Genomic DNA, 42,028 nt, shown 5'->3' on the forward strand with positions numbered 1-42,028 from the left:
CCCGGCACCCGGCTCTCCGAGGACAGCATCGGCGGCGCGCTCGGCGTCTCGCGCAACACGCTCAGGGAGGCGTTCCGGCTGCTCACCCACGAGCGGCTCCTGGAGCACCAGCTCAATCGCGGCGTCTTCGTGCGGGTCCTCACCGTCGAGGACGTCGAGGACATCTACCGCACCCGCCGCCTCGTGGAGTGCGCGGTCGTCCGGGGTCTCGGCGCACCTCCGTTCGCCCTCGACGGGGTCGCGGGCGCCGTCGCCGACGGCCTGCGCGCCGCCGCCGACAAGAAGTGGAAGGGCGTCTCCACCGCCAACATCCACTTCCACCGGGAGCTCGTCGCGCTCGCCGGCAGTGCCCGGACGGACGAACTGATGCGCTCCGTCTTCGCCGAACTGCGCCTGGCCTTCCACGTGGTGGACGACCCGCGCCGACTCCACCAGCCCTACCTCGAACGCAACCAGCGGATCCTGGACACCCTGCGCGAGGGCGACGCCGCAGGCGCCGAGCGGCTCCTCGCCGGCTATCTGGAGGACTCCCTCGCGGGCCTGGTCGAGGTCTACGCACGGCGCGTCGGCACCGACGGCTGAGCCAGTCGCTTCTGCGCCGTTTCGACCGTTGTCAGACCGAGGACCTAGTCTGTGCACCGTGACTTCGCCTGCCGTTACGGACACCGCTCCGCCCCAGCTCAGCGCGGGGCCGCGGCCCGCTCTGGGCCCGGCCGCCGACGAGGGCCTGGCGCGCCGCCTGCGCGCGCTCGCCTGCACGGCTCCGCTGCACGACCTCGACGTGCGCAAGGCCAACCTCGCGGGCGAGTACTCGGTGTACGCGATGGCCGAGGTGGCGCTTTCCGCCATCGACCTCGTCACGCTCAACATGGACTTCGACACCGGTGCCGACCACGAGCAGATCGTCGCCAGGCTGCTCCCGCGCGTCGCCGCCCAGGCCCCCCGGCGTCCGGCCGCCGAGCACGAGCGGGTGGCCCGCTGGGTCCTGGAGAACCTGATCAACGTCGGCTCCGTAGACCGCGGCTTCCGCGCGGTCTACGGCACTTTCGCCCCTGATGGCACATATGTCCGCAGGGACTACGACTTCAAGCTCCTCGAAGAAGTGGCCGGATACGGCGGCGGTGTCTACCTGCGCACCACCGACGAGGCGGTCAACGTTCTGGTGGGCGCCCTCGACACCGACGTCACCAGCGCGCAGATCGCCGCCGAGGTGAAGCTCGAGGTGCTGATCAGGCGGGGCAGGCTCGCCGACGCCCAGCTCGCCGCCGAGCAGGCCCGCTACCGCACCGTCCAGTACTCGGAAACGCTACGCAAAGCCCTCGACGCGACCCGGCGCAACGTCCGCGCGGTGGACTGGCTCCAGGCCGTCCCCGACATGATCGCCGAGGCCCTCGACCACGTCGCCGACCGGTACCGCCACGAGAACGCGATCCTGACGAACATCCGCAAGGCCCGCGACGAGTCCGAGGACCCCGAGCAGAAGCGGCGCGCCGCCGAGCTGGTCGACATCGTCAAGGACTGCATCCGCCGCCACACCCAGCTCCAGTCCCGCCTCCTGGAAGCCGGCCCGCTGTTCCGCGCCGAGCAGGACCGGCAGGCGTTCGCCACGCCCACCGCGCGCACGGGCCTCGACCTGTACGGCCAGCTCGTCGCGCCGATCCTGCCGCTCCCCTCCGAAGAGGCCATCCGCGTCACCGACGCCTTCTTCGCACGCGGCACCGGCCTGCGCACCCCCGTGTCGGTGCGGGTCGGCGATCTCGTCGACATACTGCTCACGCCGCCGGTGGAGCGCGAGCACCTCGGCGCGGAGATGCCCGAGCCCGACCTGATCGCCACCCCGGACGACAGCCGCTTCAGCGACGCGCAGCTCGCGAGCGCCATGGAGCTGCTCGACCTGCCCGCCGACGCCCCGCGCCGCCTGTCAGGACTGCTCGCGGACGCCCGGCGGCGCGACCGGGAACTGCCTTACCTCGTCGCCCTGTTGGCCGTCCACGCGGCCAGCCCGCCGGTCGGCACCGCCTACCGCCAGGGCGAGGAGAAGCTGCTCTTCGCCGTGGACGACGGCACCCAGCTCGACGACGAGGAGTTCGGCGGCGCCGACCTCATCGTCGGCACGGCCCTCCTGGACGCCGTCGGCATGGCGGCCGACCGGACGGAGGCCGCCTGATGACCGCACGACCGCAGGACACCATGCCGGGCACCACGCCGGGCACCCCCCAGGACGTACGACCGATTGATCGCCGCAAGGAGCACACGCCGTGACCGACCACCCCGCAGAGCACGCCGCGTGGGGCGAGCCGGACTCCACGGCGGCACCCGCCGCCACCGCGCCCGTCACCCCGGCCGACGCCGCCGACGCGGCCCGGCTCGTCGCCTTCGGACTGCAGCCCAAGCTCCAGCCCGCCCGCGACCAGGAGTACGGCGAACTGCTGCGCCGCTACCGCGAGGACCCGCCCTTCGCACGGCTCGCCGACGCCGTCGCCGCCGGGCTCGGGCTCGTCGTCCTGGAGGTGTCCGCGCGCGCGGGGATGGCCGTGACCGCCGCCGAGGACTCCGTCTTCGCCGTCCGCATGGGCGACTACGCGCGCCGTACCGCGGCCGACTCCACCGACCGCTTCCTGCACGGCCTCGCGCACCTCGCCGTCGCCGCCATGGCCTTCCCGCGCCCCGAGGACCTCGCCGACGACGGGTACATCGGCCGCGTCACGGTCAACGGGGTCGACGCGTTCGTGCGCCAGGCCTGCCACCGCCTGGAGGAGCGCGCCGAGGAGAAGGGCGAGAACACCGACCCGGCCACCGACACGCCCGGCCTCGAAGCCGCCTGGCGGATCTGGGCCAGGCGCAGCTCCACCGGCGCCACCAAGGACGCTCGCAGGCTCGCGGGCTCGACCACCGGCATCATCGGCAAGGCCGTCGCGTTCCTCACCGACTCCGGCTTCCTCCAGCGGACGGGCGACGACTCCGGAGGGACGTACCGCACCACGGCCCGCTACCAGCTCCAGGTGCGCGACATGGCGGGCGGCGCGGCCATGGCGGAGCTGCTCGAACTCGGCGTCGTGCCGGTCACCGACGGCTCGGCGACCCTGCTGCCCCCCGAAGACCCCGACGACCTGGAGCTGGCCGCCGACGCGGGCCTGCCCTTCCACTCCTGACGTCACCGCCGCACCCCTGACGTCACCGCCGCCCCCACCTTCCTGCCGTCCCGCACGACTTACGACGAGAGTCCGCCGCCATGTACGAGCTGTCCCGGGTCCGCCTCTACTCCATCGGTCCGGCCGGTGCGCGCTACGCCGACACCGTGCTCGACCTGCGCGGCGTGGGCGCCGAGGTGCCCGACCCCGCCCCTGCCCAGGCGGAGTTCTTCGAGGACGAGCCGGTCGGCCCGCCGCGCCGCCCCGCTCCCGCCGGCGTGCTCTTCCTGGAGAACGGCGGCGGCAAGTCCGTCCTGCTCAAGCTGATCTTCTCGGTGATGCTGCCGGGCCACCGCAACACCCTCGGCGGCGCCAGCTCCGGCGTCCTGCGCAAGTTCCTGCTCGCCGACGACTGCGGACACGTCGCCCTGGAGTGGCAGCACACCCTCACCGGCGAGTGCGTCGTCGTCGGCAAGGTCAGCGAGTGGCGCGGCCGGCAGGTCTCCAACGACCCGCGGAAGTTCGCCGAGGCCTGGTACTCCTTCCGCCCGGGACCCGGCATGAGCCTGGACTCGCTGCCGGTCGCCGAGTCCACCGCAGTACGGCCCTCGGTGGAGGGCGCCTCAGGAGCCCAGGGGCGGCGGCGCACCATGAAGGGGTTCCGCGACGCCATGACCGATGCGGTCAAGGCGTACCCCCACCTCGAAGTGCACTGGGAAGAGATCCACGACCGCTGGAACGAACACCTCGGCGATCTGGGCCTCGACCCCGAACTCTTCCGCTACCAGCGGGAGATGAACGCCGACGAGGGCGAGGCCGCCGGTCTCTTCGCGGTCAAGAAGGACTCCGACTTCACCGACCTGCTGCTCCGCGCCGTCACGGACACCCGTGACACGGACGGTCTCGCCGACCTCGTCCACGGCTTCGGCAACAAGCTGGGCCGACGCGCCGAGCTGATGGCCGAGCGGGACTTCACCGCCGGTTCCGTGGACCTGCTCGGGCGCATCGTGGAGGGCGCCGAGACGCGGGCACGCGCGCGTGACGTGCACGCGGGCGCCGAACGCCGCACCCGCACCCTGGCCCGCAGGCTCTCCGCCCGCGGCGTCGAGGAGCGCGGCCGGGCCGCCGAGCTCGCCGAGCAGGTCACCGCCGCCGCGCACACCGTCACCGCCGCCGAGCAGGCCCGCGCCAACAGCGCGCAGATCTCCGCGGAACTGGCCTACCGGCACGCCTCCTTGGCGCTCACCGTCGCCGAGAAGGCCGCCGCCGCGCAGCGCCGCGAGCTCGTCGAGGCGCGCACCCTGCACTCCGCCTGGCAGGCCGCCGAGGCCGTCCTGCGGCACCGCGCCGCCGCCGACCGCACCGCGCGCGTGGCCGTCGCCATCCGCGAGGCCGAGCGCGACGCGGCACCCGCGCTCGCCGCCCGCGCCAAGGCCGCCGCCGACCTGGTCCGGGTCCTGCACACGGCCGCCGAAGGCGCCGAGAACCTCGCCAACGAAGAGGAGGAGCGCTCCGCCGCCCTCCAGGAGACCGGCGAGGCCGCGCACCGCGACGCCACCGCGGCCGCCACCGAGGCCCAGCGCGCCCGCAGCGAGGCCGGGCACCTGCGCCAGCGCCTGACCGAGGTCGAGCAGGAGACCGCGGAGGCGGTACGCGCGGGCTGGCTCGACGACACCGCGCCCGACGCCGACCCGGCCCGTGCCGCGCTCGCCGCGAGCGACGCGGAGAAGACCACGGTCGCCGCGTGGGACACCGCCCGCGAGGCGGCCCGCCGCGCCACCGAGCAGGCCAAGGAGGCGGCCGCCGCCGAGGCCCGCGCCGAACTGACCGCGGCCCGCGCCTCGGACGCCGCGACCGCCGCGGAGGGCGCCCACGACGCGGAGCGCCGCGCCGCGGAGTCCATCGCGGCCGACGAAAGGCTCGCCGAACTGCTGGGCCTGCCCGGCGGCGAGTCCGACGGCGCGGTGCCGGGACCCCGGCAGGGCGCGCCGGACGAGCGCCACGGCGCCCTCTCCGTGGCGGAGCTCGACCGCTCCGCCGACGAACTGCGCACCCTGCTCGACGACGGCGTCTCGGCCGCCGAGCGCAGCCTCTTCGACCTGCGCACCGCGGCGGCCGACGACTCCCGCATCCTCGGCGCCCTCGGCGACGGCGGTCTCCTGCCGCCGGGACCCGACGTGCTGGCCACCGTCGAGTTCCTCGGCGAGCACGGCATCCCCGCGCTGCCCGGCTGGCGCTACCTGGCACAGGCCGTCGACCCGGCAGACCACGCACGCGTGCTCGCCGCCAGGCCCGAGCTCGTCGACGGCGTCGTCATCACCGACCCGGACACCCACGCACGCGCCCGTGCCGCGCTCGCCGACGCCGCGCTGCTGCCCCGCTCCGCCGTCGCCGTGGGCACCGCCGCCGCCCTCCTCGCCCCGACGCCGGGCGAGCAGAGCACCGACAGCGGCGTCTTCCTCGTACCGCCGAACCCGGCCATGCACGACGAGCACGCCGCCGACGAGGAGCGCCAGGCGCTGCGCGCGCGGGCCGCCGGGCGCGACGAGGAGATCAGGACGCTCGCCGTCCGGCTCGCCAAGGACCGTGAGCTCGCCGCGCGCCTCGGCTCCTGGCGCTCGGGCTGCCCGAGCGGCCGTCTCGCCGAGCTCGCCACCGCCGCCGAGGAGGCCCGCGCCTTCGCCGAGGAGGCCGAGGCCGAGCTCGCCGAGTGCCGCACGGCCCGCGCCGAGGCCGACGAGGTCGCGGGCGAGGCGGTACGCGTGCGTGACGAGCGCCAGGAGGCCGCGCAGCGCGCCCGACGCTCCGCCGACGCCCTCGCGGGCCTCGCCTTCCGGCTCCGTGAGCGCTCCGGCTGGCAGGTCAAACTCCGTGAACTGGCCGACGACGCCGTCGAGTCGGAGGCCCGCGCCCAGACCTGCCTGGACCGCGCCCGCGCCGCCGACGAGGACCGCCGCGCCGCCCAGCGCGCCGCCGACGACGCCCGCCGCACCGCGCGTGCGCTGCGCGCCGAGCGCGCCGAGATCGCCGGCGCCCCCGAGGACATCCCCGAGGAGGAGGCGCCCGCCAAGACGTCGCTGCCCGCCCTGCGCGAGGCCTACCGCGCGGCCTCGCAGCTCTACGAGAAGGTCGGTGTCGGCGCCGACCTGCGCGCCGAGCAGGCCCGCGCCGAGAGCGACGAGAGCGCGGCCCTCGCCGAGCTGGACCGGCTCAGCAACAAGGTCCGCACCCGTGCGGCCCTGCTCCTCGAAGGCACCGACGGCTCCGACGGTCCGTCCCGGCAGGCCGCCGCCGCGCGCGCGGAGGCCCAGGTCCAGCTGATCGAGGCCCGCTCCGCCACTGCCAGCGAGCAGCTCGGCAGGCTGCGCGGCGAGGCCGAGCGGCACGCACCCGAGGACGGCGGGGCCCACACCGAGCTGCCCGACGACCTCGTGCCCGCCGACGCCGAGCAGGCCCAGGCGCTGCTGCGCACCGCGACCGGCGAACTGGCCGCGCACACCGAGGCGTTGAGCCGCGCCAAGGAGGCGCACGCCGCGCTGCTGCACACCCACCGCACCACGGAGGACGCGGCCGGCGGCTTCGACGAGACCGCCGCGCTGCTGCGCGACCTCATGCGCGAGCACCAGACCGAAGAGGCCGAGGAAGCCGTCGAGGCGTTCCCCGGCAGCCTCGAAGAGGCCCGCCACTCCGCCGCCGAGGCCCGCCGCTCGCTGCGCGGCTGTGCCGCCGACCTCTCCGCCGCCGAGTCCGCCGTCCGCGAGGCCAGCGACATCCTCGTACGCCACGCGAACGCGACCCGGTACGAGCAGGTGCGCACCCCCGCCCGCCAGCAGATCCGCGAGCTGCCCGCCTCCGCGCTGCCCGAACACGCCAAGAAGTGGGCGGACGCCTTCGCGCCCCGGCTGCGCGTCCTGACCGACGAGCTGGAGCAGTTGGAGCGCAACCGCGACAGCATCGTCGACCGGCTTCGCGGCCTCGTCGAGTCCGCCCTCGCCACCCTGCGGTCCGCCCAGCGCCTGTCCAGGCTGCCCGAGGGCCTGGGGGAGTGGTCGGGCCAGGAGTTCCTGCGCGTCCGCTTCGAGGAGCCCGACCAGGCGACCCTCGTCGAGCGGCTCGGCGAGGTCATCGACGAGGCCACCCGCGCGGCCGTCAAGAAGAACTCCGACATGCGGCGGGACGGAATGTCCCTGCTGCTGCGCGGCGTCCAGGCCGCTCTGGAGCCGCGCGGCATCGCCGTGGAGATCCTCAAGCCGGACGCGGTGCTGCGCGCCGAGCGCGTCCCCGTCGGGCAGATGGGCGACGTGTTCTCGGGCGGCCAGCTGCTCACCGCGGCCATCGCCCTGTACTGCACGATGGCCGCCCTGCGCAGCAACGACCGCGGCCGCGACAAGCACCGGCACGCGGGCACGCTCTTCCTCGACAACCCCATCGGCCGCGCCAACGCGACGTACCTCCTGGAGCTCCAGCGGGCCGTCTCGGACGCGCTCGGCGTGCAACTGCTTTACACGACGGGGCTGTTCGACACGACGGCGCTCGCGGAGTTCCCGCTGGTCATCCGGTTGCGCAACGACGCGGACCTGCGCGCGGGGCTGAAGTACATCAGCGTCGAGGAGCACCTGCGCCCGGGTCTGCCGCAGCAGGACCCGGACGGTGAGACGGTGCACGGCGAGATCACCGCGACCCGGATGTACAAGCGCCCGGACCCGGTCACTTCGTAGGGAACGGTTTGGTCAACCGCCCACTTCGTAGGGAACGGTTCGGCCAACCGCTCACTCCGTAGCGAGCCGTTTGGTCAGCCACTCGTGGAACAGGCCGATGTGGTGCTCGGTGGGGACCAGCACCCCGCCCGCGCGGTAGGCGCGTGACGCCATCGCGGGCTGGGTACGCTCGCAGGCCGCGAAGTCCTGGGCGTTGACCCGGTGGAAGAGCTCCACGGACTTCGACAGATCGGCCCCGGAGGCGACGACGTCGGGTGCGTACAGCCAGTCGCACTCGACGACCGTACGGTCCTCGGCCAGCGGGAACATGCGGTGCAGGATCACATGGTCGGGGACGAGGTTGACGAACACGGTCGGCTTGACGGTGACCGCGTAGTAGCGGCGGTCCTGTTCCTGGGTGACCGCGGGCAGCCGCCCGAAGCCCGCGCTGCCGTCGACGGTGAAGCCGCCCACCTCGTCGCCGAACGCGGCACCGTGCCCGACGTAGTACTGCGCGGCGAAGCCGTCCGCGAACTCCGGCAGGACATCGGTGAGTTCGGGGTGGATGGTCGCGCAGTGGTAGCACTCCATGAAGTTCTCGACGATCAGCTTCCAGTTGGCGCGCACGTCGTAGGTGACGCGCCTGCCGAGTGCGAGATCCTCGGTGCCGTAGCGCTCGATGGACGCTGGGTCGCCGAGCCGTTCGGCCGCCGCGCCGATCACGGTCTCCTCGAAGGAGGGCGGTTCGTCGGCCAGGCAGACCCAGGCGTAGCCCAGCCACTCCCGCAGGGCCACCTTGACCAGGCCGTACGCGGTGCGGTCCACGTCCGGCATCTTCACCAGGTTGGGCGCCGCGATCAGCTTGCCCTCCAGGTCGTACGTCCAGGCGTGGTATGGGCATTGGAGGGCGCGCCTGACCTGTCCCGACTCCTCCGTGCACAGGCGGGCGCCGCGGTGGCGGCACACGTTGAGGAAGGCACGCAGCTCACCGGTGCGCGAGCGGGTGATCAGGACGCTCTCCCTGCCGATGGTGACGGTGCGGAACGCGCCCGGCTGGTCGAGGTCGGCGGCGCGCACCGCGCAGCACCACAGGGCCTCGAAGACGCGCTCCTGCTCCTGCCGGAAGATCTCCGGATCGGTGTAGTAACGGCCTGGCAGAGTCGCGATGAGACTCGTCGGGACCGGGGTCGTCGTCACGGTCGTACTCCTCAAGCGGGGGCGGCGGCAGCGGGTGCGGCGGCGAGGCGGCTGGGGTCGAAGAGCCCGATGGGGTGATCGGTGTAGCCGTGCAGTGCGAGGTCGGCGACGATCTCGCCGACCACGGGCACGAACTTGAAGCCGTGCCCCGAGAACCCGGCCGCGACGGTCACCGAGCCGGGGTGGGCCGGATGCCGCGCGATGACGAAGTGCTCGTCGGGACTGTTGGAGTACATGCAGGTGGCGGCCTTGAGGAAGCGGCCGGGGAGCGCCGGGATCAGCCGGCCCACCTGGTCGGCCATCGCGGTCACCTCATGGTCGTGGACCGTGCGTTCGATGGTCTCGGGGGTGCAGACCGTGCCCTTGCGGAAGAAGGCGACCTTCGCGCCGAGACCGGGTCCGTCGATGGCCGGGAAGCCGTAGATCTGCACGCCGTCGGAGTCCTCCCAGATGTAGATCGGGTGGCTCTGCGGCTCGAACGGGCGCTCGCCGCCGGTCGGTTCGAACCAGTACATGACCTGCCGCTCGATGGTGAAGGGCACCCCGAGGTCGGTCAGCACGCCGGGGGCCCAGGCACCCGGACAGATCACCAGTTGGCCCGCGGTGTAGGTGTCGTCGGCGGTGTGCACCCTGACCCCGTCGCGGTAGGGCTCCCACCGCGTCATGGGCTCCTCGAAGTGCAGGTCGGCGCCCCGCTGGGTGGCCAGCTGGAGGTGGGCGGCCACGGTGTTCTCCGGCCGGACCAGACCCGCCCGCGCCTCGTACAGCGCCACCTCGTCGTCGCCCGGCGTCAGGGTGGGGAAGCGGCGGCGGATCTCCTTGGCGTCGAGCATCTCGTGGGGCAGGTCCCACTGCTCGGCGGAGCGCCGCGAGCCGGCGACGGTGCGGCTCTCGGGGCGGCCCAGCATCACGCCGCCGCAGAGCGTGGCGACCTCCCGCCCGGTGTCCCGTTCGAGCCGGTCGTACAGCTCGTAGGCGCGCAGCAGCAGCGGTACGTACGCGGGGTCCTCGAAGTAGGACTGCCGGGTGATGCGCGAACCGCCGTGGCTGGAGCCCCGATTGTGCACCGGGCCGAACTTCTCCAGGCCGAGCACCCGGGCGCCGCGCGCGGACAGGTGGTGGGCGGCGGCACTCCCCATGCCGCCGAGACCGATGACGATGACGTCGTACGTGGGTGACACGGGGCTCCTCCGGAACGGAACGGCGGGCGGTGGACAGCGAGGGTGGCCCGTCCGCGGCTAGCGGCGGATGCGGGTCATCTTCGGGTCGAACAGCGGCTCATCGGCGACCGTCGCGGACACCTTCTCTCCGAAGTACTCGATGTGCACGCCGGTCCCGGTCTCCAGAACGGGCAGCCAGGCGTACGCGACACAGCGCCCCAGGGTGTAGCCGTACGCCGCGCTGGTCACGTATCCGGCCGGGACGCCGTCCACGGAGACGGGCTCTTTGCCGAGGACCACGGCGGACGGATCGTCCAGGAGCAGCGCGGTGAGCCGCCGGGTGGGCGCGCCGAGCGCCGACAGGGCGGCCCGGCCCACGAAATCGTCCTTCTCCATGCGCACGGCGAAGCCGACGCCCGCTTCGTAGGGGTCGTGTTCGGCCGTCATGTCCTGGCCCCAGGCGCGGTACCCCTTCTCCAGGCGCAGGCTGTTGAACGCGGAACGGCCCGCCGCGATCACGCCGTGCTGCTGCCCCGCCTCCCACAGCGTGTCCCACAGGCGCAGCCCGAGATCGGCGGTGGTGTACAGCTCCCAGCCCAGTTCGCCGACGTACGACAGCCGCATCGCGGTCACCGGGACGTGCCCGATGGCGGTCTGCCTGGCCTTGAAGTAGCCGAACGCCTCGTGCGAGAAGTCGTCGCGGGTCAGCGGCTGTACGAGCGCGCGGGCCAGCGGTCCCCAGACGCCGACGCAGCAGGTGCCCGGGGTGATGTCGCCGATGTGCACGTCGTGGGGCGCGTGCCGGAGCAGCCAGTCGAGGTCGGCGGGGGAGTTGGCGCCGACCTGGAAGCGGTCGGGCGCGAGTCGGGCCACGGTCAGGTCGGAGCGGATGCCGCCCGCCTCGTCGAGGAGGAGGGTGTAGGTGACCGAACCGGGGCGCTTGGCCAGGTTGTTGGTGGTCATGCGCTGGAGGAAGGCGAGGGCGCCGGGGCCCGTGACCTCCAGGCGGCGCAGCGGCGTCATGTCGTAGAGGGCGACCCGCTCGCGCGTGGCGAGTGCTTCGGCCGCCGCGATCGGCGACCAGTAGCGGGCCGCCCAGGTGTCGCGCGCGGGCAGTTCGATGCCCTCGGCCAGCGGGGCGTTGGACGCGTACCAGTGCGGACGCTCCCAGCCGCCGCCTTCGAGGAAGACCGCGCCGAGCTCCTGCTGACGGGCGTGGAAGGGGCTGACCCGTAGGGGCCTCGGCGAATCCATCGGCTGCAAGGGGTGGATGACGTCGTACACCTCGACGAACTGCCGGGCACCGCGTTCGGCGACGTACGCGGGGGTGCGCTGGGCGTCCTCGAAGCGCGTCAGGTCGCAGTCGTGGACGTCCAGCGATGGCCGCCCTTCGACCATCCACTCGGCGACCGCCTTGGCGACTCCCGCGGAGTGCGTGACCCACACGGCCTCGGCCAGCCAGAAGCCGCGCAGCGCACGGGACTCGCCGAGCACCGGCATGCCGTCGGGCGTGAACGAGAAGACGCCGTTGAAGCCCTCCTCGATCCCGGTGTCGCGCAGCGCGGGGAGCAGCCACCGGCAGTCCTCCCAGCTCGGCGCGAAGTCCTCCTCGGTGAACGGGTACGAGGACGGCATCCGCTCGGCGTCGTCGTACGCGGGGACCGTGAACGGGTCGACGGGCAGCGGCCGATGGGCGTACGAGCCGATGCCGAGCCGGTCGACGTGCTCACGGAAGTACAGGTCCCTGTCCTGGAAGCGGAGGATCGGCATCGACGCCTCCGCCAGCGCGTCGTCGCGGCCGGCGAGCTCGGGCAGCGGCCGCGTCTTCGCGTACTGGTGGGCGAGTGGCAGCAGCGGTATGTCGACCCCGGCCATTCGCCCGATCACCGGGCCCCAGAAGCCTGCGGCGGACACCACGTGATCGGCGGGGAAGGTGCCGCGGTCGGTGACGACGGCGGTGACGCGGCCGCCGTCACCGGCCTCCCGTTCAATGCCCGTCACGGTGTGCCGGTCGAGAAATCGTGCGCCACGCGTGCGTGCCCGTTCCATTTGGGCCCGGCAGGCGGGCAGCGCGCGGGCCAGACCGTCCTCGGGCGTGTACAGACCGCCGTACAGCCGGGTCTCGTCGAGCAGCGGCCACAGCTCCTTGCACCGCTCCGGGGGAATCAGTCGGGCGTCGTCGATGCCCCAGGACGCGGCGAAGCCGGCCTTGCGGTGCAGATCGGCCCAGCGCTCGGGCGTCGTGGCGACCTCCAGGCCGCCGACGGCGTGGAAGCAGGGGAGCCCGTCCACCTCAAGAGAGGTGAACTTCTCGATGGTGTACGCGGCGAACGCGGTGAGCGTCTTCGAAGGGCCGGTACGGAACACCAGCCCCGGCGCGTGCGAGGTGGAGCCGCCGGGCGCGGGCAGCGGCCCCTGCTCAAGGACGGTGACGTCGGTCCAGCCGCGTGCGGTCAGCTCGTCGGCGAGCGAACACCCGACGATGCCCGCACCGATGACGACGACGCGCGGCCCTCGCGGCCCGCCGACGGGGGTCTCGTGTGATGCGGCGCTCACAGGACCACCACCGATCGCAGCACCTCGCCCCGGTGCATCCTGGCGAACGCCTCCTCGACCTGCTCCAGGGAGATCGTCTCGGAGACGAACCCTCCCAGGTCGAGACGGCGGGAGAGGTACTGGTCGACCAGGATCGGGAAGTCCCGCGTCGGCAGACAGTCGCCGTACCAGGACGACTTGAGCGCGCCACCGCGCGAGAACAGGTCGATCAGCGGCAGATCGATCACCGCCTCCGGGTCCGGCACGCCCACCTGGACGAGCACGCCCGCGTGGTCGCGCATGTAGAAGGCCTGCTTGTACGTCGCGGGGATCCCGACCGCGTCGATGGCGACATCGACGCCGAAGCCGCCGGTCAGCCCGCGGACCGCGTCGACCGGGTCGGTGCCCCGCGAGTTGACCGTGTGGGTGGCGCCGAACCGTGTCGCCCCGTCGAGCTTCGCGTCGTCGATGTCGACGGCGATCACGCGGCGGGCCCCGGCCAGCGACGCCCCGGCGATCGCCGCGTTGCCGACGCCGCCGCAGCCGATGACGGCCACCGTGTCGCCGCGGCCGACCCCGCCGGTGTGCACGGCCGCCCCGTACCCGGCCATCACGCCGCAGCCGATCAGGCCCGCGGCCTCGGGCCGTGCCGCCGGATCGACCTTCACGGCCTGCCCGGCCGCGACCAGCGTCTTCTCGGCGAAGGCGCCGATGCCGAGGGCCGGGCTCAGCGGCGTGCCGTCGGTGAGCGTCATGGACTGCCGGGCGTTGCGCGAGTCGAAGCAGTACCAGGGGCGGCCGCGCAGACAGGAGCGGCAGGCTCCGCAGGGCGCGCGCCAGGCGATGATCACATAGTCGCCGGGGGCGAGGTCGACGACGTCCGCGCCGACCGCGTCGACGGTGCCCGCCGCCTCATGGCCGAGCAGGAAAGGGAATTCGTCGTCGATCGCGCCCTCCCTGTAGTGCAGATCCGTGTGGCAGACCCCGCAGGCCTGCACGGATACCAGTACCTCTCCCGGTCCGGGATCTGGCACGACGATCGTCTGCACCTCGACGGGTGCGCCCCTCTTCAGGGCCACGACGGCACGGACCTCGTGTGGCACGGCCAGGCTCCTCTGCTGTTGCGCACGGCACGACGACGTGGTGCGTACGGCGCGATGGCGTTGTTGCGTACTGCACGATCGGTTGCGCTATGAGAGACATAGTGGGAACGCCATCAAGAGGCCGTCAAGGGGGCGGAGTTAAGGGTTCGGAAAACCCCTGGGGCGCGACGGAAAGAGGCCGACACGACCGAGGGCGGAGCCAGGAAGTCCTGGCTCCGCCCTCGGACACGCCGGCCCCGGATGCGGTCAGAAGCCGTACCCCATCCGCCGGGAGAGCTCCACGGCCGCCGCGACCGTGCGCTTGGCGAGCTCGGTCAGGCGGTCCTCCGTCAGCCGGTACACCGGACCCGAGGCGCTGAGCGCCCCGATCACCTTGCCGTCGTGCGCCCGCACGGGCGCGGCGACGGCGGCGAGGCCGACCTCCAACTCCTCTACGGCGACGGCGAATCCATGGTCCACGACGGTCTCCAGCTCGCCGCGCAGCGCGACCGTGCCGGTCACCGTGTGCTCGGTGAGCCGCGGCAGCGTGCGCGCGATCAGGCCCTCGCGCAGCGTGGTCGGCAGGTGCGCGAGGAGCACCTTGCCGCTGGAGGTGGCGTGCAGCGGGGTGCGCCTGCCCAGCCAGTTCTGCGCGGTCACCGAGGCCGGGCCGCGCGCCTGCATGATGTTGACCGCGGCGTCGTCGTCCAGGACCGCGATGTTGACCGTCTCGCCCAGCTCGTCGGCGAGTTCGCGGCAGACCGGGCCGCCTTCCTGGGAGATGTCCATCCGCACTGCCGCCGCCCCCGCGAGGCGGAGTACGCCCGCGCCCAGGAAGTACTTGCCGCGGTCCTTGGCCTGACCGACGAGACCACGGTTCTCCAGGACCCCGAGGAGCCGGAAGGCCGTCGACTTGTGCACACCCAACTCGTCGGCGATATCGGTGACTCCGGCCTCCCCGTGCCGCGCGAGGATCTCCAGGACGCTCACCGCGCGGTCCACGGACTGGACGGATCCGGCGGCTCCCTTCGGCTGCCTCTCCCGGGCTTCCTTGTCGGGGCCACTGTTCTGATCAGCCTGTTTCCGCGTGCCGGTCATATCTCGACTCTCACCACCTGGCGGCCTGTTCGGCCGCGTCTTCGGGAAGCCCTTGACGCGGTGGGCGTCCCGACCGGATTCTGTTGCGCATAGCGCTCCCTCGTGCGCCATGTGAAACATCATGTTACCGAAGGGTCTTGTTCCCAGAAGGGGCCAGGACCGGGCCGAATGAGACCTAGAGGGGGGCCCATGATTCCCGTCTGCCGCCTTGCCGACCTCCCCGCGGGCGAGTCCGTCCGTCTCGACACCACGCCGCCCGTCGCGGTGTTCAACGCCGACGGCGAGCTCTTCGCCATCGACGACACGTGCAGCCACCAGGACGCTTCCCTGTCCGAGGGATGGTTGGAGGGCTGTCTGGTCGAATGCCCGCTCCACGCCGCGTCATTCGATCTCCGCACCGGGCGGCCGACCTGTCTGCCCGCCCGCAAGCCCGTCCGCACCCACGAGGTGCATGTCGCGGACGGCATGATCCATGTCCGCATCGCCGCCGACGTGGGCGCGGCCGAGAAGGGATCCGCGGCATGAGAGCCGTCACCGTGGTGGGCGCCTCGCTCGCCGGACTGTACGCGGCGCGCGAGCTGCGGGCCCAGGGGTACGACGGCCGACTGACCGTCGTCGGCGCCGAACCGCACCTTCCGTACGACAGGCCGCCCCTGTCCAAGGACTTCCTCATGGGCAAGGCGGACGAGGACCAACTCGCCCTCACCGACCCGGAGGAGACGGCCGAACTCCGCGCCGACTGGATCCTCGGAACGCGGGCGCGCGCACTCGACGCACGGGGCCGCACCGTCGTCCTGGCGGACGGGCGCACGCTGCCGAGCGACGGCGTGGTCATCGCCACCGGGGCCCGTGCGCGGCGCCTGCCGGGGCCACCGCTCGCGGGCGTCCACACCCTGCGGGGTCTGGACGACGCCCGCGCGCTGCGCGCCGACCTCACCCGCGGCCCGTGCCGCGTCGTGGTGATCGGAGGGGGCTTCATCGGCGCCGAGACCGCGTCCGCATGCGTGGCGCTCGGCCATGACGTCACGGTCGTCGAGGCCGCGCCGCTCCCGCTCGCCACCCAGCTCGGACCCGAACTCGCCGCGGTGTGCGCGGGGCTCCACGAACGGGGCGGGGCACGGCTGTTGACCGGCGTGGGGGTGGCCGGGCTCCGGGGTACGGCCGGGCTCCAGGCCGGGTCGGCTCGTACGGACGCGGACGCGCGGCCCGCCGTCGGCGCGGTGGAACTCGCCGACGGGCGCTCGCTGCCCGCCGAGGTGGTCGTCGTCGGCATCGGCGCCACCCCTGAGACGGACTGGCTCGCGGGCTCCTCTCTCGCCGTGGACGACGGCGTCCTGTGTGACGACGGCTGTGCGACCGCGCTGCCCCAGGTCGTCGCGGTCGGCGACGTCGCGCGCGTGGGCGGCGTCCGCGCCGAACACTGGACGAGCGCTACGGAGCAACCCCGCGTCGCCGTAAGGAACTTGCTGGCCGGGCGCACGGTCGAGGCGGCGCATCCGCTGCCGTACTTCTGGTCGGATCAGTACGGCTCCCGCATCCAGTTCGCGGGCCGCCGAGGGCGCGGCGACACCGTCCGGTTCCTCGAAGGCTCGCCGGAGTCCCTCGCCGGAGGCGTAGGTGGCGGCGCAGTCGAGGGCGCAATCGGAGGCGGCTTCCTCGCCGTCTACGAGCGGGACGGCCGCACCACGGCGGCTCTCGCCGTGGACCTGGCGCGGCCCTTCATGAAGGTGCGCAGGGGACTTGCGGCTCAGGAGAGGGAGCGTGCGACCTCTGTCGGAGTGGCAGGGGCACCCGTGTAGCCGGAAGTGCTGGAAGGGCCGAAGGTGCCGACGGGGCCGCTGGAGCCGGAGACCTCTGTCCGGTCGGTGGCTGTCTGAGCCGAGGGTGTAGAGCAGCGCGGCCCCAACGGACTCCACCTCCTTACGGACCAAGTCCGTCGTCGCGCGCCGAGCCCGTCGTCGTTCGGTGGACGGGTCCCCCTCAAGGGTGCGACAACTGTCCCGTCCCACCCCGCCTACGTATGCGTACCCTGCCCCGCCCTTCGGCCCGCGCCTGCCGGCGCGCCCGGCGCCGCTCCCGGCGCAGTCGGCGTGCCGTGCTGCTCGGGGCGGACACCACGCCGTTGCGCTGGTTCCACACCTGGCGGGTCACCCATACGTCGAGGACGCCCCACGTCGCGACGACCGTACTGGCCACGCTGCTCAGCACCATGGGGAAGGACAGCCACGAGCCGGCGAGCGCGGACAAGAAGGCGACCATCGCCTGCACCAGGGTGAGCGCCACTATGATCACGGCCCGCACGGCGGACGTCCGGACGGGATCGGGCAGCCGTCTTTTGCGCGCGGGTTCCTCGACCCACAACGGCGGGCGCTGCGCAGGGATGTCGTACTCGCTCGAAGCCGTTCCCTGAGCCGCTGTGCCCCGCGCAGCCGCCGATCCCCACGCCGCCGATCCCCGCGGCGCCGTGGCCTCCTCGGCCTTTCCGCTTCCTGACGCCCTGTGGCGCTCTGCCGTGCCCATTGATTCGTCACTCCCCCCGCGCCTCGCGGCCCTTCGCCGGACGCAACCGGTTCAACTCACCAGTGGCTGCCCGTTTTACTGCGCTATATGTCGCTCGCTCATGGTCCTGCCCTGGTTCACATCTCAACCACGCCTGGTCCACGCCCGAACCACGTCTTCTTCACGACAACTCCGCGCCCTTCTCCCTGACTGACGAACGGGAGATCCGAAAGATTCCCGCGATGCTTACGCGAACCGGACGGGAAACGGTCGAGGTGCTTCCGCACAGCGAAGAGATCCGGCCAACTGGCGTACGGGGAAAGGGGGATGGGTGCATGCGGCATGCGGCACATGCTGGGACGCAATCTCCCGTAATGAAGGGACAACTGGGGACGTCCCTTTCACGTCACGGCCGAAAAGCGTTCGGATGCGCCTTCGAGTTGCCCGTGGGTCAGTAGTAGGCTCGCGCCGTTTGTTGACGCACATGTGTGCCCCTGGCCCATGCACCGGCCACAGGGGGCCGATCTGGGGGAGGCCATGCGCTTTCGCGGGAAGTCCATCCGCCGGAAGATCGTGGCACTGCTGCTCGTGCCGCTGCTTTCCCTTACCGCGATCTGGGGATTCGCCACCGTCATCACCGGCCGCGAGGCGAATCGAGTACTCGGCGCGTCCTACGTCGTCGACAAGCTCGGCTATCCCATCGAGGACACGATCCGCGTGGTCCAGGAGGAGCGCAGGCGGACTCTCGTCTACCTCGCCGATCCGCGCGCGTCCGACGCCCTCGCCGCCCTGCGCCGCAGCCGCACCGCGACCGACGACATGGTCAGCAAGGTGCGGGAGAAGGCCGGGGACCCGGACATCCGTGACGACGTCGAGGGCGACTCGGAGGAGCAGCTCACCGCGCTCGTCGAGGCGTTCGACGGCATCGACTCGCTGCGCCGCACCGTCGAAGAGGGCACGATCACCCGGGCCGGCGCCCTGAAGATGTACTCGAAGCTGGTCGACCCCTGCTTCGGCTTCCTGACCACGCTCAACGGCTTCGCCGGACTCGACGACGTGGGTCTCGACCAGCAGGGCCGCGCCCTCGTCGGTGTCTCACGCGCGCGTGAACTGCTGTCCCGCGAGGACGCGTTGCTCGGTTCCTCCCTCGTGGCGCGACGGCTGACCAAGCCGGAGATCCGGCAGATCGCCGAGCTGCGGGCGCAGCGCGAGCTGCTGAACGAGGTGAACCTCGCGCAGCTGCCCGTGGCCGACCGCGAGCGCTACGAGCGGTTCTGGAACGGCGCCGAGACCACCCAGCTGCGCAAGGCCGAGGAGGACGTCATCGCGTCCGCGCCCGGCACCCCGCGCGTGGTGACGTCGGCCCACTGGGACGGGGCGGCGAGCCGGGTCCTCAAGGAGCTCACGGAACGCAACATCCAGGCGTCCGACCGCTTCCAGGACCGCGTCGAACCCGCTTCCGTCGGCGTCATCGTCCGTGCGGTCGTGGCGGGCGTCGTGGGTCTGCTCGCCCTCCTGATCTCGCTCTTCCTGTCCGTACGCATCGGCCGCAGCCTCATCCGCGACCTGCGCCGCCTGCGTCTGGAGGCCCACGAGGCGTCCGGCGTCCGACTGCCCGGCGTGCTGCGCCGCCTGGCGGCCGGGGAACAGGTGGACGTGGAGACCGAGTCGCCGCGACTGACGTACGACAAGGACGAGATCGGGCAGGTCGGGCAGGCGCTCAACACCCTCCAGCGGGCCGCGGTGGAGGCCACCGTCAAACAGGCCGACCTGCGCCGCGGCGTCTCCGAGGTGTTCGTCAACCTCGCCCGGCGCAGCCAGGTCCTGCTGCACAAGCAGCTCACGCTTCTGGACACCATGGAGCGGCGTACCGAGGACACCGACGAGCTCGCCGACCTCTTCCGCCTCGACCACCTCACCACCCGCATGCGGCGGCACGCCGAGGGCCTCGTGATCCTCTCCGGCGCCGCCCCCTCGCGGCAGTGGCGCAAGCCCGTCCAGCTCATGGACGTGGTCCGTGCCGCCGTGGCCGAGGTCGAGGACTACGAGCGCATCGAGGTGCGCCGGCTGCCCCGCATCGCGGTCACCGGGCCCGCCGTCGCGGACCTCACGCACCTGATGGCCGAACTCCTGGAGAACGCCACGGTGTTCTCGCCGCCGCACACCGCGGTGCAGGTCCTGGGCGAGCACGTCGCCAACGGCTTCACCCTGGAGATCCACGACCGTGGCCTGGGCATGGCGGCCGACGCGCTGCTCGACGCCAACCTCCGGCTCGCCGAGACCCCCGAGTTCGAACTCTCCGACACCGACCGGCTCGGACTGTTCGTGGTCAGCCGCCTCGCGCAGCGCCAGCGCGTCCGTGTGTCGCTGCAGCCTTCGCCGTACGGCGGGACGACCGCGGTCGTCTTCATCCCGGAGACGCTGCTCACCGATGACGTGGCCGACACCGGCGGCGTCGGGTTCCGGCTCGATCGGCCGCAGCCCAAGGAACCCGCCGTCGGCACCGACAAGGCGGCCGACCGCACGGCGGCGCTCGCCCAGGTGCCCGTGCAGCTGCCCGGACTTCCCGCGTCCGTCCTCGACGGCCCCGTCGAGCTCGAGGCCCCCGTCGGCATGGCGGACCTCGACTCCTTCCCGGGTGAGATCGGCGACGAGGACAGCGAGATCGGCGGGCTCTTCCGGCCCAGGCGCCGGGTGGCGGGCGCACCGGGGGAGCAGCACCAGCAGGCCCGCGACGACCGCGGGCCGGGCCGTGCCGAGCCCACCCGTCCCGACGCGCCGGAGGGCCGCGCCGCCGACGGGAGCGCCGAAGGCGCCCACTCCGAAGGACCCGTACAGCTGCCACGCCGCAGGACCCCGAAGCTGGTCAGCTCGCACGGCCGCGCCGTGACGCACACCCGCCCCGGGGACAGCCGCCCCGCGGACAACCGTCCGCCGGACAGCAGGCCCCAGGACGGCAGGTCGCAGGACGGTGTCCCCTTCGGGGAGAGGCCCGACGCCGGCGGACCCTTCGGGGACCGGCCGCTCGACCCCGCCGCCGAGGACGGGCCCCCCGGACGCACCCTTCGCCCAGGATTCACGGAGGGCCCGGCGGGCGTCCGCCCGCCGCACCGCCCCGCGCCCGGCGGCCTCGACCTGCCGCGCCGTCCCGAACCGCAGTCGGCCTGGCCCGACCTGTCACCGCCGCACAGGGACGTCACGGCCACCGACGGCCCCGACGCACCCGCGGAGCTGCCCAGGCGCCGTCGTACGGGCCTCCAGGGCCGCGGCAGCCAGGACCGCACCGACGCGCGTCCGCCCGTCGCCCCGGTGCCCGACGAGGCCACGGGCCGACCCGGGGGACGGCAGGACCGGCACACCGGCCACCAGGACCAGGGCGCCGACCAACGCCACCGTGACACCGACCAGCACAGGAGCACCGACCAGGACCGCACCACCACGACCACGTCGGGCGTACTGCCCCGCCGAGTCCGGCAGGCCAGCCTCGCCCCACAGTTGAAGGACAGTCCGGACCGCCGTTCCGAGCGCGCCGAGACCCGGCCGGAGGAGCGCGACGCGGAAGAGGTACGCAGCCGCATGGCCTCGCTCCAGCGGGGCTGGCAGCGCGGCCGGGACGAGAACGCCGCGGGCGACACCGCCACGGACGGCACAGCACCAGGAACCACAGAGGGGGACGGTCGATGACCGCACCGAAGGCCGACGCACGCACCGCCACGACCGGGGGGTCAGGTGAGCTGAACTGGCTCCTCGACGACTTGGTGCAGCGCGTCGCCAGCATCCGCAAGGCGCTCGTCCTCTCGGGCGACGGCCTGCCCACCGGCGTGTCGAAGAACCTGACCAGGGAGGACAGCGAGCACCTCGCCGCCGTCGCCTCCGGGTTCCACAGCCTCGCCAAGGGCGTGGGCAGGCACTTCGAGGCGGGCAGGGTCCGGCAGACCGTCGTCGAGCTCGACGACGCGTTCCTCTTCGTCACGGCGGCGGGCGACGGTAGCTGTCTCGCCGTCCTCGCGGACGCGGATTCCGACGTCGGTCTGGTGGCGTACGAAATGACGCTGCTGGTCAAGAGGGTGGGCGTGCATCTGGGGACGGCGCCGCGCACGGACCTGCCCGCCGGGGGGTAGTGGGAGGTCATGAGCGACGACGGTCGAGGGATAAAGAACACGCAGAGAGCACACAGACCGCAGGGGTCACAAGAGACCCCACGCTGGTTCGACGACGACGCGGGCCCCGTGGTGCGTCCCTACGCCATGACGCGGGGCCGCACCACGAGCCCCGGGCAGCACCGCCTCGACCTCATCGCGGTCGTCATCGCCGAGACCACGGCGATCGGCGACCCGGAGGCCGACCAGACGCTCTCTCCGGAGCACGTGGACATCGTCGAACTCTGCCGTGACACCCCCCAGTCGGTCGCCGAACTCGCGGCCGAACTCGATCTGCCCATCGGCGTGGTCCGCGTCCTGATCGGGGACCTCGTCGACGACGAACTGGTGCACGTGACCCGCCCCGTACCCCCCGCCGAACTGCCGGACGAGAGTATTCTGCGCGACGTGATCAACGGCCTCCGGGCGCTCTGAACAGCGCGGAAGCGGGAGTGAGAACGTGACTGGCTGGCAGTTCTGGGTCGACAGGGGCGGCACCTTCACCGACATCGTCGCGCGCCGTCCCGACGGTCGGCTGCGCACGCACAAGCTCCTCTCGGACAACCCCGCGCGCTACCGGGACGCGGCCGTCGCGGGGATCCGGGAGCTGCTCGCGCAGGCGGGCGAGGTGGCGGAGTCCGCCGACGGGCAGGCGCCCGCGCCGCCCGTCGACGCCGTCCGCATGGGCACCACCGTCGCCACCAACGCCCTCCTGGAGCGCAAGGGCGAGCCCACCGCGTTGATCGTCACGCGCGGCTTCCGCGACGCCCTGCGCATCGCGTACCAGAACCGCCCGGAGATCTTCGCCCGCGAGATCGTCCTGCCCGAACTCCTCTACGAGCGGGTGATCGAGGTCGACGAGCGGGTCGCGGCGGACGGGACGGTGCTGCGCGCACCCGACCTCGACGGACTCACCGGGCCGTTACGGAAGGCGTTCGACGACGGGATCCGCTCCGTGGCCGTCGTCTGCATGCACAGCCACCTGTATCCCGCTCACGAACAGGCGATCGGCGCGCTCGCCGACCGCACCGGCTTCCCGCAGATCTCGCTCTCCAGCGAGGTCAGCCCGCTGATGAAGCTCGTACCGCGCGGCGACACCGCGGTCGTCGACGCGTATCTCTCGCCGGTCCTGCGCCGCTACGTCCAGCACGTCGCCGACGAACTGCGCGGTGTACGGCTGATGTTCATGCAGTCCAACGGCGGCCTCGCCGAAGCGGGCCAGTTCCGCGGCAAGGACGCGATCCTCTCCGGACCCGCGGGCGGCATCGTGGGCATGGCCCGGATGTCGCGCCTCGCGGGCTTCGACCGCGTCATCGGCTTCGACATGGGCGGCACGTCCACGGACGTGTCGCACTACGCGGGCGAGTACGAACGGGTCTTCACCACACAGATCGCGGGAGTGCGCCTGCGCGCCCCGATGCTGGACATCCACACCGTCGCCGCGGGCGGCGGCTCCGTCCTGCACTTCGACGGCAGCCGCTACCGCGTGGGCCCCGACTCGGCGGGCGCCGATCCGGGCCCCGCGAGCTACCGGGGCGGCGGTCCGCTCACCGTCACCGACGCCAACGTCGCCCTGGGGCGCATCCAACCCGCCCACTTCCCGACGGTGTTCGGCCCGGACGGCGATCAGCCCCTGGACGCCGCACTCGTCCGCGAGCACTTCGCCGACCTCGCCCACGAGATCCATGGGGCCACCGGTGACGACCGCACGCCCGAGCAGGTCGCCGAGGGCTATCTGCGGATCGCGGTCGCCAACATCGCGGGCGCCGTCAAGCGCATCTCGGTCCAGAAGGGCCACGACGTCACGCGGTACGCCCTGACCACGTTCGGCGGCGCGGGTGGCCAGCACGCGTGCATGGTCGCCGACTCGCTCGGCATCCGCACGGTCCTCGTGCCCCCGATGGCCGGGGTGCTCTCCGCCCTCGGCATCGGCCTCGCCGACACCACGGCGATGCGCGAACAGTCCGTGGAGGCACCCCTGGAAGCGTCCTCGATGCCCCATGTCCACAAGATCGCCGACGACTTGGAGAGCGCCGCCCGCGACGAACTCCTGGCCGAGGACGTGCCCGCCGAGCGCGTCCGCGTCACCCGCCGCGCCCAACTGCGCTACGACGGCACGGACACCGCCCTCACCGTGGAACTCACCGAGCCGGACGCCATGCTCCGCGCCTTCGAGGACCGCCACCGCGCCACCTACTCCTTCACCCTGGACCGTCCGGTCGTCGTGGAAGCCCTCTCCGTGGAGGCCACCGGGATCACCGAGCCCCCTGATCTGTCCGCCCTGTCCGCTCCACCCGCCCTGTCCGCTCGGTCCGGGCCCGCGGGCGACACCTCGCACGGCACCGCACGCTCCGTCCGGCTGCACACGGGCGGCGCCTGGCGCGACGTGCCCCTGCACCGCCGCGAGGAACTGCCGCCCGGCGAGAGCGTCACGGGGCCCGCCGTCATCACCGAGGCCAGCGCCACGACGGTCGTGGACGACGGCTGGCAGGCGGCCACGACGGAAACAGGACACCTGGTCATGAAACGCGTGGCGGAGCCGGTGAGTTCCACCGCGAGCACCGCGGCCGACCCCGTCCTGCTCGAAGTCTTCAACAACCTCTTCATGTCGATCGCCGAACAGATGGGCGCCCGCCTGGAGTCCACCGCCCAGTCCGTGAACATCAAGGAGCGGCTCGACTTCTCCTGCGCGCTCTTCGACCCCGAAGGCAACCTCGTCGCCAACGCCCCGCACATCCCCGTGCACCTCGGTTCGATGGGCACCAGCGTCAAGGAGGTCATCGCGCGCAGGGGCAGCGGGATGCGCCCGGGGGACAGCTACGCGGTCAACGACCCGTACCATGGCGGCACCCACCTCCCCGACGTCACCGTCATCACCCCGGTCTTCGACGGGCCGGGGGAGCACGGCACTCCGGAGCGGCGGATCCTCTTCTACGTGGCGTCGCGCGGCCACCACGCCGAGATCGGCGGCATCGCCCCCGGCTCCATGCCCGCCGACAGCCGCACCATCGACGAGGAGGGCATCCTCTTCGACAACTGGCTTCTTGTGGAAGGCGGCCGTTTCCGCGAGCCGGAGACCCGCGACCTGCTCACCGGGGCCACTCACCCCTCGCGCAACCCGGACACCAACCTCGCCGACCTGCGCGCTCAGATCGCCGCCAACCAGAAGGGCGTCGACGAAGTCGCCCGCATGATCGACAACTTCGGGCTCGACGTCGTCCAGGCGTACATGAAACACGTCCAGGACAACGCGGAAGAAAGCGTACGACGCGTCATCGACACCCTTGAAGAGGGCCAGTTCGCCTATGAGACGGACTCCGGGGCCACTATCCGCGTCCGGGTGAGCGTGGACCGCGAGGAGCGCACCGCGACCGTCGACTTCACCGGCACGTCGGCGCAGCTCGCCACGAACTTCAACGCGCCCTTCGCGGTGGTCAACGCCGCCGTGCTGTACGTCTTCCGCACGCTCGTCGCCGACGACATCCCCCTCAACGACGGCTGTCTGCGCCCCCTGCGCATCATCGTGCCGCCCGGCTCCCTGCTCGCGCCCGAACCGCCCGCGGCCGTCGTCGCGGGCAACGTCGAGACCTCACAGGCGATCACCGGCGCCCTGTACGCGGCACTCGGCGTCCAGGCGGAGGGCTCGGGGACGATGAACAACGTCACCTTCGGCAACGAACGCCACCAGTACTACGAGACCGTGGCGTCGGGCTCGGGAGCGGGCGAGGGATTCGACGGCGCGCCCGTCGTGCAGACCCACATGACCAACTCGCGGCTCACCGACCCCGAAGTCCTGGAGTGGCGGCTGCCCGTCCTCCTGGAGGAGTTCGCGGTACGGCGGGGCAGCGGCGGCAGCGGGAGGTGGCGCGGCGGGGACGGGGCCGTGCGCCGCATCCGCTTCCGCGAGCCGATGACGGTGTCCACCCTGTCGCAGCACCGCAGGGTCGCGCCGTACGGCATGGCGGGCGGCGCCACCGGCGCGCTCGGCGCCAACCGCGTGGAACGCGCGGACGGCGGCGTACTGGAGCTCGGCGGCAGTGACTCGGCCGACCTGGGCCCCGGCGACGTACTCGTGATCGAAACCCCCGGCGGCGGCGGATACGGACCGGCCCCGCGCGACACCACTGATCCAGGAGAAGTGAGCGATGATCTTCCGGCGTTCTGAGCGCGGCAAGGCCCCCGTCGAGCCGGTGACCCTGAAGATCCTGGTGGCGGGCGGCTTCGGCGTCGGCAAGACGACCCTGGTCGGCGCGGTCAGCGAGATCAAGCCGCTGCGCACCGAGGAGACCCTCAGCGAGGCCGGCCGCCCCGTCGACGACACCCGCGGCGTCGCGGGCAAGCACACCACCACGGTCGCCATGGACTTCGGCCGCATCACGCTCCGCGAGGACCTGGTCCTGTACCTCTTCGGCACCCCGGGACAGGACCGCTTCTGGTTCCTCTGGGACGAACTGGCGACCGGGGCACTGGGCGCCGTGGTCCTCGCCGACACCCGCCGCCTGGAGGACTGCTTCGCGGCCGTCGACTACTTCGAACGCCGCTCCATACCCTTCGTCATCGGCGTCAACTGCTTCGACGAGGCCACCCGCTACCCCGCCGACGCCGTACGCCAGGCCCTCGACCTGGACCCCGAGGTCCCCGTCGTCCTGTGCGACGCCCGCGACCGCGAGTCGGTCAAGGAGGTCCTCATCGGCGTCGTCGAACACGCGATGGCGGCGGCCGCGGCGGCCCGGGAGCCCGCACTTCCGTGACGGATGGTCATGTGCACGGCTCCGTGCTCAGGACACGAGTACGACGACGGTGAGCGCCAGGCCGACGAGGCAGATCCCCAGGTGCAGTGTCACCCAGATGACATAGAGACGCAGGCGATTGAGCAGTGGGTACGCCGCGCGCTGGTCACGGAACACGCCCGACCAGCGTGCCTCGACGTTCAGATCCGTGTGCAACTCCATCAGCAGCAGGCGTAGTTGATGAGCCTGCGCGCCGTGCAGCCTGGAACGCTCGTGGTACTTGAGACAGGCGACTGCCCCATAGAGGCCGAGCAAGGTCATGGGAATCGTGATCGTCAAAGCGGTGTCCGTGAGGCCTCGTTGGGAGATGAACCCAAGGCCGGCGGCGACGGTGAGTACGACGACGTTGGTGAGCACGGCGCGCTGACTCTCGATCTGACGGATCTGGTCGCGCTGCTCCCGGATGAGCGCGAGCAATACATCACTGCTGTCTGCCATGGCCTCTAGCAAGGGGGGCACGGTTGTGGACTGGTCGGCCCGGTGGGTGCATCGCCACCGGCGCCCTGGTGGTCAATCATGGCTGTGGACCGGCGCGTCCACACCTGTCATGAGGGCGTGGCGGCGGCCGTGGGGGACGGAGGAGCCGAATGGGAGACGACGACCGTGCGGCCGCACCGGCGTGTGGCGCGACGGTCCCGCGACTCGGCGCGCCATGGGAGGGCAGCGTGGCGGCGCGCCTGACGTGGAACGACGTACACCTCATGGGTTCGGCGCTCGCCGGCCGTGTCAGCGGCGACGGCCGCCCCGACATCCTCATCGCTGTCCTCCGCGGCGGCATGGTCCCCGCCACAGTCCTCGCCCATGCCCTGCAGCTCCGTGATGTGCGGGCGCTGCAGATCAGGCACACCATCGGGGAGGAGATTGGGGCTGCCAAGAGCACGAGGCCATCCGTACACCATCCCGGTTCCTTGGGGAACGTCTCCGGCAGGGACGTGCTCATCGTCGATGATGTGGCGGGGTCAGGGAAGACTCTGGAGGTTGCCCGCGACCTCCTGGCCGGTCTGGGGGCCGCGAGAACCCGCACGGTGGCGCTGGCCGTGAACCGGATCAACTGGCTCCGAACGCATCCGGATCCACCGCTCGATGACCCGCTCCGCGTACTGGACTACGTCGGTTCCTTCTACGCAGGATGGATCATCTGCCCTTGGGAGATCCACTGACTCAGGAGCTCCGCAGCGCTACGGCCCGTACCCCCGCCGACCGGGGTACGGGCCGCAGTCGTGCTCGGCTCAGCCTTCGCCGTCCTCCAGCCAGCCGAAGCTCCGCTCCACCGCCTTGTGCCAGTTGTGGTACTCGCGTTCCCGCGAGTCGGCGTCCATCCGCGGTGTCCACTCGACGTCCTGCTGCCAGTGCGCCTTGAGCTCGTCGAGGTCGTTCCAGACCCCGGTGGCGAGCCCGGCCGCGTACGCCGCGCCCAGGCAGGTGGTCTCGGAGACCTTCGGCCGGATCACCGGCACCCCGAGGACGTCCGCCTGGTGCTGCATCAGGAGGTTGTTCTTGGTCATGCCGCCGTCCACCTTCAAGGTGGTGATCTGCACCCCGGAGTCCTGGTACATGGCGTCGACGACCTCACGCGTCTGCCAGCTGGTCGCCTCCAGGACCGCACGCGCCAGATGCGCCTTGGTGACGTACCGGGTGAGCCCGGTGACGACGCCGCGCGCGTCGGAGCGCCAGTAGGGGGCGAACAGGCCGGAGAACGCGGGCACGATGTACGCGCCTCCGTTGTCGTCCACGCTCGCCGCGAGCGTCTCGATCTCGTCCGCGTTGCGGATGATGCCGAGCTGGTCGCGGAACCACTGCACCAGGGCGCCGGTGATCGCGATGGACCCCTCCAGGCAGTACACAGGCGCCTCGGAGCCGATCTTGTAGCCCATCGTGGTGAGCAGCCCGTTCTTCGAGGGGACGGGCCGGTTACCGGTGTTGAGCAGCAGGAAACTGCCCGTGCCGTAGGTGTTCTTGGCGGTGCCCGTGTCGTAGCAGGCCTGCCCGAAGACGGCCGCCTGCTGGTCGCCGAGCGCGGACGCGACGGGTACTCCGGAGAGCTGGCCCACGGCCGTGCCGTACACCTCGGCCGACGACCTGATCTCCGGCAGGACCGCCTCGGGGACGTTCATCGCCGACAGGATCGACGCGTCCCACTGGAGCGTCTCCAGGTTCATCAGCATGGTGCGGCCCGCGTTGGTGACGTCGGTGACGTGCTTGCCGCCGTCGGTGCCGCCCGTGAGGTTCCAGATCAGCCAGGAGTCGATCGTGCCGAAGGCTATCTCGCCGCGCTCGGCACGGGCCCGCAGTCCCGGCACGTTGTCGAGCAGCCAGGCGGCCTTGGGCCCGGAGAAGTAGCTGGCAAGGGGCAGCCCCGTCTGCTCACGGAAGCGGTCCTGGCCGTCCGTGCCGCCCAGTTCGTTGCAGAGCCCCGACGTACGGGTGTCCTGCCAGACGATCGCGTTGTGCACGGGTTTGCCCGTGGCACGGTCCCACAGGACGGTGGTCTCGCGCTGATTGGTGATGCCGAGCGCGCTCAACTGGTCGGCGCGGAGCCCGGCCTTGGCGATCGCCCCCGCCACCACCGCCTGCACCTTGGACCAGATCTCGGTGGCGTCGTGCTCCACCCAGCCGGGCTTGGGGAAGATCTGGCGGTGCTCGCGCTGGTCCACGGCGACGATCGCGCCGTCCTGGTTGAAGATGATGCAGCGGCTCGACGTGGTGCCCTGGTCGATGGCGGCGACGAATTTCTCGGAGCTGTCCGGCATGGCTACCCCTTGAAGAGAAGACTCAGAAGGCTGCGTTGTAGATGGCACCCGCGAGGGCCCCGCCGATCAGCGGTCCGGCCACCGGAATCCAGGCGTAACTCCAGTCGGACGTGCCCTTGTTCGGGATCGGCAGGAACGTGTGCACGATGCGCGGACCGAGGTCGCGCGCCGGGTTGATCGCATACCCCGTGGGGCCACCCAGGGAGAGGCCGATGCCGACGACCAGGAAGGCCACGATCAGCGTCTGCGTGCCGGATTCGCCGAGCCCCTTGGTGAGCCCGAAGGCCAGGATGGGCAGCACCAGGGCCACGGTCGCGATGACCTCGGTGATGAGGTTGGCGACGGGGTTCCGGATCTCCGGGATGGTGGAGAAGATGCCGAGCGTCGGCGTCGGCACGTGCACGCCCTCCGAGTCGCCCTTGGCGCCCCGCGTGACGTTGGCGTTGAACTGCGCGAGGTAGACGAGATAGGCGAGTACGGCGCCGAGCATCGCGCCCACCATCTGCCCGAGCAGATAGATCCAGACCTTGTCCCACTTGCCGGTGTCGATCGCGATGCCGAGCGTGACGGCGGGGTTGAGATGACCGCCGGAGAGCGGGCCCGCGGTGTACGCGCCGGCGAGCACGCCGAAGCCCCACCCGAAGGCGATGACGACCCACCCGGAGGCCTTCGCCTTCGAGTGGCTGAGTGTGACGGCGGCGCACACACCGGCGCCCAGCAGAATCAGGATCGCGGTGCCGATGACCTCACCGACGAAGATGTCCCCATTCGAGTACATGGCGGCTCCTAGGCCCTCGCCCGGGGCGCTGCGCCCCGGTACTCCGTGCAGGGTGCGTTTCCGACGACTACTGCCTGGATACGCCCGGCTGATTCAGCCGAAGGCAGGAGGTCTCCCGCGCCCCGCCCGGCGTCCATGACGAGCGTGCCGTCGCAGTCGGACCGCCTCGGGGGGATGACCCGTTGAGCAGGCCCTTCGTGCAGACCCTTCGCGCACGCAGAGGCTCTGCGCGCCGTGGAGCCGAGGTGCGGCGATGCCGACTGACACCCGGAAGTGTTCACCGGTGGTGATGGAGCGTCAAGGTCGCGGACGGCAACGGTTAACCGGTGCGACGCCTTCCCGCGAAGCACCCGTGGTGAGCGGCCCGCGACCGCCCCGAAGGGCTCAGCGCACCGCTATGACGGACGATCCGTGTCCGAAGAGACCCTGGTTCGCGCTGATCCCCACGCGCGCCCCTTCGACCTGACGCGCCCCTGCCGTACCCCTCAACTGCCAGGTCAGCTCGCACACTTGGGCGATGGCCTGGGCGGGCACGGCCTCTCCGAAGGACGCGAGTCCGCCGCTGGTGTTCACCGGCGTCCGCCCGCCCGGCGAGGTCACGCCCTCCCGCAGCAGCTTGGCTCCCTCGCCCTCGCCGCAGAGCCCGAGGTCCTCGTACCACTGCAATTCGAGGGAGGTGGAGAGGTCGTACACCTCGGCCAGGGATATGTCCTCGGGGCCGACGCCCGCCTCCTCGTACGCGGCACGCGCGATGGAGGCCCGATACGTCTCCTCGCTCGGCTCCACGACGGCCGCGGAGTCCGTGGCGATGTCCGGCAGGTCCAGGACGGTGCGCGGATACGTCGGCGTGACCGTGGAGACGGCACGCACGCGTACCGGCTCCGTGGCTCCGTGCCGGCGTGCGAACTCCATGCTGGAGAGCACCAGGGCCGCGGCCCCGTCCGAGGTGGCGCAGATGTCGAGCAGCCGCAGCGGATCGGCGACCACGGCCGATGCGGCGACCTCGTCTGCGGTGACCTCCTTGCGGTAGCGCGCGTTCGGATTGAGCGCGCCGAAAGCCGCGTTCTTCACTTTGACCAGGGCGAAGTCCTCCAGGGTGTCGCCGTGCACGGCCATCCGGCGGCGCGCGTACAGCCCGAAGTACGCGGGGTTGGTCGCACCCAGGACGCGGAACCGCAGCCAGTCCGGGTCATCGGCGCGCTCCCCGCCCGCGGGCTTGAAGAACCCCTTGGGCGCCGCGTCGGCCCCGACCACCAGGACGACATCGGCGAGGCCCGCGAGGATCTGTGAGCGCGCCGTGTTGATGGCCTGTGCCCCGGACGCGCACGCCGCGTACACGCTCGCCACGCGCGCGCCCTGCCAGCCGAGCGCCTTGGCGAAGGTGGCCCCCGCGACGTACCCGGGATAGCCGCCCCGCACCGTGTCCGCGCCGACGATCGAGTCCACGCCGCGCCAGTCGACCCCGGCGTCGGCGAGCGCCGCCCTGGCCGCCACCGTGCCGTACTCGATGAAGGAGCGCCCCCACTTGCCCCACGGGTGCATGCCCGCGCCGAGCACCGCCACCTCGCCGCTCATGCGTCCACCCCCAGGGGCCGCCAGTGCCATGTCGTCCAGGTCGTCTCGTCGTCCTCGTTGAGCACGCCGGGGACGACTTCCACCTCCATGCCGACCTCCAGATCGGCGACGGAGAGCCCCGGGACCCCCTGCCCGAGCACCACCATGCGCTCCGTCGCCAGTTCCACAGCGATCAACGTGTAGGGCTGCCACGGAAGTTCCGGATCGGAGACGTAGGGCGCGGGCGGTCGGTAGCGGCCGTCCGTGTACGACCAGACGTGGCCGCGCCGGGACAGCGGCGTCTCTACCAGTTCACCGCCCGCGCAGCCGGGATTGCGGCAGAAGGCGTCCTCACGGGGGAAGAAGACGGCGGCGCAGGCCGAGCAGCGCGTGCCCAGCAGTCGGAAGTCCGCGCCCTCCCCGGCGAACCAGCGGGCCACTACGGGTGTGCTCGTACGCGACAAGGTTCCTCCACGACTGGATCTGACGGAACGTCAGAAGTGTGCCACGGGCAACCGGATTCCGTCAGGGGTACGCAGCCCGCCGCACGGCACCGGGGGAGCGGAAGGGGAAACAGAAAGGAAGAGGGCGAAAAGGTGCCGGAGAAGAGAACCGGATCGGCGACTTTCGCGTCCGTGTATCGGAGAGGGCGACCGGGACTGACGGGGGTGCCCCGGTCGCCCTCTCGTCGAAAGGGGTCCCTACTTGCCGTGCAGCGAACGCGGCGACACGGGGAAGTCGAAGTAGGTGTCAGGGAAGAGCTCGGGCTTGTACGTGTAGTGCCACCACTCCTCGGGGAGATTGGTGAAGCCCACCTTGACCAGGGCGTTCCTCAACAGGTCACGGTGCGCGCGCTGCTTGCCCGTGATGCGGGGATCGTCCGTGTGCGACAGGGTGTCGAAGCAGTCGAAGCCCGTTCCCATGTCCAGTGAGTTGTCGGGGAAGCGCTGCTCCTTGGGGCCGTAGCACGGCGTGAGCGGCTCCCCGGGTACGTACGGACGGGTCGGTTTGGCCGGTAGCGGGACGACCGTCAGATCCAGCGTCGACCCCCGGCTGTGCCCGGACTTCTCGGCGATGTAGCCGTCCTCGAAAAGCCTCGACTTGTCGACTTGCGGATAGAACTCCGCCTTCATGCGCTCGTCGCCCAGGTCCTCCGCCCAGCGCACGAAGTGATCGACGGCCCGCTGCGGCCGGTAGCAGTCGTACACCTTCAGGGAGTAGCCCTTGCGCAGCAGTGCGCGCTGCGCCTTGTGCAGCGCCTTCGCCGCCGGTTCGGTGAGGATGCACATCGGCTTCTTGTAGCCGTCGATGCGCTCGCCCACGAAGTTGTGCGGCGTGAAGTAGCGCATCTCCTGGATGATCGTCGGGTCGACGGCGCGCAGCGCGACGAACTCCTCGGGAGCCTTCGGTTCCGATTCCGGCCCGGCGTGCGCGGGGGCGGCGGCCACGGCCAGCAGGGCGGTGGCGGAGACGGCGATGTTCCGCAGGGTGCGGGCGAGTCCTGTCATGCCCCCTGCCTCTATCAGGACCGCCGTCGACCGCGAAAGGGGCATGACCCGGGTGCGCCGGAAATCCGCCACTGGGTGATCTTGGAGTCCGGACAGGTCGTCCTCCTTGCCGAGGCGCTCTGGGCGGCGGGCTTCTGGGCCTCTCCGGGGCACGCCCCGAGAGGCCCACGCGGCGGAAGATCCGATACAGTCCGCGCGTGCCCGCAACCCCACACACTCCCAACTCTCTTCCCGGCTCCCACTGTTCGACCTGTGGAGCTCCCTACGGAGAAGAGCTTTCCGGCTGGCCCCGCACCTGCGCGAGCTGCGGCGCGGTGGCCTACCGCAACCCGCTTCCCGTAGCGGTGGCCCTGCAACCCGTCTACGACACGCAGGGCACCGCCCTCGTCGTCGTGACCCGCACCATCGCCCCCGCGCGCGGGGGCACCGCCTTGCCCGGCGGGTTCATCGACGACAGGGAGGACTGGCGGCACGCGGTCGTACGCGAACTCAAGGAGGAGACGGGTATCGGCGCGGAGACCCGCGACGTGCGCCTCATCGACGCGATGAGCGCACCCGACGGCTACCTCCTGCTCTTCGGCCTCCTGCCCGAGCGCCCCGCCGCCGACCTGCCGTCACCCGCCTCCACGGACGAGACCGAAGGCTGGCACCTCCTGCGCCGCCCCACCGAACTGGCCTTCCCCTTGCACACGTTGGCGGTACGCGCGTGGTTCGAGGGCCGCTACATCTGACGCTCCGGTGACCTGGGCCGTCCGGTTGGTTCCGGTGGCCCGGGTGCCGCGTCGACCTGGGCGTTCGGTGGCACGGGCGCCCAGTCGGTCTGAGAGCCCCCTCCAGCGGCTCCGGACGGTCAGCGGGCGGCCCCGCGCACTCCGCCCCGTCTCTGACGCTCAGTCCGCGAGCCCCCGCACCCCTACCGGACGCCCCGCCGTGCCTTCGCCGTCGTCACCCTCCCGCTCGACGACGACACGGCCCTCGCTCCACCGCGTCGTGTACCGCTCGATCTCCGGCTCGACCCACCCGTCGCCCACGTCGGCGATCACCAGACCACCGCCCGTACGCCCCCGAGCGGGCGCCCACGCCTCCAGCTCGACCCCGCCGTCGGACCCCCGCACCGGGAGCACCGTACCCGCGCGCGCGAGCACCGGGACATGCGACAGGGGAGCGTCGACCACCACCTGCCCCGGCCCCTCGTACGCCTTGCCGGTCGCCGTGTCGTACCAACGCCCCCTGGGCAACCGCACCGCACGCCGCCGCACGCCGCTCTCCAGGACCGGCGCGACCAACAAGGAGTCACCGAGCAGGAACGCGTCCTCGCAGTCCCGCAACGCCCTGTCCTCGGGACTGCCCCACCACAGCGGCCGCACATAGGGAGTGCCGGTGCGCCGCGCGAGATGCGCGAGCGTCACGAAGTACGGCAGCAGCCGCCCGCGCTCGGCGAGGGCCACGCGCGCGTGCTCCAGCACCTCGGGCCCGAACTCCCAGGGCTCGCGCCGCCCGGCCCCGATCGCCGCGTGCGTACGGAACAGCGGCAGATACGAGCCCAGCTGGAACCACCGCAGATACAGCTCCGGAGAGGGACTCCCGTCGAACCCGCCCACATCGGGGCCCGAGTACGGCACCCCGCACAGACCGAGCCCCAACACCAGGGACAGCGAAGCGCGCAGCCCTGGCCACCCTGTCGACACATCGCCCGACCAGGTCCCTCCGTAGCGCTGCATTCCCGCCCACCCGGAACGCGAGAACAAGAAGGGACGCTCATCGGGATGCAATTTGCGCAGCCCCTCGTACCCGGCACGGGCCATCGCGAGGCCGTACACGTTGTGCCCCTCCCGGTGATCCCCGCCGGCCCCCTCCAGAGCGTGCCGCGCCGAACGGGGCAACGTCGGCTCACCGAACGCGGCGAACGACACCGGCTCGTTCATGTCGTGCCAGAACCCCGAGAACCCCTGCTCCAGACGTTCCTCGTAGAGCCGCCCCCACCACTCCCGCGTGCGTGGGTCGGTGAAATCCGGATACACCGCCTCACCAGGCCACACGACACCCCGCACGGCCCGGCCCGCGGCATCCCGCACGAACGCGTCCGCCGCTACCCCGCTGTCGTACAGCGCCACCCCCGGCTCGGCCTTCACCGCGGGATCCACGATCGAGACGAGTCGAATCCCGTCCCTGCGCAACTCGTCGGCGAACTGCGTCAGCTTGGGGAACCGCTCCTTGTCGACGGTGAACACCTGATGCGCTTCGTAGTGATCGATGTCCAGATGCACGGCATCCAACGGAAGCCCGCGCTCCTGATATCCGGAGACGATCCGCCGCACCTCCTGCTCACTGCCGAAGCCCCACCGCGCGTGATGGTGGCCCAGCGCCCAGGAGGGCGGCAGCGCCGGAGGGCCCGTCAGGGACGCCCAGGTGTGCAGCACGCGCGCGGGAGTGCCGACCATCGCCCAACAGCGCAGCGGCCCGCCGTCCATCCGCACCTCGCACGACCCCGTCCTGTCGTGCCCGCTCCCGGCCCCCTCCGTGCCCTCGTGCACCAGGACTTCGCCCTCCCACGTGTTGTCGTGGAAGACCAGATGCGTACCGGCGTCGGCCACCACCATCTGCACCGGCATGGTGATGTACAGCGGATCGTCCCCAGGCCCGAACGACCCACCGGGATCGGTGTTCCACAGCCGGTACGTCCCGTTGCGCAGCCGCGGCCCGCCGGCCCGTCCGCCGAGTCCGAAGAAGCGCGCGTCCGCCGCCACCTCCGACCGCTGCACCCAGCGCGCCGCGCCGCCCTCGGTCTCCCACCAGCGGGGCGGCAGGTCGCGCCGCAGCATCATGCCGCCGGGCGTGCGCAGTTCGACGGCCCCGTGCCGCGAGACGACGACCGTCGCCCGCTCCGACACCACCCGCCAGCCGCCCTCCTTGTCGGGCTCGAGGACGGCACGGGGATCCGGCTCGGGACTCCCGCACGCCAGCGCGTACGACGGCTCGGGCCCCGCACCGTCCCAGCCCCAGAACACCGCCCCGCCCGCGGTCACCCGCACCCGCAGCTCGGACCGGGCGAACCGCACCACCCCACCACCGGGCTCCGGCTCCACACCCGTCACGGGACCCGGCACCCGGGCACGCTCGGGCCCACGAGGAGCGAGCCCCGCGGCGTCCGCACGCCACCTGCGCCACGAGGAGCGCACCGTGCGCAACCCTTGCGCCGTGCCGACCATGCCGACCGCTTTCACCGAACGCACCAGGTCACGACCGTTCATGCTGCTCACCCTGCCACCGAATGCGCCGCGCGTGTGCTGCGTTCAACTGCCGTTCACCTGGGGTGACGGCACATACCCGGGGCACTGACTGTGTGAGGCACACCCTGGTGCGGAAGTCGATCACGTGGCAGGCTCCGGGACAGCCGTGCCACGCGCACACCCAGCACGTGCGCACCCACACGCATACGCCGCGTAACAGTCCGGGAGCCGCCCCATGACGTCCTCGTCGAACCTCTCGCCACTCTGGGAGCCGAGCCAGGAAAGGATCGCCGAAGCGCAGGTCACGCGCTTCCAGGCATGGGCGGCAGCACACTACGGAGCACCCACCGACGGCGGCTACGCAGCGTTGCACCGATGGTCCGTCGCCGAACTCGAGACGTTCTGGAAGGCCGTCACCGACTGGTTCGACGTCCGGTTCTCGACCCCCTACACGCGCGTGCTCGCCGACCGCGCGATGCCGGGCGCCCAGTGGTTCCCCGGCTCGACCCTCAACTACGCAGAGCACGCGCTGCGCGCCGCCGAGGATCCCGCCCGCGCGGACGCCCCCGCCCTCCTCCACGTCGACGAGTCCCAAGACCCGCACACCGTCACCTGGGCCGAGCTGCGCCGCCAAGTCGGCTCCCTGGCCGCCGAGCTGCGCACCCTGGGCGTACGACCGGGTGACCGCGTCAGCGGCTACCTGCCGAACATCCCGCAGGCAGTCGTCGCCCTCCTGGCCACCGCCGCGGTCGGCGCCGTATGGACCTCCTGCGCCCCCGACTTCGGCGCCCGCAGCGTCCTGGACCGCTTCCAGCAAGTCGAACCGGTGGTGCTCTTCACCGTCGACGGCTACCGCTACGGAGGCAAGGAGCACGACCGCCGCGAGACCGTCGCCGAACTCCGCGCCGAACTGCCCAGCCTCCGCGCGGTCGTGCACATCCCGCTGCTCGGTACCGACGCCCCCGAAGGCGCCCTCGAATGGTCGGATCTCACCTCCGCCGACGTGACCCCCACCTTCGAAGCGGTGCCGTTCGACCACCCCCTGTGGGTGCTCTACTCCTCGGGGACCACCGGCCTGCCCAAGGCCATCGTCCAGTCCCAGGGCGGCATCCTCGTCGAGCACCTCAAGCAGCTCGGCCTGCACTGCGACCTCGGCCCCGACGACCGCTTCTTCTGGTACACCTCCACCGGCTGGATGATGTGGAACTTCCTCGTCTCAGGCCTCCTGACGGGCACCACGATCGTCCTGTACGACGGCAGCCCCGGCTTCCCCGACACCGGCGCCCAGTGGCGCATCGCCGAACGCACCGGCGCCACCCTCTTCGGGACCTCCGCCGCGTACGTCATGGCCTGCCGCAAGGCCGACGTCCACCCGGCCCGCGACCACGACCTCTCACGCGTCAAATGCGTCGCCACCACCGGATCACCGCTGCCCCCCGACGGCTTCCGCTGGCTGCACGACGAGTTCGCGGACACCCCCGGCGGCCTGTGGACCGCGTCCGTCAGCGGCGGCACGGACGTCTGCTCCTGCTTCGCCGGAGCCGTCCCCACCCTGCCCGTCCACATCGGCGAACTCCAGGCCCCCTGCCTGGGCACGGACCTACAGGCCTGGGACCCCCAGGGCGAGCCGCTCGTCGACGAGGTCGGCGAACTGGTCGTCACCAACCCCATGCCGTCCATGCCCATCCACTTCTGGAACGACCCGGAAGGCGCCCGCTACCACGACAGCTACTTCGACACCTACCCCGGCGTCTGGCGCCACGGCGACTGGATCACCCTCACCGCACGCGGCTCGGTGATCATCCACGGCCGCTCCGACTCCACGCTCAACCGCCAAGGCGTACGCATGGGTTCGGCCGACATCTACGAGGCCGTCGAGCGCCTGCCGGAGATCCGCGAGTCCCTCGTCATCGGCGTCGAACAGCCCGACGGCGGCTACTGGATGCCGCTCTTCGTCCACCTCGCCCCCGGCGCCACCCTCGACGACGGGCTGCGCGACCGCATCAAGCGGACGATCCGCGAACAGCTCTCGCCGCGCCACGTCCCCGACGAGGTCATCGAGGTGCCCGGCGTCCCGCACACCCTCACCGGCAAGCGCATCGAGGTCCCCGTCAAGCGCCTCCTGCAAGGAACCCCGCTGGAAAAGGCCGTCAACCCCGGCTCGGTCGACGACCTCGACCTCCTGCGGCACTACGAGGAAATCGCCCGCAAGCGCTCCTGATCGCCCGTCCCCGCAGGTCAGCGCCCGTTGTCAGTGGCTCTCGTTACTGTGAGTGAGCATTGATCGACCAAGCGCAGGGGGAATCATGGCGCACACCCGACCCGACACGATGCGACGCGCTCTGCGCCGCGAAGTCGCCGGAACCATCGGCCTGCTGGCCGATGAGGAGGACTTCGCGGCGATGCGTCGCTACCGCACCTTCACCTTCGACGACCACAAGACCTACCTCAAGCAGGTCGAAGGGCTGCTCAGAACCCTCGCGGCCCAGGGCGGCCACACCACCGTCGCACTCTTCGATCCCGAGGAGTACGCGGAGTACTGCGCGGCGACCGGCCTCGAACCCGACGCCCCCGGCAGCCGCACCCGCTTCACCGCGGAACTGGCATCCGAAGGGCCCACCCTTCCCTACGAAGGACAGTCCCTGACCGACCTGGTCCCCGACCTCGTCGACGAGGCGGTCCGGCAGGCCACCTGGGAGTACGCGACGGTGGTCCTGGCCCGCGCGGGCACCTGCGCGACCTGCGGCGAGGACATCGGCCGCGCCGCGTTCGTGCGCGCGTCGGAACTCGTCGCCCGCGCCCTCGCGGCCTCCGGACCCGGCACCCGTCACCTGGTGTGCAGCGTGCCCACCGACTCCGAGACCCTCCTCGCCGCCCTGCACGTCGACGCCGTCACCGCCGGGGAGGCCCGCCTCGACGAGACCGAGGCCCTGGAGTTCACCACCGTGCTCGCCGTCGGCATCGCCACCCAGCGTCCGGCCGGCATGGTCCTGCGCAGCAGCGCCGAAGGCGCAAGGGACCGGGTCCACGGCTGGCGCATGAGCGGCGGACGGCTCCGGCCACTCACCGCGGCGGAGGTCTTCGACGCGTACTGCACGGACGCCCTCTCGGGAGAACTCGTCTCTCCCGAATCCGGCGTCGACTATTGCGCGGCCCCCGACCTGGAGGACGACGAGCCCGGGGGAGGACACGCCCACTGAACGTCCGAGGGGCGCCCCACCGAAACCGGTGGAGCGCCCCTCGGAACAACCCTCGGGCGCGAGGCGCCCGGACAGCGGGTCCGACTACTCGCCGGACAGCACCGCCTGAGCGGCCTTGCGGGCCTCTTCGGCGGTGTCGGCGGCACGGGCCGCGGACGCCGCACGCTCGCACTGCGCCAGCGTGTACTTGCCGAGCGTCGCACGCACATAGGGAATGGACGCCGCACCCATGGAGAGGGAGGTGACACCCAGACCGGTCAGCACACAGGCGAGCAGCGGGTCGGAAGCCGCCTCACCACACACGCCACAGCTCTTGCCCTCGGCCTTCGCCGCCTCGGCGGACATCGCGACCAGGTCGAGCAGCGCGGGCTGCCACGGGTCCTGGAGTCGGGACACCGCGCCCACCTGACGGTCGGCGGCAAAGGCGTACTGCGCGAGGTCGTTGGTGCCCAGCGAGAGGAACTCGACCTCCTGGAGGATCGAGCGCGCCCGCAGGGCCGCCGACGGAATCTCCACCATCGCGCCGAACTTCGCCTGCAGACCCGCCTCGCGGCACGCGTCGGCGAAGGCCTTGGCGTCGGTGCGGTCCGCGACCATCGGGGCCATGACCTCGAGGTAGACGGGCAGCCCCTCGACGGCCTTGGCCAGCGCGGTCAGCTGCGTCCGGAGCACCTCGGGGTGGTCGAGCAGCGATCGCAGACCACGCACGCCCAGCGCGGGGTTCGGCTCGTCGCCCGGCGTCAGGAAGTCCAGCGGCTTGTCCGCACCGGCATCCAGGACACGCACGACGACCCGGCCCTCGGGGAAGGCCTCGAGCACCTTGCGGTACGCCTCGACCTGCTTCTCCTCGGACGGCGCCTTGGTGCTGTCGTCGAGGAAGAGGAACTCGGTACGGAACAGGCCCACACCCTCGGCGCCGGCCTCGACCGCGGCCGGCACGTCGGAAGGACCGCCGACGTTGGCGAGCAGCGGCACCTTGTGACCGTCGGACGTGGCGCCAGGACCGGTGGACGCGGCCAGCGCGGCCTTGCGCTCGGCGGCCGCGGCCTCGAGCTGTGCGCGCTTCTCCGCGCTCGGGTCCACGAAGATCTCACCGGTGCTGCCGTCGACAGCGACGACGGTGCCCTCGGCGAGCTCACCGGCACCCGGCAGCGCGACGACGGCCGGCACCCCGAGAGCCCGCGCGAGGATCGCGCTGTGGCTGGTCGGACCGCCCTCTTCGGTGACGAAGCCGAGCACCAGCGCCGGGTCGAGCAGCGCGGTGTCCGCGGGAGCGAGGTCACGGGCGATCAGCACGTACGGCTGGTCGCTGTCCGGGACACCCGGCATCGGCACGCCCAGCAGGCGCGCGACGATGCGGTTGCGCACGTCGTCGAGGTCCGCCACACGACCGGCCATGTACTCACCGGCACCGGCCAGCAGTTCGCGGTAGTGGGAGAACGCGTCGTAGACGGCGCGCTCGGCCGTGCTGCCGACGGTGATGCGCCGGTCGACGTCGGACATCAGCTCCGGGTCCTGGGCGATCATGGCCTGTGCCTCGAGCACCGCCTGAGCCTCGCCACCGGCCAGGTTGCCGCGCGCATTCAGGTCGGCGGCCACAGCCTCGACGGCCTGGCGAGCGCGCCCCTGTTCGCGCTCAGCCTCCTCGGCCGGAATCTGCTTGGCCGGCGGCTCGAGAACCGCGGTGCCCATGTGCCGAACCTCGCCGATCGCCACACCGTGGCTCACACCGACGCCTCGCAGCGTTGTCTCCATTTCACCCGTCTCCGATAGTGCGACGGGCCCTGCCGCCGCGGTGGTTGTCGTGCTTGCCGTCAGCGACGGCGATGACGTCACTTCCAGCTGAAGAGCGCGTCGCCGGACTTCACTTCGCCGTCCTCGACCAGCTCGGAGAGGGACTCGGCCGTCGCCTCGAGCGCCACGATCGGGCACACCGGGGACTTGCCGGCGGCCTCGACGGCGGCGGGGTCCCACCGCACGACGGCCTGGCCGCGCTGTACGGTGTCGCCCTTGTTGACGAGCAGCTCGAAGCCCTCGCCGTTGAGCTGAACGGTGTCGATGCCGAGGTGTGTAAGGACCCCGTGACCCTGATCGTCGACCACCACGAAGGCGTGGGGGTGAAGAGAGACGACGATGCCGTCAACGGGAGAGACGGCCTCGGAAGGCTCACGTACGGGATCGATGGCCGTGCCAGGCCCGACCATCGCGCCTGAGAACACGGGATCGGGTACAGCAGAGAGCCCAATGGCGCGTCCTGCAAGCGGGGACGAAACGCTGGTCATGGCTAGCCTCCCAGGGGGTGGAGATTCATAGCCGCCGTCACTACCTGTCCTGGACGACGCACTGTTCAGAAGGGTAAGTCATAAGAAGTCCCGGTTCCGCACGAGAGGTCCCGGTTGGCGGACGTAGAGGCACTGCACAAACGATTTGCGCCCGCCCCGGACCCGATGTACAGTCGGACTCCTGCCTGAGGCCGTGGGACGCAGTCAAGCGTCCGGTCTCGGCGGCATCCTTCACATCAGATCCTATCCCTGGGTCCGGTTCCGCATGTCTGCGGTGACCGTGGTCAGAGAGTCGAATGAGACCTGATAAAGTCGGACTCGCCGGAAAGGGAAACGCGAAAGCCGAAAGGCCGGAGCGGGAACCGGAAAGGCACCGAGGAAGTCGGACACGAAAGAGT

The 42,028-nt window shown here is 71.7% G+C and carries 30 protein-coding genes (1 of these 30 only partly in view); 15 read left to right on the plus strand and 15 right to left on the minus strand.

From position 1 onward, the window contains the following. The 4 genes from ACIO9J_RS32930 to ACIO9J_RS32945 form a co-directional block, all read left to right on the plus strand. Positions 1 to 582: the 3' portion of a GntR family transcriptional regulator gene (locus ACIO9J_RS32930; RefSeq protein ID WP_402007621.1), read on the plus strand. 123 nt of this gene lie to the left of the window's left edge; the window shows 582 of its 705 coding nt (coding positions 124-705); the start codon falls outside the window, past its left edge; the stop codon is at positions 580 to 582. Positions 583 to 640: 58 nt separating this feature from the next. Then, complete coding sequence (locus ACIO9J_RS32935; protein WP_402007623.1) at positions 641 to 2,167, plus strand: hypothetical protein; 1,527 nt, start codon at positions 641 to 643, stop codon at positions 2,165 to 2,167. Between the two features lie 91 nt (positions 2,168 to 2,258). Further along, on the plus strand, positions 2,259 to 3,152 hold the full coding sequence (locus ACIO9J_RS32940; RefSeq protein WP_402007625.1) for a hypothetical protein: 894 nt from the start codon (positions 2,259 to 2,261) through the stop codon (positions 3,150 to 3,152). Between the two features lie 80 nt (positions 3,153 to 3,232). Next, complete coding sequence (locus ACIO9J_RS32945; protein WP_402007627.1) at positions 3,233 to 7,849, plus strand: hypothetical protein; 4,617 nt, start codon at positions 3,233 to 3,235, stop codon at positions 7,847 to 7,849. 51 nt (positions 7,850 to 7,900) lie between these two features. Here ACIO9J_RS32945 and ACIO9J_RS32950 read toward each other — a convergent pair whose 3' ends face one another. The 5 genes from ACIO9J_RS32950 to ACIO9J_RS32970 form a co-directional block, all read right to left on the minus strand. Beyond that, positions 7,901 to 9,025, minus strand: a complete 1,125-nt coding sequence (locus ACIO9J_RS32950; protein WP_402007629.1) for an aromatic ring-hydroxylating dioxygenase subunit alpha — start codon at positions 9,023 to 9,025, stop codon at positions 7,901 to 7,903. Between the two features lie 11 nt (positions 9,026 to 9,036). Then, positions 9,037 to 10,206 carry an N-methyl-L-tryptophan oxidase gene (solA, locus tag ACIO9J_RS32955; protein WP_402007631.1) on the minus strand — a complete coding sequence of 390 codons (1,170 nt, stop codon included), beginning with the start codon at positions 10,204 to 10,206 and terminating at the stop codon, positions 9,037 to 9,039. A 57-nt stretch (positions 10,207 to 10,263) separates the two neighbouring features. Beyond that, positions 10,264 to 12,741: an FAD-dependent oxidoreductase gene (locus ACIO9J_RS32960; protein ID WP_402007633.1), complete on the minus strand. Its 2,478-nt coding sequence runs from the start codon at positions 12,739 to 12,741 to the stop codon at positions 10,264 to 10,266. Next, positions 12,738 to 13,823 carry an S-(hydroxymethyl)mycothiol dehydrogenase gene (locus tag ACIO9J_RS32965; protein ID WP_402007635.1) on the minus strand — a complete coding sequence of 362 codons (1,086 nt, stop codon included), beginning with the start codon at positions 13,821 to 13,823 and terminating at the stop codon, positions 12,738 to 12,740. The genes ACIO9J_RS32960 and ACIO9J_RS32965 overlap by 4 nt, the downstream gene beginning before the upstream one ends. Positions 13,824 to 14,069: 246 nt before the next feature. Beyond that, positions 14,070 to 14,900 (minus strand): IclR family transcriptional regulator, encoded by an 831-nt coding sequence (locus ACIO9J_RS32970; RefSeq protein ID WP_402007637.1) that lies wholly within the window; start codon positions 14,898 to 14,900, stop codon positions 14,070 to 14,072. 189 nt (positions 14,901 to 15,089) lie between these two features. Between ACIO9J_RS32970 and ACIO9J_RS32975 the strand changes: the two genes are divergently transcribed. After that, a complete protein-coding gene (locus tag ACIO9J_RS32975) occupies positions 15,090 to 15,425 on the plus strand; it encodes a bifunctional 3-phenylpropionate/cinnamic acid dioxygenase ferredoxin subunit (RefSeq protein ID WP_402007639.1) in 336 nt (111 codons plus the stop codon). Next, on the plus strand, positions 15,422 to 16,699 hold the full coding sequence (locus ACIO9J_RS32980; RefSeq protein ID WP_402007641.1) for an NAD(P)/FAD-dependent oxidoreductase: 1,278 nt from the start codon (positions 15,422 to 15,424) through the stop codon (positions 16,697 to 16,699). The genes ACIO9J_RS32975 and ACIO9J_RS32980 overlap by 4 nt, the downstream gene beginning before the upstream one ends. Positions 16,700 to 16,880: 181 nt before the next feature. Here the strand turns inward: ACIO9J_RS32980 and ACIO9J_RS32985 are convergent, their stop codons facing one another. Then, positions 16,881 to 17,420, minus strand: coding sequence for a hypothetical protein (locus ACIO9J_RS32985; protein ID WP_402007643.1), 540 nt, complete (start codon positions 17,418 to 17,420; stop codon positions 16,881 to 16,883). 516 nt (positions 17,421 to 17,936) lie between these two features. On the opposite strand from ACIO9J_RS32985, the gene ACIO9J_RS32990 reads away from it, so the two are divergent. The 5 genes from ACIO9J_RS32990 to ACIO9J_RS33010 are packed head-to-tail and all read left to right on the plus strand — an operon-like array spanning position 17,937 to position 26,289. After that, the gene (locus ACIO9J_RS32990) at positions 17,937 to 21,083 is read left to right on the plus strand and encodes a nitrate- and nitrite sensing domain-containing protein (RefSeq protein ID WP_402007645.1); all 3,147 of its coding nucleotides are present in this window, start codon (positions 17,937 to 17,939) and stop codon (positions 21,081 to 21,083) included. After that, complete coding sequence (locus tag ACIO9J_RS32995) at positions 21,080 to 21,520, plus strand: roadblock/LC7 domain-containing protein (protein WP_055553594.1); 441 nt, start codon at positions 21,080 to 21,082, stop codon at positions 21,518 to 21,520. The genes ACIO9J_RS32990 and ACIO9J_RS32995 overlap by 4 nt, the downstream gene beginning before the upstream one ends. Before the next feature lie 9 nt (positions 21,521 to 21,529). Continuing rightward, positions 21,530 to 21,973, plus strand: a complete 444-nt coding sequence (locus ACIO9J_RS33000; RefSeq protein WP_402007647.1) for a DUF742 domain-containing protein — start codon at positions 21,530 to 21,532, stop codon at positions 21,971 to 21,973. A 25-nt stretch (positions 21,974 to 21,998) separates the two neighbouring features. Continuing rightward, a complete protein-coding gene (locus ACIO9J_RS33005) occupies positions 21,999 to 25,703 on the plus strand; it encodes a hydantoinase B/oxoprolinase family protein (RefSeq protein ID WP_402007649.1) in 3,705 nt (1,234 codons plus the stop codon). Continuing rightward, entirely contained in the window at positions 25,684 to 26,289 is a 606-nt protein-coding gene (locus ACIO9J_RS33010) for a GTP-binding protein (protein WP_402007651.1), read from the plus strand. The genes ACIO9J_RS33005 and ACIO9J_RS33010 overlap by 20 nt, the downstream gene beginning before the upstream one ends. 27 nt (positions 26,290 to 26,316) lie before the next feature. On the opposite strand, the gene ACIO9J_RS33015 is transcribed toward ACIO9J_RS33010, so the two are convergent. Continuing rightward, a complete protein-coding gene (locus ACIO9J_RS33015; RefSeq protein ID WP_402007652.1) occupies positions 26,317 to 26,766 on the minus strand; it encodes a hypothetical protein in 450 nt (149 codons plus the stop codon). A 149-nt stretch (positions 26,767 to 26,915) separates the two neighbouring features. Here ACIO9J_RS33015 and ACIO9J_RS33020 point away from each other — a divergent pair, with 149 nt between their 5' ends. Further along, complete coding sequence (locus ACIO9J_RS33020; protein ID WP_402007654.1) at positions 26,916 to 27,488, plus strand: phosphoribosyltransferase; 573 nt, start codon at positions 26,916 to 26,918, stop codon at positions 27,486 to 27,488. 69 nt (positions 27,489 to 27,557) lie between these two features. Here ACIO9J_RS33020 and glpK read toward each other — a convergent pair whose 3' ends face one another. From glpK to ACIO9J_RS33045, 5 genes are all read right to left on the minus strand, one after another. Next, positions 27,558 to 29,078 carry a glycerol kinase GlpK gene (glpK, locus tag ACIO9J_RS33025; protein WP_402007656.1) on the minus strand — a complete coding sequence of 507 codons (1,521 nt, stop codon included), beginning with the start codon at positions 29,076 to 29,078 and terminating at the stop codon, positions 27,558 to 27,560. A gap of 22 nt (positions 29,079 to 29,100) precedes the next feature. Then, on the minus strand, positions 29,101 to 29,856 hold the full coding sequence (locus ACIO9J_RS33030) for an MIP/aquaporin family protein (protein ID WP_402007658.1): 756 nt from the start codon (positions 29,854 to 29,856) through the stop codon (positions 29,101 to 29,103). Positions 29,857 to 30,240: 384 nt separating this feature from the next. After that, on the minus strand, positions 30,241 to 31,431 hold the full coding sequence (locus ACIO9J_RS33035) for a lipid-transfer protein (protein WP_402007660.1): 1,191 nt from the start codon (positions 31,429 to 31,431) through the stop codon (positions 30,241 to 30,243). Next, complete coding sequence (locus ACIO9J_RS33040; RefSeq protein WP_402007662.1) at positions 31,428 to 31,874, minus strand: Zn-ribbon domain-containing OB-fold protein; 447 nt, start codon at positions 31,872 to 31,874, stop codon at positions 31,428 to 31,430. The genes ACIO9J_RS33035 and ACIO9J_RS33040 overlap by 4 nt, the downstream gene beginning before the upstream one ends. Positions 31,875 to 32,111: 237 nt before the next feature. After that, on the minus strand, positions 32,112 to 32,918 hold the full coding sequence (locus tag ACIO9J_RS33045) for a M15 family metallopeptidase (RefSeq protein ID WP_402007664.1): 807 nt from the start codon (positions 32,916 to 32,918) through the stop codon (positions 32,112 to 32,114). A gap of 197 nt (positions 32,919 to 33,115) precedes the next feature. Here ACIO9J_RS33045 and ACIO9J_RS33050 point away from each other — a divergent pair, with 197 nt between their 5' ends. After that, entirely contained in the window at positions 33,116 to 33,649 is a 534-nt protein-coding gene (locus ACIO9J_RS33050; protein WP_402007666.1) for an NUDIX domain-containing protein, read from the plus strand. Positions 33,650 to 33,808: 159 nt separating this feature from the next. Here the strand turns inward: ACIO9J_RS33050 and ACIO9J_RS33055 are convergent, their stop codons facing one another. Then, positions 33,809 to 36,169 carry a glycoside hydrolase family 31 protein gene (locus ACIO9J_RS33055; RefSeq protein ID WP_402007668.1) on the minus strand — a complete coding sequence of 787 codons (2,361 nt, stop codon included), beginning with the start codon at positions 36,167 to 36,169 and terminating at the stop codon, positions 33,809 to 33,811. 214 nt (positions 36,170 to 36,383) lie between these two features. Here ACIO9J_RS33055 and ACIO9J_RS33060 point away from each other — a divergent pair, with 214 nt between their 5' ends. Together ACIO9J_RS33060 and ACIO9J_RS33065 are read left to right on the plus strand one after the other, a co-directional pair. Next, entirely contained in the window at positions 36,384 to 38,369 is a 1,986-nt protein-coding gene (locus tag ACIO9J_RS33060; protein ID WP_402007670.1) for an acetoacetate--CoA ligase, read from the plus strand. Between the two features lie 85 nt (positions 38,370 to 38,454). Then, entirely contained in the window at positions 38,455 to 39,348 is an 894-nt protein-coding gene (locus ACIO9J_RS33065) for a hypothetical protein (protein WP_402007672.1), read from the plus strand. An 84-nt stretch (positions 39,349 to 39,432) separates the two neighbouring features. On the opposite strand, the gene ptsP is transcribed toward ACIO9J_RS33065, so the two are convergent. Then, entirely contained in the window at positions 39,433 to 41,103 is a 1,671-nt protein-coding gene (ptsP, locus tag ACIO9J_RS33070) for a phosphoenolpyruvate--protein phosphotransferase (RefSeq protein ID WP_402007674.1), read from the minus strand. Positions 41,104 to 41,180: 77 nt separating this feature from the next. Next, complete coding sequence (locus ACIO9J_RS33075; RefSeq protein ID WP_098241161.1) at positions 41,181 to 41,630, minus strand: PTS glucose transporter subunit IIA; 450 nt, start codon at positions 41,628 to 41,630, stop codon at positions 41,181 to 41,183. Positions 41,631 to 42,028: the final 398 nt, after the last annotated feature.

The organism is Streptomyces sp. NPDC087300, from assembly GCF_044744425.1.
In the GTDB taxonomy this organism is placed as follows: domain Bacteria; phylum Actinomycetota; class Actinomycetes; order Streptomycetales; family Streptomycetaceae; genus Streptomyces.

Bases quoted from the DNA above. Each gene is read 5' to 3' on its own strand.
- ptsP (WP_402007674.1), bottom strand. From the start codon at position 41,103: ATGGAGACAACGCTGCGAGGCGTCGGTGTGAGCCACGGTGTGGCGATC.
- ACIO9J_RS32985 (WP_402007643.1), bottom strand. From the start codon at position 17,420: ATGGGCACGGCAGAGCGCCACAGGGCGTCAGGAAGCGGAAAGGCCGAG.
- ACIO9J_RS32945 (WP_402007627.1), top strand. From the start codon at position 3,233: ATGTACGAGCTGTCCCGGGTCCGCCTCTACTCCATCGGTCCGGCCGGT.
- ACIO9J_RS33060 (WP_402007670.1), top strand. From the start codon at position 36,384: ATGACGTCCTCGTCGAACCTCTCGCCACTCTGGGAGCCGAGCCAGGAA.
- ACIO9J_RS33035 (WP_402007660.1), bottom strand. From the start codon at position 31,431: ATGAGCGGCGAGGTGGCGGTGCTCGGCGCGGGCATGCACCCGTGGGGC.
- ACIO9J_RS33030 (WP_402007658.1), bottom strand. From the start codon at position 29,856: ATGTACTCGAATGGGGACATCTTCGTCGGTGAGGTCATCGGCACCGCG.
- glpK (WP_402007656.1), bottom strand. From the start codon at position 29,078: ATGCCGGACAGCTCCGAGAAATTCGTCGCCGCCATCGACCAGGGCACC.
- ACIO9J_RS32990 (WP_402007645.1), top strand. From the start codon at position 17,937: ATGCGCTTTCGCGGGAAGTCCATCCGCCGGAAGATCGTGGCACTGCTG.
- ACIO9J_RS32980 (WP_402007641.1), top strand. From the start codon at position 15,422: ATGAGAGCCGTCACCGTGGTGGGCGCCTCGCTCGCCGGACTGTACGCG.
- ACIO9J_RS32975 (WP_402007639.1), top strand. From the start codon at position 15,090: ATGATTCCCGTCTGCCGCCTTGCCGACCTCCCCGCGGGCGAGTCCGTC.
- ACIO9J_RS32995 (WP_055553594.1), top strand. From the start codon at position 21,080: ATGACCGCACCGAAGGCCGACGCACGCACCGCCACGACCGGGGGGTCA.
- ACIO9J_RS33010 (WP_402007651.1), top strand. From the start codon at position 25,684: ATGATCTTCCGGCGTTCTGAGCGCGGCAAGGCCCCCGTCGAGCCGGTG.
- ACIO9J_RS33000 (WP_402007647.1), top strand. From the start codon at position 21,530: ATGAGCGACGACGGTCGAGGGATAAAGAACACGCAGAGAGCACACAGA.
- ACIO9J_RS33065 (WP_402007672.1), top strand. From the start codon at position 38,455: ATGGCGCACACCCGACCCGACACGATGCGACGCGCTCTGCGCCGCGAA.
- ACIO9J_RS32970 (WP_402007637.1), bottom strand. From the start codon at position 14,900: ATGACCGGCACGCGGAAACAGGCTGATCAGAACAGTGGCCCCGACAAG.
- ACIO9J_RS33075 (WP_098241161.1), bottom strand. From the start codon at position 41,630: ATGACCAGCGTTTCGTCCCCGCTTGCAGGACGCGCCATTGGGCTCTCT.
- ACIO9J_RS33055 (WP_402007668.1), bottom strand. From the start codon at position 36,169: ATGAACGGTCGTGACCTGGTGCGTTCGGTGAAAGCGGTCGGCATGGTC.
- ACIO9J_RS33020 (WP_402007654.1), top strand. From the start codon at position 26,916: ATGGGAGACGACGACCGTGCGGCCGCACCGGCGTGTGGCGCGACGGTC.
- ACIO9J_RS33045 (WP_402007664.1), bottom strand. From the start codon at position 32,918: ATGACAGGACTCGCCCGCACCCTGCGGAACATCGCCGTCTCCGCCACC.
- ACIO9J_RS33015 (WP_402007652.1), bottom strand. From the start codon at position 26,766: ATGGCAGACAGCAGTGATGTATTGCTCGCGCTCATCCGGGAGCAGCGC.